Source organism: Chryseobacterium sp. SIMBA_038 (assembly GCF_046535115.1).
GTDB lineage: Bacteria > Bacteroidota > Bacteroidia > Flavobacteriales > Weeksellaceae > Chryseobacterium.
The window spans coordinates 173,015-230,685 of sequence record NZ_JAWRXH010000007.1; the positions used below are offsets into that span (position 1 = coordinate 173,015).

Annotated in this window: 44 protein-coding genes (2 of these 44 running past the window's edge); 16 read left to right on the forward strand and 28 right to left on the reverse strand. The window is 33.9% G+C overall.

All coding sequences use genetic code 11. The features are described 5' to 3' along the window. Positions 1 to 2,182: the 5' portion of a family 20 glycosylhydrolase gene (locus SB689_RS18355; protein ID WP_410693545.1), read on the reverse strand. 74 nt of this gene lie to the left of the window's left edge; only the first 2,182 of its 2,256 coding nucleotides appear in the window; its start codon is at positions 2,180 to 2,182; its stop codon lies beyond the left edge, outside the window. Between the two features lie 105 nt (positions 2,183 to 2,287). On the opposite strand from SB689_RS18355, the gene SB689_RS18360 reads away from it, so the two are divergent. Both SB689_RS18360 and SB689_RS18365 read left to right on the forward strand, forming a co-directional pair. Continuing rightward, entirely contained in the window at positions 2,288 to 3,100 is an 813-nt protein-coding gene (locus SB689_RS18360; RefSeq protein ID WP_410693546.1) for a DUF4197 domain-containing protein, read from the forward strand. Positions 3,101 to 3,471: 371 nt separating this feature from the next. Continuing rightward, positions 3,472 to 3,738 carry a hypothetical protein gene (locus SB689_RS18365; RefSeq protein ID WP_410693547.1) on the forward strand — a complete coding sequence of 89 codons (267 nt, stop codon included), beginning with the start codon at positions 3,472 to 3,474 and terminating at the stop codon, positions 3,736 to 3,738. Between the two features lie 65 nt (positions 3,739 to 3,803). On the opposite strand, the gene SB689_RS18370 is transcribed toward SB689_RS18365, so the two are convergent. Beyond that, the gene (locus SB689_RS18370) at positions 3,804 to 4,457 is read right to left on the reverse strand and encodes a CoA transferase subunit B (protein WP_410693548.1); all 654 of its coding nucleotides are present in this window, start codon (positions 4,455 to 4,457) and stop codon (positions 3,804 to 3,806) included. A 281-nt stretch (positions 4,458 to 4,738) separates the two neighbouring features. Here SB689_RS18370 and SB689_RS18375 point away from each other — a divergent pair, with 281 nt between their 5' ends. After that, on the forward strand, positions 4,739 to 6,547 hold the full coding sequence (locus SB689_RS18375) for an ABC transporter ATP-binding protein (protein WP_410693549.1): 1,809 nt from the start codon (positions 4,739 to 4,741) through the stop codon (positions 6,545 to 6,547). Between the two features lie 10 nt (positions 6,548 to 6,557). Then, on the forward strand, positions 6,558 to 7,238 hold the full coding sequence (locus SB689_RS18380; protein ID WP_410693550.1) for a DUF3575 domain-containing protein: 681 nt from the start codon (positions 6,558 to 6,560) through the stop codon (positions 7,236 to 7,238). A gap of 66 nt (positions 7,239 to 7,304) precedes the next feature. Here the strand turns inward: SB689_RS18380 and SB689_RS18385 are convergent, their stop codons facing one another. Next, positions 7,305 to 8,006, reverse strand: a complete 702-nt coding sequence (locus SB689_RS18385) for a CoA transferase subunit A (protein WP_410693551.1) — start codon at positions 8,004 to 8,006, stop codon at positions 7,305 to 7,307. A gap of 163 nt (positions 8,007 to 8,169) precedes the next feature. Here SB689_RS18385 and SB689_RS18390 point away from each other — a divergent pair, with 163 nt between their 5' ends. Together SB689_RS18390 and SB689_RS18395 are read left to right on the forward strand one after the other, a co-directional pair. Beyond that, positions 8,170 to 8,664, forward strand: a complete 495-nt coding sequence (locus tag SB689_RS18390) for a DoxX family protein (RefSeq protein ID WP_410693552.1) — start codon at positions 8,170 to 8,172, stop codon at positions 8,662 to 8,664. Positions 8,665 to 8,904: 240 nt separating this feature from the next. Then, positions 8,905 to 9,591 carry a DUF3667 domain-containing protein gene (locus SB689_RS18395; RefSeq protein WP_410693553.1) on the forward strand — a complete coding sequence of 229 codons (687 nt, stop codon included), beginning with the start codon at positions 8,905 to 8,907 and terminating at the stop codon, positions 9,589 to 9,591. Between the two features lie 111 nt (positions 9,592 to 9,702). Here the strand turns inward: SB689_RS18395 and SB689_RS18400 are convergent, their stop codons facing one another. Beyond that, on the reverse strand, positions 9,703 to 12,444 hold the full coding sequence (locus SB689_RS18400) for a fibronectin type III domain-containing protein (RefSeq protein ID WP_410693554.1): 2,742 nt from the start codon (positions 12,442 to 12,444) through the stop codon (positions 9,703 to 9,705). A gap of 282 nt (positions 12,445 to 12,726) precedes the next feature. On the opposite strand from SB689_RS18400, the gene rplS reads away from it, so the two are divergent. Then, positions 12,727 to 13,083 (forward strand): 50S ribosomal protein L19, encoded by a 357-nt coding sequence (gene rplS, locus SB689_RS18405; protein WP_047398112.1) that lies wholly within the window; start codon positions 12,727 to 12,729, stop codon positions 13,081 to 13,083. Between the two features lie 177 nt (positions 13,084 to 13,260). Here rplS and SB689_RS18410 read toward each other — a convergent pair whose 3' ends face one another. The 8 genes from SB689_RS18410 to SB689_RS18445 all read right to left on the reverse strand — a co-directional run bounded on the left by SB689_RS18410 (position 13,261) and on the right by SB689_RS18445 (position 29,036). Next, positions 13,261 to 14,256, reverse strand: a complete 996-nt coding sequence (locus SB689_RS18410; RefSeq protein ID WP_410693555.1) for an alpha/beta fold hydrolase — start codon at positions 14,254 to 14,256, stop codon at positions 13,261 to 13,263. Positions 14,257 to 14,340: 84 nt separating this feature from the next. Continuing rightward, the gene (locus SB689_RS18415) at positions 14,341 to 15,321 is read right to left on the reverse strand and encodes an EamA family transporter (RefSeq protein WP_410693556.1); all 981 of its coding nucleotides are present in this window, start codon (positions 15,319 to 15,321) and stop codon (positions 14,341 to 14,343) included. Positions 15,322 to 15,449: 128 nt separating this feature from the next. Beyond that, on the reverse strand, positions 15,450 to 18,098 hold the full coding sequence (locus SB689_RS18420) for a T9SS-dependent M36 family metallopeptidase (protein ID WP_410693557.1): 2,649 nt from the start codon (positions 18,096 to 18,098) through the stop codon (positions 15,450 to 15,452). 151 nt (positions 18,099 to 18,249) lie between these two features. After that, positions 18,250 to 20,859, reverse strand: coding sequence for a T9SS-dependent M36 family metallopeptidase (locus SB689_RS18425; protein ID WP_410693558.1), 2,610 nt, complete (start codon positions 20,857 to 20,859; stop codon positions 18,250 to 18,252). 188 nt (positions 20,860 to 21,047) lie between these two features. Next, positions 21,048 to 22,502, reverse strand: a complete 1,455-nt coding sequence (locus SB689_RS18430; RefSeq protein ID WP_410693559.1) for a T9SS type A sorting domain-containing protein — start codon at positions 22,500 to 22,502, stop codon at positions 21,048 to 21,050. 159 nt (positions 22,503 to 22,661) lie between these two features. Next, on the reverse strand, positions 22,662 to 24,464 hold the full coding sequence (gene rpsA / locus SB689_RS18435) for a 30S ribosomal protein S1 (RefSeq protein WP_410693560.1): 1,803 nt from the start codon (positions 24,462 to 24,464) through the stop codon (positions 22,662 to 22,664). A 159-nt stretch (positions 24,465 to 24,623) separates the two neighbouring features. Beyond that, on the reverse strand, positions 24,624 to 27,176 hold the full coding sequence (locus SB689_RS18440) for a DEAD/DEAH box helicase family protein (RefSeq protein ID WP_410693561.1): 2,553 nt from the start codon (positions 27,174 to 27,176) through the stop codon (positions 24,624 to 24,626). Between the two features lie 6 nt (positions 27,177 to 27,182). Then, a complete protein-coding gene (locus SB689_RS18445) occupies positions 27,183 to 29,036 on the reverse strand; it encodes a DNA methyltransferase (protein WP_410693562.1) in 1,854 nt (617 codons plus the stop codon). 131 nt (positions 29,037 to 29,167) lie between these two features. On the opposite strand from SB689_RS18445, the gene SB689_RS18450 reads away from it, so the two are divergent. Next, entirely contained in the window at positions 29,168 to 30,475 is a 1,308-nt protein-coding gene (locus SB689_RS18450) for a DEAD/DEAH box helicase (RefSeq protein ID WP_410693563.1), read from the forward strand. Positions 30,476 to 30,656: 181 nt separating this feature from the next. On the opposite strand, the gene SB689_RS18455 is transcribed toward SB689_RS18450, so the two are convergent. Then, complete coding sequence (locus SB689_RS18455; RefSeq protein WP_410693564.1) at positions 30,657 to 31,550, reverse strand: SMP-30/gluconolactonase/LRE family protein; 894 nt, start codon at positions 31,548 to 31,550, stop codon at positions 30,657 to 30,659. Between the two features lie 176 nt (positions 31,551 to 31,726). On the opposite strand from SB689_RS18455, the gene SB689_RS18460 reads away from it, so the two are divergent. The 3 genes from SB689_RS18460 (at position 31,727) to SB689_RS18470 (ending at position 34,239) form a co-directional block, all read left to right on the forward strand. After that, on the forward strand, positions 31,727 to 33,193 hold the full coding sequence (locus SB689_RS18460; RefSeq protein WP_410693565.1) for a PLP-dependent aminotransferase family protein: 1,467 nt from the start codon (positions 31,727 to 31,729) through the stop codon (positions 33,191 to 33,193). 154 nt (positions 33,194 to 33,347) lie between these two features. Next, a complete protein-coding gene (locus SB689_RS18465; protein WP_410693566.1) occupies positions 33,348 to 33,791 on the forward strand; it encodes a carboxymuconolactone decarboxylase family protein in 444 nt (147 codons plus the stop codon). 16 nt (positions 33,792 to 33,807) lie between these two features. Then, a complete protein-coding gene (locus SB689_RS18470) occupies positions 33,808 to 34,239 on the forward strand; it encodes a GNAT family N-acetyltransferase (RefSeq protein ID WP_410693567.1) in 432 nt (143 codons plus the stop codon). An 88-nt stretch (positions 34,240 to 34,327) separates the two neighbouring features. Here the strand turns inward: SB689_RS18470 and SB689_RS18475 are convergent, their stop codons facing one another. After that, entirely contained in the window at positions 34,328 to 34,963 is a 636-nt protein-coding gene (locus SB689_RS18475) for an FMN-dependent NADH-azoreductase (RefSeq protein ID WP_410693568.1), read from the reverse strand. A 260-nt stretch (positions 34,964 to 35,223) separates the two neighbouring features. Here SB689_RS18475 and ccoG point away from each other — a divergent pair, with 260 nt between their 5' ends. Then, the gene (gene ccoG, locus SB689_RS18480; protein ID WP_410693569.1) at positions 35,224 to 36,666 is read left to right on the forward strand and encodes a cytochrome c oxidase accessory protein CcoG; all 1,443 of its coding nucleotides are present in this window, start codon (positions 35,224 to 35,226) and stop codon (positions 36,664 to 36,666) included. Positions 36,667 to 36,801: 135 nt separating this feature from the next. Here the strand turns inward: ccoG and SB689_RS18485 are convergent, their stop codons facing one another. Then, a complete protein-coding gene (locus SB689_RS18485; RefSeq protein ID WP_410693570.1) occupies positions 36,802 to 37,683 on the reverse strand; it encodes an AraC family transcriptional regulator in 882 nt (293 codons plus the stop codon). A 151-nt stretch (positions 37,684 to 37,834) separates the two neighbouring features. Between SB689_RS18485 and SB689_RS18490 the strand changes: the two genes are divergently transcribed. Next, positions 37,835 to 38,176, forward strand: a complete 342-nt coding sequence (locus SB689_RS18490) for a MerR family transcriptional regulator (RefSeq protein ID WP_066750800.1) — start codon at positions 37,835 to 37,837, stop codon at positions 38,174 to 38,176. A 137-nt stretch (positions 38,177 to 38,313) separates the two neighbouring features. After that, positions 38,314 to 39,612 (forward strand): hypothetical protein, encoded by a 1,299-nt coding sequence (locus tag SB689_RS18495; protein WP_410693571.1) that lies wholly within the window; start codon positions 38,314 to 38,316, stop codon positions 39,610 to 39,612. Between the two features lie 142 nt (positions 39,613 to 39,754). Here the strand turns inward: SB689_RS18495 and rluF are convergent, their stop codons facing one another. The 5 genes from rluF to SB689_RS18520 form a co-directional block, all read right to left on the reverse strand. Then, entirely contained in the window at positions 39,755 to 40,480 is a 726-nt protein-coding gene (gene rluF / locus SB689_RS18500; RefSeq protein WP_410693572.1) for a 23S rRNA pseudouridine(2604) synthase RluF, read from the reverse strand. A 10-nt stretch (positions 40,481 to 40,490) separates the two neighbouring features. Continuing rightward, positions 40,491 to 41,189, reverse strand: coding sequence for a tRNA pseudouridine(55) synthase TruB (truB, locus tag SB689_RS18505; RefSeq protein WP_410693573.1), 699 nt, complete (start codon positions 41,187 to 41,189; stop codon positions 40,491 to 40,493). Positions 41,190 to 41,236: 47 nt separating this feature from the next. After that, positions 41,237 to 42,055, reverse strand: a complete 819-nt coding sequence (locus SB689_RS18510; RefSeq protein WP_410693574.1) for an undecaprenyl-diphosphate phosphatase — start codon at positions 42,053 to 42,055, stop codon at positions 41,237 to 41,239. 89 nt (positions 42,056 to 42,144) lie between these two features. Continuing rightward, the gene (locus SB689_RS18515; protein ID WP_410693575.1) at positions 42,145 to 42,441 is read right to left on the reverse strand and encodes a DUF3098 domain-containing protein; all 297 of its coding nucleotides are present in this window, start codon (positions 42,439 to 42,441) and stop codon (positions 42,145 to 42,147) included. A gap of 2 nt (positions 42,442 to 42,443) precedes the next feature. Continuing rightward, positions 42,444 to 43,343 (reverse strand): cell division protein FtsX, encoded by a 900-nt coding sequence (locus SB689_RS18520; RefSeq protein ID WP_410693576.1) that lies wholly within the window; start codon positions 43,341 to 43,343, stop codon positions 42,444 to 42,446. A 91-nt stretch (positions 43,344 to 43,434) separates the two neighbouring features. On the opposite strand from SB689_RS18520, the gene rsmA reads away from it, so the two are divergent. Beyond that, complete coding sequence (rsmA, locus tag SB689_RS18525) at positions 43,435 to 44,205, forward strand: 16S rRNA (adenine(1518)-N(6)/adenine(1519)-N(6))-dimethyltransferase RsmA (protein ID WP_410693577.1); 771 nt, start codon at positions 43,435 to 43,437, stop codon at positions 44,203 to 44,205. Between the two features lie 70 nt (positions 44,206 to 44,275). Here rsmA and SB689_RS18530 read toward each other — a convergent pair whose 3' ends face one another. The 8 genes from SB689_RS18530 to SB689_RS18565 all read right to left on the reverse strand — a co-directional run bounded on the left by SB689_RS18530 (position 44,276) and on the right by SB689_RS18565 (position 57,003). Then, entirely contained in the window at positions 44,276 to 46,627 is a 2,352-nt protein-coding gene (locus SB689_RS18530; RefSeq protein WP_410693578.1) for a choice-of-anchor L domain-containing protein, read from the reverse strand. A 124-nt stretch (positions 46,628 to 46,751) separates the two neighbouring features. Further along, positions 46,752 to 50,327, reverse strand: coding sequence for a choice-of-anchor L domain-containing protein (locus tag SB689_RS18535; RefSeq protein WP_410693579.1), 3,576 nt, complete (start codon positions 50,325 to 50,327; stop codon positions 46,752 to 46,754). A 156-nt stretch (positions 50,328 to 50,483) separates the two neighbouring features. Next, positions 50,484 to 52,865, reverse strand: coding sequence for a choice-of-anchor L domain-containing protein (locus SB689_RS18540; RefSeq protein WP_410693580.1), 2,382 nt, complete (start codon positions 52,863 to 52,865; stop codon positions 50,484 to 50,486). Positions 52,866 to 53,042: 177 nt separating this feature from the next. Next, positions 53,043 to 53,573, reverse strand: coding sequence for a DUF1003 domain-containing protein (locus SB689_RS18545; RefSeq protein ID WP_410693581.1), 531 nt, complete (start codon positions 53,571 to 53,573; stop codon positions 53,043 to 53,045). Between the two features lie 9 nt (positions 53,574 to 53,582). Next, positions 53,583 to 54,353: a TIGR02757 family protein gene (locus SB689_RS18550; RefSeq protein ID WP_410693598.1), complete on the reverse strand. Its 771-nt coding sequence runs from the start codon at positions 54,351 to 54,353 to the stop codon at positions 53,583 to 53,585. A 7-nt stretch (positions 54,354 to 54,360) separates the two neighbouring features. Further along, on the reverse strand, positions 54,361 to 55,275 hold the full coding sequence (locus SB689_RS18555) for a ribonuclease Z (protein WP_410693582.1): 915 nt from the start codon (positions 55,273 to 55,275) through the stop codon (positions 54,361 to 54,363). Between the two features lie 192 nt (positions 55,276 to 55,467). Next, positions 55,468 to 56,058, reverse strand: a complete 591-nt coding sequence (rdgB, locus tag SB689_RS18560; RefSeq protein WP_410693583.1) for an RdgB/HAM1 family non-canonical purine NTP pyrophosphatase — start codon at positions 56,056 to 56,058, stop codon at positions 55,468 to 55,470. A 114-nt stretch (positions 56,059 to 56,172) separates the two neighbouring features. Then, entirely contained in the window at positions 56,173 to 57,003 is an 831-nt protein-coding gene (locus SB689_RS18565) for a CPBP family intramembrane glutamic endopeptidase (protein WP_410693584.1), read from the reverse strand. A 159-nt stretch (positions 57,004 to 57,162) separates the two neighbouring features. Here SB689_RS18565 and SB689_RS18570 point away from each other — a divergent pair, with 159 nt between their 5' ends. Continuing rightward, positions 57,163 to 57,671, forward strand: the start of a protein-coding gene (locus SB689_RS18570; protein ID WP_410693585.1) for an MFS transporter. It continues 673 nt past the right edge of the window; the window shows 509 of its 1,182 coding nt (coding positions 1-509); the start codon lies at positions 57,163 to 57,165; the stop codon falls past the right edge of the window.

Consider the following 57,671-nt stretch of genomic DNA (forward strand, 5'->3'; position numbering starts at 1 on the left):
CTGCGTTTTCTATTTTAATTTTAATATATTTTGAGTTTTGATTTCCTACATTTAATTTAATCTTTCCTTTTGCATTTTGGATTTCATCTTTTCCGATTTCTTTAATCATTTTGAAATTTTTATTATCATCAGAAACAAAAATTTGTGCAGATTTTGCCATGTGAATCCAGCTTCCCTTATTTTCTAAGGTATTAAAATAGACTTCTGAAAATTGAGTTTTATTTCCTAAATCAATCGTTGCTACAACATCTTTTCCTTGGAAGCCTAGCCACGTTTTTCCTAACTGTCTTTGATTTCCAATAATTCCATCAATCAAAGTAAAGGCTCCACCAAAAGAATAATTTTCGCTTGGCTGTTGTTCTAACGTAATATTTTTCCCTGTAGTCTTTGAAGTTGTAAATTGTTGAGAAGAAATTGCACTTTTCAATTGTCCGTTTTCAAAATAAGCCGATTTAATGGTCATTGATTTTGAAACAGGAATCGGATTTTGATAGGTCTGAGAATTTGCAGTCGGATCTGTCCCATCTAAAGTATAGCCAATTCCGCTTGGATTTTGTGAGGTTGAAAGTTCATAAGAAACTCCATTATTATTCGGAACCACCTTTCCTGAAACGTTGTAAATGCTTTTTGCATAATTCACGTTCATTTTATCCAAAACTTTGAACTGTTTGATTACTCTTCCTTCAAATTCTTTATAATTTTTAGGATCTGACGTTCCCCAGCCAACTTCCGAAAGTGCCATCAATCTTGGGAAAATCATGTATTGAACCTGTTTAAAATCTTCAATATATTCTGTCCATAAATTGGCTTGAACGCCTAAAATATATTTTGCCTGTTCAGCATTCAATTCTGTAGGAATCGGGTTGTAAGAATAGACTTTATCTAATGGTGTAAATCCACCAAAAGCGTTTGGTTCAGACTGCGGATCACCCTGATAATGATCAAAATAACAAAAAGATCCGGGAGTCATTACTGCAAAATGTTTTGATTTTGCAGCTTCGATTCCACCGTTTACGCCTGTCCAGCTCATTACGGCTGCGTTTGGTGCTAACCCGCCTTCTAAAATTTCGTCCCAGCCAATAATTTTTCTGCCTTTTTTGTTGACATATTTTTCAATTCTGTGGATGAAATAACTTTGTAAACCGTGTTCATCCTTCAAATTATTTTTCTTGATTAATTCCTGACAATGAGCACATTCCTTCCATCTTGTTTTCGGGCATTCATCACCTCCGATGTGAATATATTGAGATGGAAAAAGCGCAATAACCTCATCTAAAACATTTTCTAAAAACTTGAACGTTTCATCTTTCGGACAAAAAACATCATCAAAAACTCCCCATTTTGTTGCGGCCTCGAAAGGCCCTTTTGTGCAAGCCAATTCAGGATATGCAGCCAATGCAGCTAATGCGTGACCAGGCATTTCAATTTCAGGAACTACTGTGATATGGCGATCCGTAGCATATTTTACCACATCTTTTATTTGATCTTGCGTATAAAAATAAGGCCCGTAAAGTTTTCCGTCAAAAGTATTATCAACGTAAGCTCCGATCATTGATTCTTTACGTTTTGAACCGATTTGCGTTAATTTCGGATATTTTTTAATTTCAATTCTCCAACCTTGATCGTCTGTTAAATGCCAATGAAATGTATTCAATTTATACATTGCCAGATAATCGATATACTGCTTTACCTCCTCAACCGTGAAGAAATGACGGCAAACATCCAAATGCATTCCGCGCCATGCAAATTTGGGCTGATCTTCAATTTTTAAGGCCGGAATTTGTTTATCCGTTTTATGATCTTCAAATAATTGAATTAATGTTTGAAGCGCTAAAAAATATCCCTGTTTTGTATAAGATTTAATTAAAATCTGTTTTGAATTGATTTCTAGTGAGTAAAACTCATCATTTTGTTGAGAATTAGTCGATTTTGGTAACTGAGAATATACCAAATGAGCCTCTGATTTCCCTGAATTCTGAAATTTCTGAGTTGAACCTTCCTTCTTTTTAAAGTATTCTGTTTCCTCTTTCGGTAAATCACTATTTAACATAATAATGTCAGGAATAGTAAAATTTCCCTCATTTATTTGAACTTTTTGAGGATATGGAATTAAATTCAGTTTTTTTTGAGAAAAAATTGTAGTTGAAACTAGTATAAAAAACACTAAAAAAGCTCGTATCATTGGATTTGATTAAGGTTTTAGCTAATATAATTATTTTCTGAAAACTTCAACAACCTTTTTAACTTATTAAAAAATAAATCATCTAATTTTGCAGAAAAATATACAATGAGAAAAACAATTTTATTAGCCGGCGTACTGCTATTTTCAGTTTCTGCACAGGCGCAAATTTTAGATATTATAAAATCTACAGTAAAAGATAAAACAGGTGTTGACCTTAATAATCCTGTAAAAACAAACACGTCAACCTCTACTACGACGACGACTCCTACAAAATCAACTTCTACATCTCCTATCAATTTAGGCAGCCTAACTTCTACTCAAATTTCATCGGGTTTAAAGGAAGCTTTAAATCTTGGGGTAACTGAAGGCGTGAAAAAATTAGCTGTAACAGACGGATTTTTTAAAAATGAAGCTGTAAAAATTTTAATGCCTGAAAAACTTAGAAAAATTGACACCACACTTCGCGCGATTGGTTTGGGAAGTTTAGCTGATCAAGGTGTGAAATTGTTGAATAGAGCTGCGGAAGATGCAGTGACAGAAGCTACACCGATTTTCGCCAATGCAATTACTTCGATGACGATTACAGATGCAAAAAATATTTTATTGGGATCTAATAATGCTGCAACGACTTATTTGCAGGGTAAAACTCAAAGTCAGTTGTTTACTGCATTTCAGCCGAAAGTGAAAGCTTCATTAGGAAAAGTGGGTGCTGATTCGGTTTGGAAAAGTATCATTACAAAATACAATACTTTCACCGGACAAGCTGTAACGACGGATATTAATGAATATGTTACCACAGAAACCATCAACGGAGTTTTTAAAATGGTAGCACAAAAAGAAAGCGGAATCAGAGATACTCCTGCCATGAGAACAACTTCTATTTTACAGAAGGTTTTTGGAGCGCAGGACGGTAAATAACCTCTTTCTCCACATTTAATAAAATCTTAGACATATTTAACTCTGCTCATATTGGCAGAGTTTTTTGTTTTTTGAAATTTTACGTCTTACAAAATAACTACAGGACGTAATTTCATTGTTATAAAATGAGTTCATTTAAAAGGTGTTTAACAAACTTTAACTTAAAAATAAATCACTTAATATTGAATACTTTTCAAATATTTATTGAAAATGATAAATTACTTTTATCATTTAGTGTTAAATTATTTATTTTTTATTGAATAAAAGACATTCTTATTTATAAGTTAACAAACAGTAAATCAATAAGAAAAACTGACAATTATATAACTCTTTTTTTAATTTATTTTTTATTTTTGCATAAACTAATTATTATGACATTCAGTGAAGCTGTAAGAAGTAAGAAAAAATTCATTACCAATTCTAGTAATTTTATGCAAACTATTTATCATTGTTTAATAATTCCTAGTATAGAAGAAGAGGCTACAAAATATATTACCGATTTTAAAAATTCACCATCATCATTTATAGATGAAAGCTGCAAACTTTACAGTTCGGATGCAGATTTTAAATTATGGGTAATTCCCATAAAAGATTTTAAGCATAGCCATGAAAAGGTAATGGTAAAAATATCAGAATAATTTATTTGTCTTAATTACAGTATATAGCTAAAAAAACCTTGTCAGTGACAAGGTTTTTGTTTTATTTAGAATTGCATTTCAGGAATTTCGCCTTCAATGATCAGATCTGCTTCTGTAGATTTTATAATGTGTTCTACTGAGATTCCCGGTGCTCTTTCCACCAATTTGAAACCTTCAGGAGTAACATCTAAAACTGCGAGTTCTGTTACTACCCTTTTCACACAATTAACTCCGGTTAAAGGAAGTGTACATTTTTTTAAGATTTTGCTTTCTCCGGCTTTGTTTACGTGCATCATCGCAACGATAATATTTTCTGCAGAAGCAACCAAATCCATCGCACCACCCATTCCTTTTACCATTTTTCCCGGGATTTTCCAGTTGGCGATGTCTCCGTTTTCTGAAACTTCCATTGCTCCAAGAATAGTAAGATCTACTTTCTGACCTCTGATCATCCCGAAACTGAACGCAGAGTCGAAGAATGAACCACCTTCTAAAATTGTGATAGTCTGTTTTCCAGCGTTGATGACATCCGCATCCTCTTCACCTTCAAAAGGGAAAGGTCCCATTCCCAGTACTCCATTTTCACTCTGGAATTCTACGGAAATACCGTCTGGAACGTAGTTCGCGACCAACGTTGGGATTCCTATTCCAAGGTTTACATAGTAACGGTCTTTGAGTTCTTTTGAAATTCTTTTAGCAATTTGTTCTTTTGTGAGCATATTAAAAACTTAGACTGCAATTTAAATATTTTCACTTGAATACAAAAGGGCTTTATTATTCAAAGTTATTATTCCCATCTGAATTAGGGATAAAATTTACTTTTTAAAAATATCTATAAGCAAAGCCTTCCGAGAATATCCTTGTCAAGGTTCAAAACCTTGACAAGGATATTTTTTAACACAAAGATTTCTTCAATGATGAAGAATGACAGATTAAGATAAAATTATTAACACCGTTAGTCAAAATAATATTGTTAATTTTGTGCAATTATTTATTAGAAATGAAAATACTTTTAAAATACCTTAAGCCTTACAAATGGTTGATTGCCTTTTCTTTATTTTTGGCCACCATTAATCAGGTTTTCTCTTTATTTGCACCGGCCATTACAGGTAATATCCTTGATAAACTGGTTACGCATCCTAACTTTTTTGATAAAGAAAAACTTCTACCCAGAAATATGGATCAATATTTATATGGAGAAGGAATTTATCATGGTGTGTTCTACTTTTTAACATTATTGATTGGAACAGCAATGGTCAGCCGAATTGCGAAAGCATTTCAGGATTATGCAGTAAGTGTGATTACTCAAAAGTTTGGTGCGAAAATCTTTACAGATGGTTTGAAACATTCAATGGCGTTGCCTTATCAGGAATTTGAAGATCAGAGAAGTGGTGAAACACTATCAATTTTAACGAAAGTAAGAGAAGATACTGTAAAATTTATCACGAGTTTTATTAATATTTTCTTCGGAATTTTGGTAAGTATTATTTTCGTTTCGGTATATGCAATTCGTTTGCACTGGTCGATTATGCCTGTTTATATTTGCGGAATTTTTCTGATTGCATTTATTACCAACTTATTAAGTAAAAGAATCAAAAGTATTCAGAAAAATATTGTTTCTGAAACTACAGCTTTAGCAGGAAGTACAACGGAAAGTTTAAGAAATATTGAGATTGTTAAAAGTTTAGGTTTAACCAATCAAGAAGTTATCCGTTTGAATAATAATACGTATAAAATTCTTGGGCTTGAACTTAGAAAGGTGAAAAGTATCCGTTCTTTAAGTTTTATTCAGGGAACGATGGTGAATTTTCTTCAACAGATGATTACCATGACTTTGTTATTATTAATTTTTAAAAACATTGTAACTCCCGGACAATACTTATCCCTAATGTTTTATGGATTCTTCATCTTTGGTCCGATGCAGGAAATAGGTAACATCATTATTTCTTATCGTGAGGCCGAAGCTTCTCTTTTTAATTTTGATAATTTAATGAAAAAAGAGGTGGAAGAAAAACCACTTCATCCAAAACAAATTGGCGCTATTGAAGAATTGGAATTTAAACATGTGTCTTTCAAGCATCAATCTGCTCAATATAAAGCCTTAAATAATATCTCCTTTGATGTTAAAAATGGAGAAACCATCGCTTTTGTCGGACCAAGCGGTTCAGGAAAAAGTACGTTGGTGAAATTGTTGGTTGGATTGTACAGACCTCAGGAAGGCAATATTTTTTACAATTCTATTAATGGAAAAGAGTTTGATTTTGATGAATTGAGAAATCAGATCGGTTTTGTAACCCAAGACACCCAGCTTTTTGCAGGAACCATCAAAGAAAATCTTCTTTTTGTAAATCCCAATGCTACAGAAGTTGACTTGGAAATTGCTTTACAAAAATCGAGCTGTACTGCATTACTGGAAAGAGCAGAAAAAGGCATCGAAACCGTTATTGGTGAAGGCGGACTGAAATTGAGCGGTGGTGAAAAACAAAGAATTGCCATCGCAAGAGCGCTTTTAAGAAAACCTCATTTATTGATTTTTGACGAAGCAACTTCTGCTTTGGATAGTATTACCGAAGAAGAAATTACCTCGACTATAAAGGATATTTCTAAAGAAAAAGAACAAATTACCGTTCTTATTGCGCACCGATTAAGTACGATTATGCATGCAGACCGAATTTATGTCCTTGAACGCGGACAAGTCATAGAAATGGGTTCTCATGATAATTTGATTGCTGAAAAGGGATTATATTATGCAATGTGGAGACAACAAATTGGGGAAAGAAAGATGATGCAAAACGTTGACTTAAAATAAACTAATTTTAATGAAAAAACTTTTAACCATTCTTGTTTTAACGTTTTCAATTTCGATTTTTGCCCAAGAATCAAAGGAAAATAATTGGATTTTGAAATTGAACGCAACGCAATTAGTTGATGTCGTTTCTTATCCCACTTTGCAAATTTCTGTTGAAAGAAAAATCAATCCGTACTTCAGTGTGAATGCGGAAGTTGGTTATCAATTATATGATTTTAGCAAACCAGATACAGTATTTTTAAAATCAAAAGGTTTTAAAGCCAGTCTTGAAGGTCGTGTGTATTTATTCAAAATGCTTCATTCGAGAATTGAATCTAAACGAAATGAATTTTATGTTGGATTGCAATTGTTTTATCGTGAAAACGAGAGCACAAATTCTTTAGATTATTCGCCAAAAGATGATGATACGAAGCAATATACAGATAATTTCGGGACAAAAAGGACAGCAAAAGGTTTCAATGTAACTTTTGGAAATCAAATTTCAGTATCGAAAAAAATCATCTTGGAACCATTTATTGGATTGGGAATGATGAATCGAAAAATAACAAACAGCGATATTGAATATAATGAGACAAAGGATACCAGAAATGGAACAGGACTAAAACCACTTTTCCAAAAATTAGATCTGGAAGAAAGTTCCGGAAATTTGTTTAATTTTTGTTTTGGGTTGAGGATTGGATATAAACTTTAAAATAAAAAATTACCCCGAAAAATTAAGTTTCGGGGTATTATTTTCTAAGAAAAGTAATGCAAAAGATTATTCTTTCGTTCTAACTGTTCTCTGTTCAATTCTTTTTTCAAATTTTTCTCCCTGGAAAATTCTTTGAATCATAATTCCCGGAATATGAACTTGATTAGGATCTAATTCTCCCGGTGCTACCAACTCTTCTACTTCAGCAATCGTAATTTTTGCTGCACCAGCCATCGGATGGTTAAAATTTCTTGCAGATCCTTTGAAAATAAGATTTCCTGCGTGATCGCCTTTCCAAGCTTTAACGATAGAAAAATCTGCTTCATAAGCATGTTCTAAAATATGAGGTTTCCCTTTAAAATCTTTTACTTCTTTACCCTCCGCCACTTCAGTTCCGAAACCTGCAGGCGTGTAAAAAGCAGGAATTCCAGCCTGAGCCGCTCTGCATTTTTCAGCAAGAGTTCCCTGTGGAGTCAATTCAACGTCTAATTCTCCTGAAAGCATCTGTCTTTCGAACTCTGCATTTTCTCCTACATAAGAAGAGATCATCTTCTTGATTTGTCTTTTATGAAGCAATAATCCCAATCCGAAATCATCAACACCTGCATTATTTGAAATACATGTTAAATCTTTCACATCGCTTTCTACCAAAGCATTAATTGAGTTTTCAGGAATTCCGCAAAGTCCAAAACCGCCCAACATTAAAGTCATTCCATCATTAATTCCTTCGATGGCTTCCTTTGCATTTTTTACTCTTTTATCTATCATGAAATATTAGATTTTTCTGTTGGTTAAATTTAATAATTTTTCTCATAACTACAGTATCAAGGAATTTATTTGAATTTTTATCTAACTTTTTATACATTTGGTAATCATACATTATGTTAAATCCCTCTACAACATAAAATTTTTAATTAATAATAAATACAAAATGGAAAAAGAAAATCTAGTTAAAGTTGGCGACGTATTTTATGTAATCTGCAGAATAAGCATTGGTTTATTCTTTTTTATTACTGGTTTCAATAAGTTATTTCATCCTGTTTTTCAAGGATATATGTTGAAAACTATTACAAGTCTGGGCTTTTCAAACCCTCAATTCATGGCTAATTTTGTCGCTTTTAATGAAATGTTCTGGGGATTATTATTGCTTTTAGGGTTGTTAACAAGATTAAGTTCATTTGCTTTAATTGTAGTAATGCTTGTTGCACTTTTTACGAAAGATATTCATTCTATTCCGACAGAATTAATTCCAATTGATCCTAAAGTTGGAAATCGTCCGATGGATGATTTTACATGGCTGACGTATTTCTTCTATCTTCCGCAGGTTTTATACATTATGATCTTAGGATTATTTTCATTATATGGCTATAAAGCTTTTGGAATTGACACATTTATTAAACGAAAAAAAGCTGATCCTTATAAATAATAGAAAAGCAGGAATTAATTTTCCTGCTTTTTTATGTTCTGTTTTAATCAATGCGTTTGATTGGATTTTATCCAATCCTTTATTAAATTGTCCCTTCGAGACTCTTCTTTTTAAATGAAATTTCCATTAATTACGAGTTTCTTTCATTTCAATTGGATAAATATCCTCTAAAACTACACTAAAGTGTAAAGCTTATTTAAAATCATTTATCGTTTTTTGCATTCAAAATTAAACCTAACTATGAGTGAAGAATTTTGTTCTAACTGCAAACAAACAGTAAAACCAAAAAGAATTGATGGTCATTATATCATTCATGAGATCGAGCATGTTTTACATTTTGAGAGAGGTATTTTATACACCATACGGGAATTATTGATAAGACCCGGAGAAAATATTAAAAATTTCATCACTGAAAACCGAAGCAGACTTGTAAAGCCTATCATATTTATTATTGTCACATCACTGATATACACGCTTATCAATCATTTTTTTCATATTGAACAAAGCTATATAAAAATTGATGGAGCAAAAGATACGAAGCTCAATGCGATTAATAATTGGGTTCAAAGTCATTATGGGTATTCCAATATTATAATGGGAGGATTTATTGCTTTTTGGTTAAAAATTTTTTTCAAAAAATATGATTATAATTTTTTTGAAATATTAATCCTGTTATGCTTTGTTCTTGGAATGGAAATGCTGATATTTTCTGTTTTTGCCATTTTTGAGGGATTAACAAAATATCATCTTATGCAGATTGCAACAGTGATCGTATTTGCTTATTTTTCTTGGGCAGTTGGACAATTTTTCGATAAAAACAGAGTAGCCAGCTATTTTAAAGCTTTCGCTTCCTATATATTGGGAATGCTGACATTTGGTATTTCGATAATGATTTTGGGGATTTTACTCAACATAATCGCAAAATAATAAACCTAATCAACACCATATATATAATGCCTATTTACTTTCATTTTTGTAGTAAATAGAAAAAGCGAGAAAATTATTTCTCGCTTTTGTTGTACTATTTGATTTAAAATTTTATTGAATAATCAATTTTAAAGTAAATAATTTTCTTGTGTGAACTTTCACAAAATATACTCCTTTTGGTAGGTTTTCATTTACTAAAGAGAATCTTTGATTATTGATGTTTTTAGATTCGTACAATAGATCTCCATTCGCAGAAAGTAATTCAATTTTATCAATCGGATAATCACTTTTTATGAATGTTGGCTGACCCGGTTTTGTAGGATTCGGATATAAAACTACATTTTTAGTTGTACTATTATGAACTTCATCCGTACCTAAAGTTGGCCCAGAAACCTGAAACTGCACTCTGTTTGAAACCTCCGTATAAGAATCATTGGTAAACATTACCATATAATAATTTCCTGGTGTAGCAGGAATTGCAGTTCCCTGAATTGTTTTTGTCCCCTGCGTAACTCCATCAAAATAAGTATAAGAAACAAAATTATCATCCGGAGTCTGAATATTTTGAGGATAAATTCCCAACCAGTCTTTGATAATTCCCGGAGAATCCGTCCAAGAAGCAGTGATGCTTTCCCCTAAAGTATAAACCGGTTTATTCGTCCAAAGTTCGGTAACAATGTCTCCCACTTTAAAGAAAACTTTCTCACCAATTGTTGTATATGCATCTTCAAGCAAATAGGTCGCGTAATAATATCCTTTCGGAAGCCCTGTAAAATTAAGCGCTCCTGAAGCTGTTGTTACATAATCCCATTTGATCGAAGTGTTTGTTCCGGGAGTTTGTCCCATTTTATAAATTCCGATCCAGTCTTTTACTAAATTTGGTCCGTTACTGAAATTAATTGTTACTGTTCCACCCACAGGATACGTATCTGCAGAAGCCTGTAATACAACTTTTGGTCCTACATAGAAATTTTTTCTTGGTGTAATTTCCGTGTACCCATTATTAGCGAAAAATCCAGCGTAATATTGACCTTTATTCGGTAAACCGTTCGTGAAAAGAGCTGTTCCGGCAGTTTGTCCGTTAGTATAAATAAAACCCTGAGACGTTACTCCCGCAGGACTCTGACCTTTTTTATAAATTCCAACCCAATCCTGCTGATTTCCGGGACCTCCCGTGTAAGTAGCCGTGATAGGTGAGTTTTGCGTGTATTCAGTTTTATCTAAAACAAATGTTGGATTCGAAACTACACTTCCTATAACTTCAAATTGTTTCACATCGCTCCAATCGCTCCATTCTAAGTTTCTGTCTCTGTAACGGGTTTTTACATAATAAGTTCCGTTTGAAATCGAATTGGTTACAATGGTAGCTTTGGTGATATCAACTCCGGCATTTAAGTTTTTAGTTTTATCAGGCGTTCCATTTCCATCTTTCCCGAACCAGTTTTCAAAATCTCTGTAGAATTCCTTTTCAATAACAGAAAAATCAGCTGCTTTACTTATTAAAAACTGAGTTGTATTTAATAATTCGTTGTTTGACGATGAAAAAGTACTTCCGTTTAATGTCAAAGGTAACGTTATCGGCGCTGAAAAAGTATTCGTAATTGATGGTTTCGCAGGTTTTGGCTGATTTTTATACCTGTGGAATGTGTCAATTAATTCATTATTCTTTTTATTGTAAACGCCACCGATTGAGTAACATTCAACATCAACTTTTCCGTTAGTAACATCAACTTCAACGATTTGATACGTCCAATCTGTCAATGTTTTCTGAACATCATCAAAATCCTGCTCAGTAGACATTCCCCAATATTGATCCCAAGCAACTCCACCAGAAATCAGCTGATAGTTCGGAGAATCTTTCAACTGTCCTCTGTGATATAAGTGGTGGTGCGCTCCAACATGCATCAAATATTTATTAGATGTTGTTAAAAGCGGAACGGCATTATTTCTAACCCAAGTCGAAATATCTCCCACATATTGCTCAGCCTGATAAGGTCTGTGACTTAATGAGATAATCCAATCTACTGTAGGGTCATTGTTTGCTTCATTTAAAATCTGTTGAAGCCAAGTTTGCTGAGCTGAACCTGTATGTTCTGAACTTAAACTGATAAATAAAACATTTCCAGCCTGTTGAGCATAATAATTCTCATTTCCTGAGCTGATGTTTTTATATTTAATTTCATCAATATAGAAATGAGCGTAATAAGAATTCATTCCCATTGTTCCGTAAGTTTCATGGTTTCCAACTGTAGTTTGGATCGGAAGATAAGGTGACAAATTAATATTCTTCTTAAAATGTACATTTTCGTAATGATCCAATGTTCCCACATCTACCTGATCTCCAACCATAAAAGTCAAAGCCACGTTATCCGAAGGATCTGAAGTTGGTCCAAATTTGTCTTTTAACTTTTTATAGGCATTTAAAGTTAAGGTATCATATCTAGGCTCAGCTTTGATCTGGTTGTCTCCCATAATTAGGAAACGGATTTTCCCATTCGCTGTTACAGGCTGTCCCGGCAAAGGCAGTGTTCTGAAATTATAAACCGCAGATTCACTTGTTCCTGTTTTTATTTTGTAATAATATTTGGTATTCGGCAATAAGTTGGTGATTTTCGCCGTGTGATAATAATAGTTGTTATTATATCCCGTGTCTGAAAAAATATTGGTAGTTCCAGTAACGGTAACATTCAAACTTGTAGGAGAATTTCCGTAAATAACGGTTGTTTCATTATTAGAAGAGGTCTTCCAATTAACGATCATAGAATTTGGTGTCGGGTTTTGTAAATAAGGATACAAAGCCTGCCCAAATGTCATCTGGACGACAAAAAAGAAAAAAAATAAGTAGTGTTTCATAATAAGTAGTGTATTGAGTTTTAAATTGTTTGTCAATGATTTGAGGAAAAAATTACTGCCATTTTTAGTTCGGGCAAAAGTAAAACTCCCATGTAAACTCAATCTGCCGTCTGCGTAAAGGATATGTTAATTTTTGGAGTCAAAAACTCTGAAAATATGTAGTTTAATAACAAAAAATTATTTGGCATATTCAAAAAGTATTTTGTACATTTGCAACCTGTTATTCAACCTCTGACGAAAAACGTGTAAGTTGCTTAGCCTTAACATTTTATTTTATTAAAAATGGATTTATTAAAGTACGTACAAGACAAGTACATTACAAAAAAAGAATTTCCTGAATTCAAAGCAGGTGATACAATCACTGTTTATTACGAAATTAAGGAAGGTCAAAAAACCAGAACTCAGTTCTTCAAAGGAACAGTTATTCAATTAAGAGGTACTGGTTCTACAAAAACTTTCACAATCAGAAAAATGTCTGGTGATGTAGGTGTAGAAAGAGTATTCCCTATCAACATGCCAGCTCTTCAAAAAATTGAACTTGACAGAAAAGGTAAAGTTAGAAGATCTAGAATCTATTACTTCAGAGATCTTAGAGGTAAGAAAGCTAGAATTAAAGATGCTTCTTACAAGAAGAAATAATTCAGACAACAATACATACAAAAAGAGACTGTTCATATTTGAGCAGTCTCTTTTTATTTTCGTCACTGCGAGGAGCGAAGCGACGAAGCAATCTGATAATTATGACAAAAGTTATGGAAACAAATAGATTATTCTCAATTTTGTAAACTTCCAACTTCCCTCTTCCAACTCCCTTCTTTACTTAATAAAATCATACAAAGCATTCCAGAATTTATCATACACTTCAATGTGCGGAAGATGACCTACATTTTCAATTTCGACTAATTTTGAGCCTGCAATTTTTTGTTGGGTTTTCTTTCCTAATTCCTGATACTGCCCCATTTTTGGCTGTAATTCTTTTGGAGCTCTATCCTTCCCGATTGCCGTTCTGTCTCTTGTTCCAATAATTAATAAAGTTGGAGTTTTAATATTTTTAAACTCATAACAAACCGGTTGATTGTAAATCATGTCTGAAGTTAAAGCAGCATCCCAAGCTACTTTTGGATAATCAGAATGCAATGTCCAACCTGCAATTAAATCAAGCCAAGGTTGATATTCTGCTTTCCATTTATTGTCGTAGTAAAATTTTAATTGATAATTTTTATACGTTTCTGCCGTATTTTTTAATTCTGACTGATATGCCTGATCTATCGTCTGGTAACCTGCAAAGGTTTTGTAATCTTCAAGCCCGATTGGGTTTTCAAGAATTAATTTTTGAACTTTTTCAGGATAAAGCAATGTAAATCTTGTGGCAACCATTCCACCCATTGAGTGACCTAGAACAATTGTTTTATCAATCTTCAATTCATCCAAAATAGCTTTTGTATTTTCCGCCAATTGAGAAAAAGAGAACTGATAACTTTGAGGTTTTGAAGACTTGCCAAATCCAATCTGATCAGGAATAATGACTCTAAACCCTTTATCTGCGAGATCTTTTGCCGTCTGTTTCCAATAAGCTCCATTGAAGTTTTTACCATGAAGAAGCATTATTGTTTTTCCATTTGGTGTTTTTGGCTTTACGTCCATGTAAGCCATTTTCAAATCGTTATTTTGAGATTTTAAATTAATGAAATGAACTTCATAAGGATATTGATAATTCGTAAGATCTGCATCCAATGGTTTTACCTGCGAAAAGAATAAAGTTGGCGCAATCGATAACATTATAACCGCAACAGCATTTTTAAAATATTTCATGAATTTTTATTTAAGTATAAAATTAAAAAAACCGCTTCAAAAGAAACGGTTTATACTTATTATTTTTAGTTTAATTAAGATTATTTATGATACTTCCACAACGACAAGTTCTTTTTTGGAAGGTAGATTCATTAAAACAATTGCGAAAAGAATTAATATAATTCCCATCCACTGAATCAATTCTACTTTTTCGCCCAACAGAACATAAGCCATTGTTACAGAAACCGGAAGTTCTAATGACGAAACAATACTTCCTAAGCCTAATCCTGCATTCGGAAAACCAATATTAAATAAAATAGGAGGAATAATTGTCCCAAACAGAGCCAGCGCAAAACCATACGTCCATAAAATAGAGTAATTAAAAGAATGGATATGCTCCGTATTTTCTGTAAAATTTAAATAAAATGATCTTAAACCATCAGAATACATCGGGCCAATCTGAGCAAAAAACAAAAATGCAAATATCACAATTGATCCTCCTGAAAGCATGACAATACTTTTTCTCAAAACCGGTAAATGGGTAGCTAAAGTATTGGATGTAAACATTGTTAGTGTATAAGATGCTGCAGCCAATAATCCCCAGAAGATTCCGTGCCAGTCTAGCTCGATATCCATATTGATAAGATTTGTCGCCAATACTGTTCCTAATAAAACAATAACAACAGATACTATTTTTCTGGCGTTCGGTAATTTTTTAGTTAAAAAACTTTCAACCACAACACTGAACCAAACGGACTGCATCAACAATACAATCGCAATAGAAACTGCGATATACTGAACTGCGATATAATAAAACAAACTTGTACAACCCAAGGAAGTACCAGCTAACATCAGCATTTTGATTTCCTTACCGCTTGGTGAAGATAATTTTTGCTTTGATGTTATTGTTTGAATAAAATTTAAAATTAACAAACCTACCAATCCCAACACGAACTGCGACGTTGTAACTTCTGAAGTCGTATATCCGTCATGATAAGCCATTTTAACAAATGTTGCCAACATACCATAAATACTGGCTCCGATCCCGACAAATAAAACTCCTTTTAGTATATTTTTCTTCTTCATAATTTTTTAAACAGCCGGCAAAGTTACGACATAATAATCAAATTTGTCGGAAGGTGATTAGTATCATAGATAAATAGAATCGCCGCAAGCTTTGCTTGCGGCGATTCGTAACATCACTATATTAAAAATTATTTTTTAACAATAACTTTAGAAGAAGCATTAAAGCCAAGACCTTTTACCTTTACCATGTATACTCCGTTTACCAATTTATCTGTAGAAATTGCCTTTTTAGCATCAGGAGAAATTTTATCTTCCGAGGAAACTAATTTTCCGGACATTTCGTAAATTTCAACACTTACTTTTCCAAGAGTATTGCTTGGGAAGTTGATGAAAAATTCATTTTTAGCAGGGTTTGGATAGATTGAAATTGTATTTTTAATATTTTTCACTTCATCTGTTGCTAATGTATTACAATCAGCTGGAATTGAAAAATCTTCTACCTGATCACTAATAGCTGCTGTTACAGCAGCTGTTGAAGAATTTGTAGGAGTTAAAGCTCCCGGTGAAGCGTTTACTCCTAAACCTCTTTTTGCAAAGGTTTTCCAGATCATGCATTTGTCTTCCCCTCCTGTAGCAGCCTGATCTGCAGCTATAATAGCATCTCTTCCTGCAATAAAAGAAGGATTACAACCTTGTAACTTCAATCCGTTAACAATCATTTGAAGTACTCTTGCGCTTCCACTATTTGGATTCGCCATTACATCTGAAGAATATCCATACTTTTCAACATATTTCCAGTGAAGATCCCAAAGCATTGTAGCCCAAATAAACCCGATAGAATGTGAATGAGGAACTGTTTCTCCAAATTGATTGACTGTGATAAGCCCATTAGTTCTTGTATATGTAAAATCATTTACGCTAAAATCCGGAGAATATTTTGCAGGACGTATACCTAAGCCAGTTGTAGGTTGACCTTGTGCATAGGTACCCATGCCTCTTGCAACAGAAGCATTATCTCCCGGTTGATTCGTTAACATTAATGCAAAAAAATCTGACCAACCCTCACCCATCTGCTCATTATCAACTGATGAATTTAAGCAAGAAAAACCGTTACCTGTTAGTCTAGTTGAAATTCCATGCCCGTATTCGTGAGTAATGATTCCATTATCAAAATCTCCATCAGGAATTACAGCAGTAGCCGGATCATTTTTTAAAGTAACAATCACCATTTCATTTGCGGAAAGTTTACCTTTAATATATTCTCCTTCGGAATTTGAAATTATCACAGACGGAATTGTAATTGTAGGATCAAATCCTGCCATTACTAAAGTTGGTGCTGACGTAGGTAAACTATATATTATTGCTGCTTTAGCTCCAGCATTCTGTGCATTTTTTACCTTAGCAGTAAAGTCACAGTTACCTCTTTCTATTAAACCGATCTTCCCGGTAAGAGATCCTGCCGGTAAAGCACTACATCCGTCTAATACCGAAGACAACTGTACATTACCGATAACTCCCATAGCAGTTAGAGCAGGCCCAAATTGAGCAATTCCAACATCCGGCTGACGTGTAATAGCTGAATTAGGAGCATTATAAAAAAAGAATCTATTCTTTGTTGACCATAAAAACATTTGCATAACAGGTTTGTTACCATCTGGCGGAGTTCCAAAATTTGCATTATTTGTTCCTTCACCATCTTGTGCCTCTGCTTTTACATAATCATTACCTACTCCACCATTTGTAAAATTATTGTTCTGAAAATTCCTTGCAGATTCTGTAAAACCGAACTTATAAAATACATCATGAATCTTATTATTCATATAAAATAAATTGGTAATAGCAGCACTTTGATTAGCCGCAGGTGTACCATTTGTACTATATGGGAAATTAAAATTTCTTGAAGCTCCGCCATCAGGAGAGAATCCGGGCTGATTGAGATTTGCAGTATCTTCATATGCATAAACATTATTTCCTCTGGTAATCGTGTAATGCGTTGTTCCGTCGTAATGCCATCCATCCGGAGAGGACGCTAAAACCCATGGATTAGATACGATTGATCTTGCCCCAAACGTTGGAGCTTCTATTGGCAGAGGAAATATATTATAAGAAGCATTGTCCGGAACTAAAAGTGAATTTGTCAGCTGAGATGTCTTTTCAGAAGCAACTGACACTGAATTATTACTATGTATATGAGGTTCTGAGACATCAGAAGAATAAGCATCAGGGTGGAAGTTACACGATAATGTTAAGTTATTTTTCTCTATAATTTTGCCATTATTTGCATCTACCAGAATATCCCAATAATTTGATGATTTGGGTTCTTTTAAAATAAATTCGTAAGCTAAACGTAAGTTGTTATTGACATCTTTAACATATACGAGTCTCTGTTTGGGTGCTTCTTGTGAGTTTGAAGTTTTATCTGAAAAATCCAGAATAGAAAGATTAGAAATATCTACATTACCCAGTGCACTTGCAATTTTTTGAAGAGCTACTGCTTTATTAATGCCAGCTGAATTTGAAATAGACTGATTGTAGTCCTTCACAAAATTATCGGTATAATAAATAACCTTTTTATTTTTAATAAGGGCAGAACCCATAGAATTATAAACAGGCAGCCCATTGTATGTTTGCTGAAACTTCACCACATCTCCATTTAATGATGTTGAAGGATCTACATTATCCACGATAAAATTTGTAAGATCTGATTTTTTATATTCTCTGATTTTATTTTGAGAAATATAATTTTTAATCAGCATCTCACTTTCCTGGGAAAATAAATTTAGACATGGGAAAACTGCAAATGCAGTAATCATAAGAGGTAGTTTTATCTTTTTCATATTTGCTTAATTATTACCACCAATTTACAATTCCAGTTCAATAAAAAGCAAAATACGACAAACATTAAACAAAAGAATCGCTTCATATGAAACGATTCTTTTATTATTATTTAAAAATTTTATTTATTTCTAAATATATAGTTTTTAACGATTATTTTTTAACGATAACTTTAGACGAAGCATCAAAACCAAGACCTTTTATCTTCACCATATACACTCCGTTTACTAAATTATCTGTAGAAATTGCTTTTTTAGCATCAGGAGAGATCTTATCTTCTGAAGAAACTAATTTTCCTGACATATCATAAATTTCAACGCTTACTTTACCGATCGTATTGCTTGGGAAATTAATGAAGAACTCATTTTTAGCAGGGTTTGGATAGATTGAAATCGTATTCTTAACTGCTTTCACTTCGTTCGTTGCCAATACGTTACATTCAGCAGGGACTGTAAGGTCTTGTACCTGATCGTTGATATTGGTTTTAGATCCCGCACTTGCATTTACTCCTAAGCCTCTTCTTGCAAAAACATTCCAGATCATACACTTGTCTGCACCTCCTGTTGTTGCTAATTCAGCAGCTAATATTGCATTTCTACCATCAATAAATGTTGGATTACAAGCCTGAAGTTTCAATGCATCAGTAACTAATTGTAGAACTCTTGAACTACCGTTAGTCGTGTTTGCAGTTACATCAGAAGAATAGCCGTATTTCTCAACATACTTCCAGTGTAGATCCCATAACATAGTTGCCCAAACAAAACCAATTGAGTGTACATCCGGAACGATAGCAGTTCCATTATTGTATTCCATTCCGTTTGTATCAGTATAAGTGAAATCATTGATAGCAAAATTAGGAGAATATTTCGCAGGTCTGATACCACCTCCGGTAATATCCTGTCCTTGTACGTAAGTACCCATTCCTCTTGCTACTGTCGCGTTATCGCCTGCTTTGTTTGTTAACATTAAAGCAAAGAAATCTGACCAGCCTTCACCCATTTGCTCTTTATCAGCAGCTGAGCTTAAACATCCATAACCTGAGCCTGTTAATCTGTTTGAAATTCCGTGTCCGTACTCGTGAGTAACAATGCCGTTATCAAAATCTCCATCAGGAGTTACACTTGTAGCAGGATCGTTTTTCAGTGTTACATTCACTACTCCTGAAGCCAATTGAGTTTTAATATATTCACCTTCTGCATTTGTAATTAATACTGAAGGGATAGTAACCGTAGCATCAACTCCGGACATATTTCCGATAGTAGAACCATTAGCTGTATTGTTATAAATAATAGCTGCCAATGCTCCGGCATCTTGTAAATTCTTTGTTTTAACAACAAAAGAACATGTTCCTCTTTCTACCAGGCCAATTTTCTCAACAAGTGAATTGGCAGGTAATGGCGTACATCCGTCCAGTACTGAAGATAATTGTACATTTCCTGTAACACCCGTAGCTGTTAAAGCTTGCCCAAATTGAGCTGTTCCAGTACCAGGTGTACGCGAAATTGCAGCACTAGGAGCATTATAAAAGAATAATCTGTTAACCGTAGACCACAAATACATTTGCATCTTTGGATTGTAGTAATCTGGTGGTGAGTTGAAATTAGCATTATTCAAACCTCCTCCATCTTGAGCTTCAGCAAAAACTCCATCGTCATCTAAACCTCCTTTTCCAAAGTTATTCCATTGGAAGTTTCTGGCAGATTCCGTAAACCCGAATGTATAAAATACATCGTGAATTCTATTATTTAAATAAAATAAATTGGTAATTGCCGCACTTTGATTAGCCGCAGCAGTTCCATTTATACTAAAAGGAAAGTTAAAATTTCTTGAAGTTCCTCCATCCGGAGAAAGTCCTACTGCATTTGTTCCAGCAGTATCTTCATATGCGTGTACATTATTCCCTCTCGTAATACTATAATGAGTTGTCCCATCAGAATGCCAACCCTCTGGTGAAGCTGCAAGTATCCAAGGATTTGTAATTGTAGATCTTGAACCAAATGTAGGCGACTCTATAGGTAATGGAAATACATTATATGAAGCATTATCGGGAGCGAAAAACATAAAATTCTGTTGCGCTTTATTTTCTGCGCCAATTAATTGATCTGAATTACCCGCAAAATGCTCATGAGAAAGATCAGAAGAGTAAGCATCATGTGTAAAATTACACGATAATGTTAAATTATTTTTTTCAATAATTTTACCATCATTTGCATCAACTAAGATATTCCAGTAGTTTGCAGATTTTGGTTCCTCTAAAATATATTCATAAGCTAAACGAAGATTTCCATTGCTATCGTTAGCATATACAAGTCTTTGTTTTGCTGTATTTTTAGCCTTCCCTGCTTTTTCGAAGAAACCAAGAATAGGAAAAGCAGAAACATCTGTATTTCCAAGCTCGTCAGCAATTTTTTGAAGAGCCGTACTTTTATTTATTATTGCATTACTTGGTGTAGATGCAGTATAATCTTTAACAAAATTATCTAAGTAATAAACAACTTTATTATCCTTAATAAGTACTGTTCCTACAGAACTATATACCGGTAATCCGTTATAAGTCTGTTGAAATTTTACAATATTCCCATTTAGAGACTTCGAATTATCAACATTATCAATAATGAAATTCGTAAGATCTGATTTTTTATAATCTCTAATTTTATTTTGAGAAATATAATCTTTAATCAACTTCTCGTTATCTTGTCCGAATAAAGTAGAAGGAAGTACTGCGAATGCAGCAAATAAAAGAGGTAGAGTTATCTTTTTCATATACACTAATAAAGGCGCTAATTTACAAATAATTAATAATCAGAAAATAAATTTTTTATATTTTTTACAAAATAATTATAAAATGATTAATTATTTTAAACCAAAACATCATTAACAACCTTTCAACAGCCTCATTGAACAAAAAAAGACCGCCAAAAGGCAGTCTTTTTTCAATTTATTAACTATAATTATTTTTTGATCAATTTTTCAGAATATGCTTCATTTTTATCTGAAGTTACTCTTACAATATAAATTCCCTGATTTTGAGAATGTATATCAACTTCAATTTCTTTTTGATCTTTAAATGATTTTTTGTAAACCGTATTTCCGCTAACATCTGTAACCATTAATGATCCTGCTGTAATATCTTTATCTAAAATTACCTTAAATGCACCATTTGTCGGGTTTGGAGTAAGCTTAAATCCTGCTTTTTTCTCAAGAGAAGACTGTGGAACCATTCTTAGAGGGCAATCGGTAGTAATATCTGTATCAAACCATGGATAATTATTCCAGCTATACGTTTCGTATACACTTCCATTATATGTATAAATCATCACTAACATAAATTTATAATTTGATATACCACCTGGAAGACTATTAAAATCAGAAAGCTGAAAGGTATAGTGAAACTGTGTTGCAGAGGTCCATGTCGGGGAAAAGTTCACTGGATAAGTTGCCCCTGTTACATTATCACTTAAAAATAATTTAAAAGTATTGAATACAGCACCAGCCGGTAGATTAATAGTACCATTAATAGTTTGTGCAATGGCTGGGCACATACCTGGCTCATATTCAAATTTAAAAGTTCCCCAGCCTGAAGAGTTACAGATATCGCTGGCAAGATTAGCCCAATAACCAGACTCATAACTATACAATCCAAATCCATTGGTTCTGTTATAATATAATCTTGGCAATATACCCGCATCAGGATCTGAAGGATAGTTTTCAATCAATCCTGAATATGCACCACCCTGGCTCGCAATAGCCGCAGCAGCTCGTTGCGCAGCCTGAGTTGCCGCATTGGAAACTGTAGTTAAATGCACAAATGCAAATTTTGCGTCTCTGTTTAATTTAAAATCTATGACATTTTTAAATGCATCATCAGTATTCAAAGTTGGATTAGCATAATTTACTAAATATGACCCGTTAATTATAGCTCCTGTATTTCTACTTGCATCAGTTAAAGTAATGATGTAAAGGGGAGATAAAGGATTAGTATTTCTTGTTAAGACTGTCTGTGGACTTATAATATTTGCATTGAAAGCACCATCCAGCGCGTTACCGACCAATCCCAATGCTTCATGAAAGTGATCTCCGTAATAAAGTCTTCTTGTGATATTCTGGGCTACAGAATGATCGCTGGTAAAATCATTTTCGATGTAAATTCTTGGAGCAAAACTCGTATTTGGAGCATTATATTTTCCGGCTCCGTAATGAACTACTGCAACTCTGTTTTTGGGATTACACGATAATAGCTGTTCAGCCAATTTGCTGGCTCCCAGTTTCATGTCAGTAAAAGTTTGATCATTAATGGAAAAACCGTTATCAAGCATAATAACGTAATCTCCACCCTCAGTCTGAGCACGTAGCGTTCCCACGGACATCATCAATGTAAGAAGGAATAATAAAAATGTTTTTTTCATAGTTAAAAGTTTGTTATTTAATTTTGTTTAAAAATAATAATTTTTTCTACATATAGTGAAATATTGTAAAAATAATTTATTATTAATGTAAAATTTCAAAATAACGAACAAAAAAAGCCACTCAAACGAGTGGCTTAATATTATAAAATGAATTAAGGATTATTTACCTTCTTCCATTTTTCTTTTCAATTCTGCTAATGCATCGATATCACCAAGAGTTGATCTTTCTTCGTTGTTTGAAGAAGACGATGTATTGTTAGATCTGTTGTTGTTAGAATTATCTCTTACATTTTTCTTCTCTTCGTCTCTGAAGATACCTGTGTGAGAAACTACTACTCTCTTGAATTCTTTGTTGAATTCAATTACTTTGAATTGAGCATCTTCACCTTTTTTGATTTTAGATCCATCTTCTTTCTCTAATAATCTTGAAGGACAGAATGCTTCAACCTCAGCATCTTCGAATTGTACAGAAGCTCCTTTATCGTGAACGTCTACCGCTTTACCAGCGTGGATAGTTCCCTCAGCATACTTCGTTTCGAATTTATCCCATGGGTTCTCAGTCAATTGCTTGTGACCTAGAGATAATCTTCTAGCTTGGATGTCTAGTTCAAGAACTACAACATCTAATTTATCACCAACTGCACAGAACTCAGACGGGTGCTTGATTTTCTTAGTCCAAGAAAGATCAGAGATGTAGATTAAACCGTCGATACCTTCTTCTAACTCAACGAATACTCCGAAGTTAGTGAAGTTTCTTACAGTTCCTACATGCTTAGATGCAACTGGGTACTTAGCTTCAATATTTTCCCATGGATCTTTAGATAATTGCTTGATACCAAGAGAGATTTTTCTGTCTTCTCTATCTAAAGTTAATACTTCAGCTTCAACTTCATCACCTACTTTCACGAAATCACCTGCAGATCTTAAGTGAGTAGACCAAGACATTTCAGAAACGTGGATTAATCCTTCTACACCTGGAGCAATTTCTACGAATGCACCATAGTCAGCAAGAACTACTACTTTTCCTTTTACTTTATCTCCAACTTTCATGTCAGCAGAAAGAGCATCCCAAGGATGAGCTTCTAATTGCTTCATACCTAATTGGATTCTTGTTTTCTCGTCATCAAAATCAAGGATAACAACTTTTACAGTCTGTCCGTCCTCAAGGATTTCAGATGGGTGGTTCACTCTAGACCAAGAAAGGTCTGTAATGTGGATCAATCCATCAACACCTCCTAAGTCAATGAATACACCGTAAGAAGTAATATTCTTAACAGTACCTTCAAGAACCTGACCTTTTTCAAGTTGAGCGATGATTTCTTTTTTCTGACCTTCGATATCTGCTTCGATCAATGCTTTGTGAGATACAACTACATTTTTGAACTCAGGGTTGATTTTCACAACTTTGAACTCCATAGTTTTACCTACGAACTGATCGTAATCTTTAATTGGCTTAACATCAATTTGAGAACCTGGTAAGAATGCTTCGATTCCGTGAACGTCAACGATCATACCTCCTTTAGTTCTAGACTTAACAAAACCGTTAACGATTTCTCCAGTTTCGTGAAGTTCGTTTACTCTATCCCAAGCTTTAAGCGTTCTAGCTTTTCTGTGAGATAACTGTAACTGTCCTGTTTTGTCTTCTCTTCTGTCTACCATTACTTCAACATCATCACCTACTTTTAGGCCTGGGTTGTAACGGAATTCGTTAAGAGAAATAACACCTTCTGATTTGAAGTCGATGTCAACGATAGCTTCTTTATCAGTTAATCTTACAACTTTACCAGTGATAACGTCGTTATCATTTAAACTGCTAAGAGATCCGTTGTAGATTTCCTCTAAATCGCTTTTTTCTTTTCTTGCGTCTGCATCAAGACCTGATTCGAAAGAATCCCAATCAAATTGTTCTGGTGCTACGTTTTGGTTTAAAATAACCTCTGCTGAATTTGTCTCTTTTGACATTTTCTAATAAAATTTGTATTCCTTCTTTTTTACCGGTTTGAATAAATGTGGATTTAAAAAATACGGAAGTAATTAATTTATAATAATTTACCTTTTCAAACCTTACCCACAAAAAGTGGTGCAAAGATACGGAATTTATTTTAACTAAATACAATAATTTTACTTTTCAAATGTACTTTCTAAAACCTTCCTAAACTCGTTTTCATTTCCATAATTATAAAAAGGAACTGCCGTAATTTTGTATGTATCTGTGTAAATTTTTATGGATTTTTTCTCATTTCCTATTACTTTCAAAAAATCTTCTTTCCACTTGTCATATCCTATTAAATGAGCTCCTTTAGGCTCTATAAAAACTTGAAAGGTTAGTTTTTCATTGGCACGCTCACTGCAGAAAAGTAAAAAGTCAGGTTCAAATGCACGGCCGTATTTATCAAAAATTTTAATTTCTCTTTCATTCCGAATGAGATGAATATTTTCAAACTTATGACTGAAACCTTCAAACCGTCTGGAAAACAGTTCTACAAATTTCTTCTCTTCCATTGTTCCGTAATTAGCATTATAAGCATACCAAGATCCATTTGAAACCAAATCTTCCTGTCCTTTTGCTCTTTCACTGTGCTTATTGACTCTGATTTCTTTATCCCTGAAAACCTCATGAATAGGCTGTGGATAATATCCCGAACCTTCATAATCTGTAGAATTATTTTTAATTTCAACTTCTATAGTTTGCAAAAGCCCGTTCAGTGCCTGAAGGTAATCAAAATGTGAAATTTCCTGAAGACGATTATAACTTCCTGTGAACGTGATTTCTAAATTCCCCAAATAGTTTTCATCTTCAATAAAATCTGAAAGTGATTTGATATTCGGAAAGTAACGCGAAAGATAATCGAAATAATAAAACGGATTCTGGCTCAATGCGCATTTGATAACGTGTTTTTGAATATTCACAAGCTTCACATCTTTAGATTTCATAACCTCATCAGAAGTGACAGGACTTTCTAATTCAAAAAACACATTAGAAACTCTTCCGCCGCCTGAAGAAAGCTGATGTCTGTAGTTGGTTTTCGTAACTCCCAAATCGACAAATGATTTTACTTTATCAAAGTTTTTGGGCAACTTTTTATTAGAAAAAACATAGCCTTTTTTATATAATTCAGAATCTTTAAATATGGGCTTTAATTTTAACTGTTTGGTTTCAAGATTAGCTTCATCTTCATAAATTCCGGTTTCTATCAATGCTTTTTTTAGCTCTGAAACATACCTGCTGTCTTCTTTCGTATGATAATACAATTCTTCCAGAATTTTGAGGTCATTTGAAATATCGTCATCATATTTTCGAACAAATTTATCTTCCCCTTCTTCCAATGCAAAAGGATAATATCTCGCTCCACGACCGATTAATTGCGCTTCTGAAAGTGTTGTTTTCCCTGGTTTCCCGTCTTTTCCGTCGCGGTCTTCGTATAATCTTACAATATCAAACAAATTAAGAACATCCCAGCCTTCATTCAGTTTTTGAACAGCAAATACAGCTCGAATCGGGTTATTTTCATCTTCCAGAGTATTAAGCAAAATCTGATTTTTCTCTGCCTCGGTATCATTATTTGCACTCAGGCAATTTTCTTCCCTGAAATTGGTTTGAATGCGTTTCGCCATCTCATTAAACGAAATATTTTTACCTTCAAAAAATTGAAAAGCCTTTTGAACAACAGAAACAGTAGACGTTTTTTTAATTCTTTCTACCATTATGTCCGAAAATTCTTCAATAAGTTTATGAAAATTCTCTTTATTTTGCTCCGATTCTTTGATGGTTTTCTTTGCTTTAAAAAGAATTACAGGTTTTAAATTAATATTGTTAATCGTTGCCAATTCCTGACGGTACAAATTAAGAATTAATGCCTGAATTACACGCTCTTTCTCATCGTACAAGGAACGGACAAGATTAATTTCTTTAGAAAATTTATCTGCCCGGAACTGCGAAAGATCATATTTATAAATGACTTTATCTTTATACTTATTGATAATTTCCAAGCTTTCATAATCAAGAGTTGCGGTAAATTCCAATAGAATATTATCAAAATTCTGATGAAGGATTTTCAGAACTGTTTCTTCCCAGCTTCCAAAAAGATTTCCGCTTTTTGTACCACCGCTCAAATGATGCGCTTCATCCGCAATCATTACTATTTTTTTATCTGTAAAATCTTCGTAAGTAACACTGTTTTCTTTGGTATTATTCAAATCAATATGCAACTGTTGGATAGTTGTAAATTTGATATTGATATTTTCATTATCAGCTTCATCAAAGTTATCAATCTGTTTCAGCAAAACTTCTTTTCCGTTGATGACAATTTTATTATTGAACAGATACTTAGACGTTTGCGGATTGAGAAAATTGTCTTTGGTTTTTTGGATGATATTATTGCTGTTCACAAAAAACAGAAAATTTCTGTATCCTTTCTCATATAAATGAAGCATCAAACCTGCCATTACCAAAGTTTTTCCGCTTCCTGTAGCCATATTGTACAGTAAATGAAGTGGTTTGTTAGGTTTTTCGTCAAAATTTTCCTGTTCTGTATATAAATATCGTTTGAAAGCCTCTTCCTGATAAGGACGAATGCCGAATTTTAAATTATCGATCATTCCGTTTGGCAATATAACCTGCGCTAAAGCCTTGCGTGCAAACGTATTGTTGAATATTTCGTGTAAAAATGCCATTTGCTACTATTTAATTTGATAAAAATCTTTTGTTATTTTCTTGTCTTCCTGTGTACACTCAAAGTTTTCGTCATTGAGTGAAGAAAGATTTACATACAACTGATTTTTGTTGAGCAGGTCAAAAAGATGTTGTTTTTGTTCTTTCAGACTTAATTTTTTAAAATCTTCGAGATGTTGTTCTTGTTTTTTAATATCAACATTGTAATTCAGGAAAGACTTGTTTTTCATTTCTTCCCAAATCGTTAGAAGATTTTCAGAGTTTTGAGCTTCTTCAATTTGCTCAATAAAGGTTTGATTGTATTTTTTGAGTTCGAGGTAAATGAAGGAACCGCCGCCTTGCCAGTTGATGGATTTGGAAATGCCGCCTTGCTCGCCATCGATCACTTTTTTTAAACGTTCAACAGCAAACTCTTCTATATAGTCCATTTGTTCAATACCTATATATTGACGGTTCATTTTATGTGCTACTGTTGCAGTTGTCCCGCTTCCTAAATGATAATCTAATATTATATCGTTTGTCGATGTTGTTAAATTTATTAATCTTTCTAGAAGACTTTCCGTTTTTTGACCTATTAAATTAAAATTTAAATCACTTGATCTATTTAAATTTCCTAAATCATTCCAAAAATTATCTATTTGCTTACCAATTTCTAATCTTTCTTTTAAATAATATTTTTCGCGGATTGTAACATCTGTAATATAAAGTCTATTATCATTTTCCAAATCTTTCAATTTGCTTTGTTTCATTCTCCAACCCTTTTTAGGACAAACCCATAATTTACCATTATTATCAATATAATCGTAAGTTGTTTGAGGACCAGGACCACCCGTTTTTTGTAGACTGACAGTTGTATATTTCCCTCTGCCATCATTATCGTCTTTCTTATATGAATCAATATCTTTGTGTGATAATTCAGAAGTTACATTATTTATATTATATAGATTTTTCTTAGAATATAAATGGATTATGTCTGTATTCCAAGGCAGATTTTTTGAAACGGTTTTCCCTGCATAGGTTCTATGCCAATAAATTGAATTTCTAAAATTTTCATTTCCAAAAACTTCGTCCATTAAGACTTTTAGATATCCTTGTTCATAATCATCACATTGAACAATCATAAAACCATCATCAGTTAACAAATGTTTAGCTATTTCTAGTCTATTCCTCATAAAAGTCAACCAAGTAGAATGATTAAAGCTGTCATTATATTTAAAACCATCGTTACCAGTATTATAAGGCGGATCAATATAAATCAGCTTCACTTTTCCTGCGAATTCTTTCTTTAGAGAATGTAATGCGAGAAGGTTATTTCCTTTAATAATCAGATTATCAGTAATAGTACCTTTTTCATTTCGATTAAATTGATCAAAATTCTTTTCCCCATCTTTATCAAACTTTTTAGCATTGGTAAGAACTTTTGGATCGAGTAATTCGGTAATTTCGTCCTGCGCTAAAGTTTCATTAAAGAAAATCTCTTCTCTTTTATCTTCTTCACGGCTTTGTCCGCCTTCCAAAATACAGTCTTTAAATGGCCAGACCAAAGCTACCTCGTTGCGTTGTTTCAGATATTTGTCATCAATAGACAAACCAACTTTATTCTTAAATTGAGTATAACTGTCATTGAGATAGTTTTTCTGTTCAAGAAATTGAATGAAAAGATTTTGTTTAAATACCAAAACATCTTTTACCTTGATGAAAAATTTTTCTTTCAAATCGGAATCATCTAATAATAATTCGATTAGTTCTTCATCAAGATTTTGTGCTTTGTTGAGTACTACCCATTTTTTCACTTCTCCATTATCGGAAACGTAATTAGGCTCTTTTTTAATTTGATTTTCAAGTGTTTGATATAATTTCATGGTATTAAAGTTTAATAAAATTTAATAGCCAAATTTATTCGCAAACTGAAGATTCTCATTACGGGAATCCATAATTCAAATAAATAGTAAATGGATTTTCCATAAAAAACAAAATGGTCTACCTTTGCAAAATGGAATTAGAATCAATATATCAAAAACTGCAGATTCAGGATATGAATCAGATGCAGAAATCTACATACAAGACCACTGAAAACAATACTGATGTTGTTTTGCTTTCCCCAACGGGTTCAGGAAAAACACTTGCCTTTTTATTTCCCGTTCTTCGAAATCTGAAAAAAGATGTTTCCGGAATTCAGGCTTTAATTTTGGTTCCGGCTAGAGAATTGGCGTTGCAAATTGAGCAGGTTTTCAAATCTATGGGAACGGATTTTAAAGTTTCTGTATGTTATGGAGGTCATGATAAAAAAATTGAGGTCAATAATTTAATTGAAGCTCCGGCTGTTTTGATCGGAACTCCGGGAAGAGTTACGTATCATTTAAGAAATAACAATTTTGATCCGAAAACGATTAAGACTTTAGTGTTGGATGAGTTTGATAAAGCGTTGGAATTAGGTTTTCATGAAGATATGGAATTCATTTCTAATTCTCTGAGAGGTCTTTCACAAAGAATTTTAACTTCTGCAACAGCGATGGATGAAATTCCGGAGTTTACAGGATTGAAGAATGAAAAACTCGTTGATTTCTTGAAATTAGGTGATGCAAAACCGGATATTCAGTTGCGAAAAGTAATGACTATTTCTGAGGAAAAATTAGATACTTTGTTTAATTTGATCTGTAAAATCGGGAATAAAAGAACCTTGATTTTCTGTAATCACCGTGAAGCTGTTGACCGTATTTCTGACCTTTTAGCTGATAAAGGAATCGACAGAGAAACCTTCCACGGCGGAATGGAACAGGACGAAAGAGAACGTGCTTTACTGAAATTCAGAAACGATTCTGCGAGGATTTTAATTACAACCGACTTGGCTTCGAGAGGTTTAGACGTTCCGGAAGTTGAATCGATTGTTCATTATCAATTGCCTTATAAAGAAGATGCTTTCATTCACAGAAACGGTCGTACCGCAAGAATGAATGCTAAAGGTTTTGCTTATTTGATCATGACTGCGGAAGAAAATTTTCCATTCATTAAAAATGATACGCCTAAAGAAAGTGTCGCAGGATTTAATACGTTTCCTGAAAAAACGCCTTTCCAAACGATTTACATAAGCGCCGGAAAAAAAGATAAAGTGAATAAAGTGGATATCGTTGGATACCTGATCAAAAAAGGACAACTTAGAAAAGAAGATATTGGCTTGATTGAAGTAAAAGATACGACTTCTTATGTTGCCGTTTCTAGAAATAAGGTTAAAACATTGTTGGATACATTGATTGCTGAAAAACTGAAAGGTAAGAAGGTGAAGATTGAGGTTGCTTATTAAACACGAATTACACAAATATTTTTTCACAAATAACACCATAATTATATCAATAGGAACGGGCTTTAGCCCGTTTTTTTATGAATGATATTCAAATCTGGCTTTAGCCAAAACTTAAATAATAATGTTTTGTGTTATTTGTGAAAAAATATTTGTGTAATTCGTGTTTCAATAAATTTTAAAATTATCTAACACCCTTCACCTTTGTCGGTAAAGTATACACCGATTTTGAAGCTGTGATGAATAAAATCTCGTTATTCTTTCCTCCGAAAGTAACGTTGGAAGTCCATTCTTCATCAATCGGGATTTGATAGATTTTTCTTCCGTCGCGATTGAAAATAGTTACTCCTTTACCTGTTAAATAAAGATTTCCGTGCTTGTCAAGCGTCATTCCGTCTGAACCCATTTCACAGAATAATCTTTTTTCAGATAATTTTCCTTCACCTAAAATGTCATAAACGTAAGTTTTTCCAGCGTCAATATCCGAAACGTAAAGTTTTTTATATTTCTCACTTCCTACAATTCCGTTGGGTTGTGTGAATGTTTCAAGTTTCGTTATTTTTCCATCTTTATTTCTGTAATACAAACTTTTATGTGGAATTTCCTGTTTGAAATTTACCCAATAATCTCTTTTATATAAAGGATCGGTGAAGTACATTCCGCCAAATTCGTCGTTCCACACATCGTTTGGTCCATTCAGTCTTTTTCCTTCAAAACCTTTTGATAAAATTTGTACTTTTTTATCTTTTGATATCTTCCAGATTTCACCGTTGTCATCCGAACAAGTGATCAAATTATCATCCTTATCGAAATGTGTTCCGTTGGCTCTCCCCGATTTATCTAAGAAAACAATTACCTGGTTGGTCTTCCAGTCCCAATAATAGATCTTATCATTGGGTTGGTCTGTAAAATATACATTCCCCTCTTTATCCGAAGATGGGCCTTCCGTAAAACTGAATTTATCGGAAACCCTTTCCGGCTTTACACCATCATAAAACATGTTACTATAATTTACTGATTTACAATTTACTAATGCGAAAACCAAACCAATCAAGCTGATTCTAAAGATATTTTTCATTCTCCATTTTTTAACGCTTACAATTTACGATATCAACGATTAGATTCAAAGTTTATTTTCTCATTTTGATAAATTAAAAATTCTGATATTTAAAATAAATCAGAACCAGATTTTTAACTTCAAATAGACCAGTTTATATTAATTTTGTGTTGATCCATTTAATTAAAAGATTAATTATGCTTCCATACAAAAATCTTATCATTATTGACAAAAACAGTGAAGTTCCGATTTACAAACAAATCTCACTACAGTTTATTGATTTGATTCAGGAAGGAAAATTATTGCCCGGAAGCAAACTTCCAAGTACACGTTCGCTCGCGCTAGACTTGCATCTTCACAGAAAAACAATTATGGCTGTTTATGAAACACTGGTTTCGGAAGATTGGATCGACAGCCAACCGCGCAAGGGATATATCGTCTCACCAAATTTACCCGTTGTAAGACCTAGATCATATCATAAAAAAATAAGTCCATTTTCCACAAAAGGGAAATTTGATTTTGACCGACGGGAAATTATTCACTTCACATTTAATACTGATTCTAAAAATAATATCATCATTGATGACGGTTTTCCTGACACTTCCCTACTGCCTTTCACTACAATCAATAAAGAATTCAGAAAGTCATTAGATAAGGTGATCACAAAAGATAATTCAAAATATGTTTTAGATTCTGCTGGTTTTAAAAATTCTCTACAAACTTTCCTGAATCAAACGCGTGGAATAGACTTTAGCTTTGAAAATCTTTTCATTACAAGAGGCGGTCAAATGGCCATTTATCTCGCAGCTTCACTTATCATAAAACCCGGAGATAAAGTTGTGGTAACGGACCCAAGTTATTTTATCGCCGATGCACTTTTTGAAAAACTAGGGGCAGATATTATTCGCGTTCCTGTCGATGATCAGGGAATGCGTACTGATATTTTGGAGGATATTCTAAAAAAACAGAATATAAAATTAATCTACGTAATTCCGCACCACCATCATCCAACTACGGTTACGATGAGTGTTGAAAGGAGAAATCATCTTTTGGAGCTTATCAATATTTACAATCCTGCGGTAATAGAAGATGATTACGATTATGATTTTCAATTTAAATATGATCCTTATCTACCTTTAGCCAGCGGAGATCACAACGGAAATATCATCTACATCGGTTCTCTTACAAAAGTTTTGGGAACTCCTTTTCGACTCGGCTATATGATCGCCACAGAAGAATTTTTAGCCGCCGTATCAAAATTGAGAATTCTGATCGATCTGAAAGGAGATTTAATCATCGAACAAACCGTTGCAGCGATGATCAATAGCGGAGATCTGGCCAGACACATCCAGAAAACCAACAAAATTTATTCTCAAAGATGCGATCTTTTATGCAACTTGTTAAATGAAGAGCTTAACGATTATATCAATTATTCTAAACCCTCGGGAGGCTTGGCTTTATGGCTTACTTTCAAACCTAAATATGAATTGTCAAAAATAATCAAGCATACACATGAAAACGGTTTAAGCGTTAAAAGTAATTTCTATTGTACCGGAAAAAATGCTCATTATAATTCTTTCCGTTTCGGGTTTGCTTCTATGGAGGAAAAGAAAATTAGGGATGCTGTTCATATCCTTAAAAATTCTGTGAAAAAGATGTATTAAATTTTTAATTTTTGTTTTAAAATCAAGCTTAAATCTGGACTATTTAAATAAAATCAACTGGTCCTCAGTTCAAGTTTTTGTGATATCTAATTTTGCACTGTTCTTAATGAAGAATGGAACAAAAAGATATTTTTTTAACAATAAAATTGAAAACATGAACAAAAGAATTAATCTCTTCCAAAATTTCGCAGAAAATTCTAAACTGATGATCGAGATGGATAAAAACATCCTAAAATCAGGAATTCCGCCTTTGTATATTGAATTAATAAAAATCCGTGCTTCGCAAATCAATGGTTGCGCCTACTGTATCGACAAACACATTGTAGATGCCCTGAAAATGGGTGAAGATCAGCGAAAAATCAATGTTTTGGGAGCTTGGCATGAGGCAAAAGACTGGTTCACCGAAGAGGAAACAATTGTCATCCGATTAACAGAAGAAGTTACACTGATCACTCAAAACGGAATAAGCAACGAGGTTTTCGAAAAAGGAGTAAAATTATTCGGAGAAGAAAAATTTTCTAATCTAATTATGGCTGCGATAAGCATTAATTCATGGAACAGAGTCGGTGTCGGTTTGCATTTACATCCAACAAAATAATTCAAAATCTATCACAATGGAAATAAGAACCATCACAACAGAAGCAGACATTATGATCTGTAAAGATATCATTCTGGCATTCAGAAATAATTTAAAAGAGGAAAATCTCATAGAAGAAGTTATTTATTTAATTAAAAATGAATCATTTAAGATAAAATACCTTTATGACGATAAAAACCATAAAGCAGCAGCTTTTATTGGTTATCGAAATATGCGTATGCTAAGAACAGGCCCAACCATCTACATTGATGATCTTTACACGGATCCCGATTACAGAAGCCAGGGATGTGGAGCAACATTGCTTGGTGAGGTAAAACAGGAAGCCATCGAAACGGGAATGAAATCCGTGCATTTAGACAGTGGTTTTGCACTCCATCCGGCTCATCGTTTGTACCTGAATAGTGGTTATGTATTGGCTTGCCATCATTTTGCGCAGTTGATTTCGTAAACTTTAAATATCATTCACTCATATATTGCAATGCCAATTTTCTTTGAGAGCTTTTGAAGAGGTTAAAAAGGAAAATTGGCTTTTTTTGTTACAATTTACTGATCGAATTCTTAATTTTTTCGGTCGCAGTCTGCAAAGCATTATTTAAAACCTCACTTCCATAAGAGGAACCATTCAAAACAAATTCTTCAACCTCGTCAATTCCCAAAATATTAAAAACAGTTTTAAGATATTCACTCTGAAAATTCATAAAAGCAAAATTTTCACCTTTTTCATATCCTTCATTTCCGCGTACCAATAATAGATATACTTTTTTTCCTTTCAACAGACCATTGTAAGGTTTTTCTGTATCTCCTTTATTCACCGTAACTGTTTCATTTACTCTCACAATCTGGTCAATATACGCTTTCAATGAGCTAGGAATAGACCAATTGTACATCGGAGTTCCCAACACAATAATATCCGACTGTTTCAGCTCATCAACTAACGCATCGCTGATCTTTAATTCCTGAATTTCTTCTTCAGAACGAAGATCTTTTGGTTTAAAAGCAGCCGAAATCCATGTTTCAGAGACATGTGGAATATTTCCCTGACCGATTTCCCGATGGCAGATCTCATCATCAATATTCTTCTCTTTCCAAAGGTCAACAAACAATCCTGTTAAATGACGGCTCAAAGATCTTTCTTTTCTTGAACTGGCATTAATCACCAATACTTTTTTCATAAATATATTATTTAAAATTTTCAGATACAAAATTATCCTTTGGAGAAATGATTATCATGAACCAGTTAATTTTATTTAAATAGCCCAGATCAAAATGTCCGAATAATCCTATTTTGTAAGTAGATGGTATTAGTTATTAATTGACTTTATTCAGAGCTTTGCAGTAATCTAATCAAAAGATTTTTTCAACATTATTTGATACATAAAATGAGAAAAAAATCAAGTTTGATATGACGTTTAAAATTAAAACAATCTAAGCGATGAGCATACAATCCGGCGATATTAAAACTTCAGATATTGAAAATGAAGCTTTTAGAAATTCGGTAGGCACGATGGATGAAACCGGAAGCCGAAAATGGGTTTTCCCAAGGAAACCAAAAGGAAAATACACCAATTATAGAAACTATGTGAGTTATTTCCTATTAGCTTTATTCTTTGGATTACCTTTTGTAAAGATCAATAACAATCCTTTTTTACTAATTAATGTTATCGACAGAAGATTTTTCATTTTTGGACAACCGTTTTATCTTCAGGATTTCTTTATTCTGGCATTAGGGGCGGTTACTTCCGTGATTTTCGTGATGCTTTTCACCGTAGTTTTCGGAAGAATATTTTGTGGCTGGCTTTGTCCGCAAACCATTTTTATGGAAAGTGTCTTCAGAAAAATTGATTATTGGATCGAGGGCGACAGAAATAAACAAATGAAACTCGACAGACAAGAATGGGACGCTGAAAAGATTAGAAAAAGAGTTACAAAATGGTCAATTTTCATTTTGATCTCAGTAATTATTTCACATTTCATGTTCATGTATATTGTGGGTTATGAAGAGGTATTTAAAATTATGACAGAAGGTCCAATTGATCATTCTTTGAATTTTATAGGAATGATAGGCTTTGCAATGACTTTTTATCTTGTTTTTGCTTGGCTTCGGGAACAGGTTTGCACTTTGGTTTGTCCGTACGGCAGGCTTCAGGGAGTGTTGATCGACAAACAAACCGTAAACGTTTATTACGATTTTAAAAGAGGAGAAAACCGCTCAAAATGGAGAAACGGAGAAGATCGAAAAGCTGAAGGCAAAGGAGACTGCATCGATTGCCAACAATGTGTAGTTGTCTGTCCAACAGGAATCGACATCAGAAACGGACAGCAATTAGAATGCATCAACTGTACAGCTTGTATCGATGCCTGCGATGAGGTTATGGAGAAAGTTGGACTTCCAAAAGGATTGGTGCGGTATGCAACCGAAGCTGAAATTGAAAATCAGGAGAAATTCAAATTCACATCAAGAATGAAAGTTACCACCTTATTTCTTGTTATATTAATCGGCTTCCTTGGATTTTTGATGTACGACCGAGGTTCTATGGAAGCTAAGTTCATTAAACCTGCAGGATCAACTTTTTTCATTAAAAACGGAAAAATAACGAATACTTTTATTTACACTCTACTCAACAAAACGAACGAGAAAAAGACTTTAACCATAAAAGTTATAAATCCTAAAAATGCTGAAATAACATTCTTTGGCAATGAAAAAATCATCTTAAAAGGTGATGAAATTTTAAAAGGAAACATCAACATCACTTTTCCTGAAGAAGATATTAAATTTTCAAAACAAAACATGACCATCGGTGTATTCGACGAGAGTGGAAAAATGTTGGATTCTTTTGATACTAATTTTGAAGGACCGTTTAAGTTGTTGTTATAAATAAGTTGGAGAGTTTTAGTGTTTGAGAGTTTTAGGGGGTTAAAACTTGGGATTTTTTTGGCTGAAGTAATCTTATAATTTATTTAAACTTTAAACCAAAAACAATCAACCTTCAACCAGAAACTAACAACCAACTTAAGCCTTATATTTCTTAATAAATTGCGTGGGAGTCATTCCGGAGCCTTTTCGGAAGACTCTCACAAAATAAGAATATTCTTCATAACCAAGACGAAAAGCTATTTCAACCAAGCTCTCATCAAGGTACATCAGCATTCTTTTTGCTTCTAGAATTACCCTTTCGGTGATGACTTCTGTTGCTGTTTTTTGAACCACGGTTTGCGTAATTCTGTTTAAATGTTTGGGTGAAATTTCCATTACAGATGCATAGTACGCGGTTGATTTTTGAGTCGTAAAATATTGTTCAACCAAATTCTCAAAATCCTGATAATGTTTAAAGTAAGAAACGCTTGTCAGCGAACTTATTTCATCAAAATTTTTAGAAAATTGCCTTGTAGTATGGATGTAAATCTGAGACATAAGAGAAAGAATCAAATCCTCTTTCATTATATTCTGAGCATAATATTCTTCTTCTATTTCTTTGAATAAATTAATTATTTTCAATAAATCTTTCGATTCAAACTGAAACTTTCTAGGAAAAGTTGATGAACTGAAAAAAGGAAAACTCCTTAATTTCCTGTTCACATAATGCATGTCATAATATTCCTGCGAGCAGAAGAAAATATAACCATCTGTATCCTCCGAAAGTTCCCAACTGTGAACCTGACCCGGTGACAAAAAGAAAATACTTCCCTCAGAAACTTCATACTTCTGGAAATCTATCTCGTGGATTCCTTTTCCTTTCGTAAAAAGTACGGTGACATAAAAATCGTGACGATGCGGTTTCTCAATATGTTTATGACTGGAAACCAAATGATCTTTCATTGTATTAAAATAAAAATCTGAAGCATTCTTCCCAGACTGAAAAAGATCGATATGTAAGACTGAGATAGAATTCATCTTAATTTTATTTGATATCAAAAATAAAGAAAAAATTCAAAGGTCTGGAATGACTTTATACATGATTTATACTATAAAAATGAACATTTTGTGTTACGTATTTGTAACAAGGTTTAAAAAATATTTATCTTTGAGTTTTAGGATTTGTAAAATGAAGATAAATTTATCAGATAAACTGTATTATTCTATAGGAGAAGTAGCGAAAGCTTTTGATGTAAACACTTCATTAATACGTTATTGGGAGCAGGAATTCCCTATCATTAAACCTAAAAAAAACAAAAAAGGAAACCGATATTTCACTCCTGAAGACATCAAAAATCTACAGATCATCTATCATTTGGTAAAAGAAAAAGGCTACACACTTGACGGAGCCCGAATTGCCTTAACAACCAACTCCAAAATCTCTGAAACAGTGACAATTATTGATCGATTAGAGTTTGTAAAAGCAGAATTATTGAAGCTGAAAGAATCTTTGGCAGATAATCCGGAATAGTTTTCTTTAAAATATTTACAAAAATTCTGTTTCAGATGTAAATTGACAATCTTACTCATCAAATTATATTACAAAAAATAGTATTTCTAATTTAGTCATTGCCTTGTACTTAAATTTCTTATTAAGTTTACAGCAGGATGAAAAAAAACTATTACCAAAGACTGGCATTCATGGGAATGCTGTTGATTATTCTGTTCACATTTCAAAAATATACAAGCAAGGAAAAAGAAGATTTTTCTGATGTAAAATTCATTTCTGAAAGTACAATTCCTTTAAGTTTATCTGAATTTGAACCAAATGAGCTTGACGAAAAACAATGGAAAAATCTAGGCTTTTCTGAAAAACAAATTGCAACAATTTTAAATTATAAAAAGATTGTTGGAGGAAGGTTTACGTCAAAAGAGCAGTTCAAAAAATGCTATGCTGTTTCGCCGGAAAAGTTTGCTGCGTTGGAAACCTATATTTTACTTCCTGAAACCAATAAGGAAGCTAAATCTTCTAAATTCAAGAGCTTTGAGAGGAAGAGTATCAGCATTTCTGGAAGATTTAATCCTGATCATTATTCTGCTAATGATTGGGTGAAAATGGGTTTCAGTGAAAGACAGGCGGAAGCTATTTTAAAGTATAAAAGTTATTTGGGAGGAAGTTTTGTCAGCAAAGAAAAGTTTAAAGAATGCTTTATCATTAATGATGAAAATTACGAAAAGCTTGAACGTTATTTGATACTTCCTGCAAAAACTCCTGAAAATTTCAAAAATTTTGCTAAAAATGTCTATACAGGAAAACCTAAAATTCAATATCGCTCTTTTGATCCTAATACTTTGAATATTGATGGTTGGAAAGCGTTTGGATTTTCTGAAAAACAAGCCAATACAATTGTCAATTATCGTGACCGAAACTTAAGAGGTAGTTTTAAAAGTTTAGAAGACATTCAAAAATGTTTTGTGATCTCAGCTGAAAAGTTTGAAGAATTAAGACCTTACATTAAGCTTAATCCCTCAAGTTTAGCAAAAGTGGATGAAAAGAAATTGGAGGTAAAACAAGAGAAAACAGATTTTTCAAAAACAGATCTGAATTCAATTACTTTTAAACAACTTTTAGAGTTTGGAATGGATGAAAGAGCCGCAGGTTCGATAATAGGATTTAGAAAAAAATTAGGAGGTTTTGTTAATAAAGATCAGATTCTGACTACTTATAATATTGATAAAGATTTAACTCAAAAACTGCTTGCCATTGCTCCGTTAAATACTTCAAATGTCCCGAAATACACTTTGGTAGATGCTCCCGAAGAATGGCTTAAAAATCATCCTTATTTTAAATATTCTGCGGATAAAATTATTTTCTACAGAATTAGCGAACATGATGAAAAGAAAATCTGGAAATTATTGAAAATAAAACCGGAATATGAGGCGAGAATGAAACTGTATTTGAAGTAGTAAATGCTTTATTCGTAAACGCTTCGACTTCGCTCAGCATGACATTTCTAATACTAACTGCATTATTTTAACAGTAAATTTTTAGTGATGTCATGCTGAGCGAAGTCGAAGCATCTTTAAGTTTATAAATTAAGACTTATAACTAATCAATTGTCTTGCTAGAATCTTCAAGCAAATCATTTAAAGTAGATAGTTCTATATCTGTTAAATCTCTCCATTTTCCAACAGGAAGATCCAATTTTATATTCATGATACGGATTCTTTTTAGCTTTTTCACTTCGTAGCCAAGATATTCGCACATTCTACGGATTTGTCTGTTTAAGCCTTGTGTAAGAACGATTCTGAAGGTCATATCATCTATTTTTTCAACTTCACATTTTTTTGTGACTGTATCCAAAATAGGAACTCCATTTCGCATTTTATCTAAGAATTTTGGATTCGTAGGCTTGTCTACTCGCACCAAATACTCTTTTTCGTGATTGTTTCTTGCTCTCAGAATTTTATTAACAATATCACCGTCGTTGGTTAAAAGAATCAACCCTTCACTTGGTTTATCTAATCTTCCGATCGGGAAAATCCTTTTCGGATGGTTGATATATTCTATAATATTATCTATTTCGCGCTTGGTATCTGTTGTACAAACGATGCCTACCGGTTTATTGAAAGCAATGTAAATAGGCTCATCCTCAGATTCACGTATTGGTTTGCCGTCAACTTCCACGACATCTTCATCAGAAACTTTAGTTCCCATTTCAGGAACCTTTCCGTTGATCGTAATTCTGCCTTCTTCCAAAAGCTTATCTGCAGCTCTTCTTGAGCAGTATCCGGCTTCCGATAAATATTTATTGATACGTGTTTTCTCCTGCATAGGTTAGTTTTTAATTATTATCAAATCTAAAATCATTATCTAAAAACTGAGTCGTTGCGTCTTCAATTTTATAGTCACCAATTTTTGTACGTCTTAATTGTGTTAAATAAGCACCAACACCCAATTCCTGCCCGATATCGTGAGCCAAACTTCGGATATAAGTTCCTTTTGAACAGCCTACTGTAAAGCTTACCAAAGGAAGATCTATTTTAATGTCTTCAATATAAAGAATTGTAGTTTTTCTGGATTTCATTTCTACTTCCTCTCCTGCTCTAGCCAAATCATACGCTCTTTTTCCATCAATTTTTATTGCTGAAAAAACAGGTGGCGTCTGATCTATTTCACCTAAAAATTTCATTACAGCTTCATTGATCTGCTCTTCTGAAATGTGCGAATAATCCTGTTCAAGGATCTCTGGTTTTTCGGTGTCGTAAGATTCTGTTTGTACTCCAATTTTAATTTCAGTCCAATATTCTTTGGGAGCATCCTGTATTTCAGGGATTTTCTTGGTGAATTTCCCGCAACAAACGATAAGCAATCCAGTTGCTCTTGGGTCTAATGTTCCGGCGTGACCAATTTTAAATTTCTTAGGAAGATTAAACTCTCTTTTGAGTTTATATTTCATTTTATTAACGGCCTGAAAAGAAGTCCAATCCAGAGGTTTGTCTAATAAAAATACGTGTCCTGATTGCAGTTCTTCAGCTGTCATGAATGATGAGTAATATATAATTGGTAATCAGTAATTTTTTAACCTGATTATTTAAAAAAGTAAAAATAAATCAATAAAGCCAATCCAACAAAAATACGGTACCATCCCCAAGGTTTGAAACCATATTTATTTAAAACTCCGATGAAAGCTTTAATAGCGATTAATGCGACAATAAATGCCACAACATTTCCAATCACGAAAATCATAATATGGTCGTTTGATGACATAATCATCTCATATCCTTTTTGAGGATTAGGTGTTTCTTTACCCCATGTTTTAACAAAAACAGAATAAACTGTAACCGCCAACATCGTAGGAACCGCCAAAAAGAATGAAAATTCTGCAGCAGCTTTTCTCGTTAACCCCTGAGTCATCCCTCCAATAATGGAAGCAGCACTTCTACTCGTTCCAGGCATCATCGCAAGACATTGCCAGAATCCAATTGTGATTGCTTTTTTTACGGTAATTCCCTTTTCATCATCGATGGTTGGATTTTTAAACCATTTATCTGCAAACAATAAAACAACTCCACCAAGTACTAAAACCGACGAAATTGCAATCTGATTTCCAAGAATGGCTTCAATTTTATCATCAAATAAATATCCTAAAGCCAACGCAGGAACAACTGCATAAGCCAACTTAAAATAAAACTTGATATTATTGAAATCAAAGAACTTTTTCCAATATGCCACTACAACAGACAAGATTGCCCCAAACTGAATGGAAACCTGAAACATTTTTAAAAATTCATCTTCCTGCATGCCCATTAAATTGGCTGCAAAACCCATGTGTGCGGTAGAAGAGATTGGCAAATATTCTGTCAGCCCTTCAATAATGGCAATAACGATTGCTTTGATTAAATCCATAGTTTATATAAAAATTTAAAGATTAAGAGATATTGAAATCTAGAATCTTCTAAATCTCGCAATTTCTTAATCTTTAAAATAAAAATTAATTATTTTCTTTTTAAAATCGCGTACACTTCAATGACGAAACCTATTACAATGAATAGAGGCGCAATTCTTATTCTTCGGATAGAAAAAATATCTTCATTCCAAGAATTAGGATCCAGCTTTCCGTCAATAGTATTGGCGTCTGGTCCCATCATTAATAAAAATCCGACAACGATAAATGCTAAACCAATAAGCATCCATTTAAAGTTTTGCTGTCCGAAATAGAACGTGTTTTCATTAGTAGTTTCAGTTTCTTTACCGAAATCTGCTGCAGAAAATTTATTTGTTTGTTTGCCCATTTTTAAGAATAATATAAATCGTCAACGTTAGATTTCAAGAATCTCCATGTTGCGATGATTGTACTTAGAACCGTAATTAAAACTCCAACTCCCAATACAAGCACGATCAGCCAAAAATACTGCTGATTATCCTGTACGAATGATGAACCGATCTGGCTCGTGAAATAATACCAGACACCACATAAAGCAGCAAGCCCGATAAAAGAACCGATAGCTCCTAAAACAACTGCTTCAATGATAAAAGGCTTTAAGATAAATCTTCTTTTTGCTCCTACCAACTGCATGGTTTTGATAATAAATCTTTTTGAAAATATCTTCAGACGGATAGAGTTATTAATTAAAACTACCGCTAGAATCAAAAATAAAAGAGAGAAACCAAAAATCCATTTTAAAATTCTACTCAGGTTGTTGTATACATCTACCATTAAGGTACTGTCGTTTTTCACGTCTACAATTCCTTGAACAGATTTGATGATTTTTATAGCTTCATCAATTTTTGCAGGGTCTACATATTCAGGTTTCAGAGCAATTTCTATTGAAGAAGGGAAAATATTCTCCTCGAAAAGCGCATCGCTATCGATTCCCATACTTTTTTTAGCTTCAATTGCAGCTGCAGCTCTTGAAATGTAGGTCGCCTTTTTTACAGGTGCCAAAGTCTGTACTTTCTTTAAAGTTTCTTCTTCAAATTTTGCAATTTTTACAGAGTCTTTCGCGTCATAGTTTTCATCAAAGTAGGCATTGACAACCAATTGTTCCTTGATATAGTCGGAATATTTCTGGGCATTGATCAAAATAAGTCCCATTAATCCTAACAAAAATAACACTAAGGCAATACTTATTACGACTGTAATATTGCTCGATCGAAGTCTCTTCTTATTAAATTCATCTACAGATTTAGCCATTAATATTAAAATTTTTGGCTAAATTAGAAAAAAACTTCCGAAATTTGGGACGAAATAGAGAAAATCATTGTTAATAAAATCATAAAAAAACTTGAGTGTAAAAGCAAAAAAACATCTTGGTCAACACTTTTTGACAGATGAAAATATCGCAAGAAAAATCGTAGAAGGTCTTAGTTTTGAGAACTATAAGAATATTATGGAAATAGGTCCGGGAACGGGAGTCCTTACCAAATACCTTCTCGAAAAAGAGCAAAACCTTTATCTTGCAGAAATAGATACCGAATCTATAGAGTACCTGAAAAACACCTATCCTAAGATTACAGAAGATATCTTTGTAGGAGATTTCCTGAAACAGGATTTCAATTTTATTAATAACGATCAAATTGCTATTATTGGAAACTTCCCTTATAATATTTCTTCACAGATCTTGTTCAAAATCATAGATCACTATGAATTGATTCCAGAAATGGTAGGAATGTTCCAAAAAGAAGTGGCAGAAAGAACGGCATCTGTCCCAAGAACGAAGGAGTACGGAATTCTATCTGTTTTGGTTCAGGCATACTATGATGTCACTTATCTGTTTACAGTGCATGAAAACGTCTTCAATCCACCTCCAAAGGTAAAGTCGGGAGTTATTAAATTAACCCGAAACCCAAAAGAAGGATTAGCAGGAAATGAAGTTCTTTTCAAGCAAATCGTAAAGGCTGGTTTTAATCAAAGGAGAAAAAAATTATCCAACTCTTTAAAAGTATTGGAAATTCCTGAAGAATTGAAAACGCATGAGTTTATGGATAAAAGAGCCGAAGAATTAAGCGTTAGTGACTTTATCAATTTCACTAAACTCTGGAAAGAAAACCGATAAAATCTTAAAAATAAAAAAGCCTTTCAAATTTAATTGAAAGGCTTTTTTTGATGTTTGCATTATCTATTTATTATTCTCTATTCTTTAGTAAGATCCAACCAGACCAGTTCATCTGAGCTTTTGATTTTGGATAATCAAAGTTGAACTTGTACCAATAAGTAGCTGTTGGCAATCTCTTACCTGCTACCGTACCGTTCCAGATAGGATTTTGTTTTGAGAATCTGAACATTTCAACTCCGTATCTGTCATAGATTGAACCTGTGAAGTTTTTGAACTCTCCAAGTGATGTAAGATCCAGCACATCGTTCACTCCATCTTGATTAGGTGTAATGATGTTTGAAATCTGCAATGTAAAGAACTCAAGCGCTCCCACACAATGCGTACCTACTACCCTCACCTGAATGTTGTATGTCGTATTACTCTGTAATCCTGAAAATACATTCGATTGCTGCCAATTAATACCTCCATCAATAGAATACTCTAAAACTCCCTGAATATTATTAATTGGTGGGTTTTCAGCAGTAATTGTCAGTGTTCCATTTCCATAATTGATATTAGAAACGAAAGGTGAAGCTGCTCCCATTACTTTCACAGGGAAGATTTTCTTACAAATTCCGTTATCAATTTCAACTGTGTAAATTCCCCACTCGTCTACTGAAATAGTCTGCGTTGTTGCTCCCGTACTCCATAAATACTTGTAATTAGGACCTGTTCCTGCATCTAAGATCACTCTGTCTCCAAGACACATTTCTACATCTTTCAATGGAGTTACGATCTCAGGAACGACTTCCACAGTTACGGTTGCCGGCTGTAGAGATTTACATCCTTTAACTCCGATAGCATATACTGTAAATGTTGTTGTATTAAATAAGGTAACAGTCTGAGTTGGTCCTGTACCTAAGAAATTATTCCATAAGTAAGTATTACCTCCTGTAGCTGTTAAATTCACTGATTCTCCAGGGCATATTTTAATTCTGGTAGATACCAAAGTTGCTTTTGGCGTAACTTCTTTTAATAATTTAAGTTCAATCATTTTACTACAGAATCCTCCGTTTGAAACAACTACATATAGAATCTGACCGTCAGTTCCATTATAATTTAATGGTGTTGTAATAAAGTTATTGTTTTGAGCAATTGCATCCGCCTGATTTTGATAAAAATGGAATATCGCACCCGGAGTTGTACTTATTGCCGGCATGATAGTCGACAAATCGAAAGTTGTAATATCCGGAGTGGTACACAGAAGTAAAGTTGCATTCTGAGCAGTCGGCGTCGTTCCTCCATGAATTTGAATTGATGCTTTCCCCGGACAAGGATTCCCCGGAACACTTACCTCAATTGTATAGGTTCCCGGCTGAATCGCTGTAATCGTGTTTGTTGTAGCACCATTAACAGCTACTCCGTTAAAGAACCACTGATATAATAAGTTAGGGTCACTCACAGAAGCTGTAATCACTTGCGGCACACCATCACAAACATTAATATCTGAGGGTAAAGTAGCTCCCGAAGGGTCTAATAAATCTACCCCAATTTTAAAAGATCCACCTTCCAAAAATACCGCTGAATCAAAAGCTGTATCTCCTGCATCAGCAATTACCATTTTAAAATGATATTGTTGTCCTGCAACTACAGTTGCTGTAGCAGTAAGAGGAACTGTTCTACCATTAAGATTCGTATCGCCAATTGGAGGGTTATATCCTGCAAAGTACTGTTCGTTTACTGCAGCACATCCGCCAAAACCTGTAATTAGTGGGTGAATATTTGTAATACTTACAGGCCCACCTGCGTTTGGCAGTACAGCCATGTTGGTGTAAGGTCCACCTGAAGATGGTCTGATCAATAAAGCAAATGAATCTGCATATCCACAAGGATAATCACCTGTATATTCCTCAGAAGCCATTATATAATTAAACTTAACCTGAGACGATGTAGGAACGAAATCAAATTCTAAGATTACTGCATCATTCAAAGGTTTACTTGGGTTGGTTGCTGCTACTAAGTCTGGATCACTACCTGTCCCCACAGGGTCACTAAGGCCTGCTTCAGGAGCATTTCCTGTACGATTAGCTTTTCCTGTCACCAATACAATTCCGTCTTTAAAAGGAAAAGTACTTGTTGCTTTATGGAAATACCCCCAAGCTCTATTTGCATTAGTGGCTGGTAAATTTGGAGTTACTACAACATTCGAAACGCTGGGCATAACACATGAATTGGTTCCTGATGATATCAATACATCCTTTACCAATTGCTCCATCGTAAAACTCGATTCATTATATCCAGGAGCATTTACATCAATAAGATCACCAGCTTTGGCTGTAGCCGAAAGCTTTTTTACTTGAGGTTTTCTAGGTGGTGCATTTTGCGAGAATAAAGATGTCGAACTGAATAAAAAAAAGAAAAAAAACGGTAGATATCTCTTCATAATACTTTTTGTTTCAACAAATTTAATTTTTTTTTAAATATATCGTATATATATTTAACTTTTTTATTATTAAAAATAAAAACCTCCAAAATAGGAGGTTTTCAAAATTATGGTGATTTAATTGTTAATTTCTATTTTTTAATAAGATCCAGCCTGTTCTTAATTCAAGCTTTTTACTTGCCGGATTATCCCACTGAACTCTATACCAGTAAGTAGCAGTTGGCACATTAAGATCCTTAATTGTTCCTCTCCAGATAGCATCAGATTTAGTAGCTTTAAATAATTCCTGACCGTATCTGTTGAAAACAGAAGCAGCAAAATTATTATACTGACTGATTCCTGAGAAGTCTATAACATCATTTTTACCATCAGAGTTTGGTGTAATTGCATTACTGATTAAGAATGTATAAAACTCTAATGTAGTACTACATTTCGCATCCTTCACCCTAACCATCAATTTATAATTGCTGTTATTTAAAACATTATAGAATATATTCGAATTCTGCCATGTTACTCCTCCATCAATAGAATATTCTAAAACTCCTCCTGTAGGATTAGTTGTTGTAAGCGTAAGAACATGATTTTCAAAAGTCACATTCGTAAACTGAGGCAATACTGGGTTTAATAATTGTGCTGTGAAAACTTTAGAACAAACTCCATTACTTATCGTAACTGAATACGTTCCCACTACATCTGTAGATATCGTTTGCGTAGTAGCACCATTACTCCATAAATAAGTATAGTTAGGACCCGATCCTGCATCTAAAATACCCTTATCTCCGACACAGACAAATACATCTTGCAATGTAGAAACAATCGCCGGAACAACCTCAATTTTAATTTTTGCAGGAAGTACTGAGCTACACCCATTTCCACCTAATGCATACACAGAATATTCTGTGGTAACTGTAGGAGAAACAACCTGAGTATTTCCGTTTCCTGTTAATCCAACCCAGTTATAAGTAATACCTCCTGTAGCAGTTAAAGTAACAGATTCTCCGGCACAAATTTTCGATTTATTCGCTGAAACCCCTGCTGTTGGAGGACCAACTATAATTGTAATCGTTGCAGGAGTTGCAGAGATACATCCGTTTGCTCCTATAGCAAAAACTGTATATACAGTCGTGTTCGTAGGCGAAACAACCTGAGTGTTTCCACTACCCGGAAGAGTTCCCCAATTATAAGTAGCCCCACCCGTAGCTGTTAAAGTAACCGATTCTCCAACACAAATCTGAGCAACTGATGAGGTTAAACCTGCTACTGGAATTGTTTTATCCTCAATAACTGTAACTGTTGCTGTGTAGGTACATGTTAAGTTTCCAGGTTGGTTTATATTTGAAACCGTTAAAGTATAAGTCCCTCCTGCATTTACAGCAGGTGTTAAAGTATTAGCTCCAGAAACAATATTTCCCCCTACGGTTGTCCATGCAATGGTAGAACCTGCAGGAATTACAGATGCCCCGGCATTTATTGTAACCTGATTTGTTGTACAGGTTATTGTTTGCGGAGTTGCTATTGTTAATGTTGTTTCTGCTGTTCTTACTAATTGCAATGTCACAACGTAGCTACAACCTCCATTTTTAACCAATACATAAATAGTCTGGTTTGCAGCACTTGGATATGCTGTAGGTGTAGGAATTGTATTTGCGTTTCCTGCATTAGCATCCGCTTGAAGTAAATAATAAGCAAAAGTTGCTGTACCGGCTGACGTTATTTGTGGTTGCGCTGATGTTAGATCATAAATGATATTTCCAGGCTGGTAACATTTTAATAATGATGCATTTTGTACAGTAATCGGTTGAGAAACCACAATCGTAATTGTCGCTGGATTTTGAGATACGCAACCATTAGCACCAACAGCAGTTACTGTATAGGTTGTTGTGGTAGCAGGCGTTACAACTTGTGTATTTCCGTTACCGGGTAAACCACCTTGCCAGTTGTATGTAGCCCCTCCTGTAGCTGTTAAAGTAACAGATTCTCCGGCACAGATCAAAACTTTAGTTGCAGTTAATCCCGTTGCAGGTGGCGCGCTGTCCCCTGTTACAGTTACTGTTGCTGTAGCTGTACAATCAAGATTTCCAGGCTGATAATTTTTTGTAATTGTTAAAGTATATGTCCCAGCATTGTTAACAACTGGTGTTAATGTATTTCCACCAGAAACAATGTTTCCGCCTACGGTTGTCCAGTTGAATGTAGAGCCTGTAGGATATACGGATGTAGAAGCGTTTAATGTGATTTGTGAATTTGTACAAGTTAAAACTGTTGGCGGAGCAATTGTTGCCGTCATTTGAGGCGCTTTTACCAACTGTAATTCAGCCACTTTTGCACAGAAACCTGTTTTTACCTGAACATATACCGTACCTCCCGCACTTGGATAAGCTGTGGGAGTAGGAATTGTGTTCGCATTTCCAGCATTAGCATCAGCCAACGTTGTATAATAAGCAAATGTGGCTCCCGGAGTTGTACTTATTGATGCTTGAGCTGAAGTTAAATTAAATGTTGCATTTCCTGGCGCGTAACATGCGGTTAAAGTAGCATTCTGTACTGTTGGAGATGTACCTCCGACAATCGTGACGCTGGCTGTTCCCGGACATGAATTTCCGGGTATAAAAACCTGAACGGTATATACTCCCGGCTGAGTTGCCGTATAACTTACAGATGTAGCTCCAGGAATAGGTGTAGTTCCTAATAACCATACATAAGTAGCTCCCGGAATATTTGCAGACGCTGTAAGAACTGTTGGTGTATTATCACAAACATTAATAGATCCAGGAAGTGCTACTCCGGCAGGATCTAAAATTTTAACTCCAATATCAAAAGATCCTGCTTCCAAGAAAACTCCTGAATCAAAATTTCTATCCTGATAATCCGCCAATACCATTTTAAAATGATACGTCTGTCCCGGAATTACCGTTGCAGTAGCAGTTAACGGAACTGTACGTCCATTAAAGTTAGTTTGTATCTGAGGATTATTTAAACCTCCAAAATACTGTTCATTCTTTGGTCCGCAAGGTAAGCTTGACGGAATAATATTAGTAACACTTACCGGAGTTCCGTTCGGAAGAAGTGCTAGGTTAGTATAAGTAGGATCGGTTGATTTTTTTAATAATAAAGCAAAACCATCCGAAATATTACATGTAAAATTGTCAAAATACTCTTTTGAAGCAAAGATGTATCTGAATTTAACTTCGGTAGAGGTCGGAACGAAATCAAATTCTATAAAAGTAGCATCATTTAATTGTCCATTTGGTACTCCTAATGCATTGGCAAGATCAACATCTCCTCCTGTCGTTAAATGATCACTTAATGTTCCCTGAAAATCGTTTCCGGCTCTTCTTGCATAACCTGTTGTAAGAACAATACCTTTTGCAAATGGAAAATTGGTCGTGCCTTTGTTGAAATATCCCCAACTTCTGTTTATATCACCAACTGATAAATTTGGAGAAACTACGACATTACTAACATTTGCTGTAGAACACGTGGATCCTCCTGCTATTAAAACATCTTTTACAAGCTGCTCAACACTAAAGTTTGTCTCAGGATATCCTGCAGCATTTATATCTATAAATGCTCCTGCCTTCATTGATACCGATGTAGGATTTTTCGCTTTTTCTATTCTTTTATTCTGAGAGAAAGCGGAATTACCAATAAGTATTAAAAGTAAAGCAAAAAATAAACTTCTTGTCCTCCAATTTAACATTTTATATTATTTTAAACAAAAATACTATTTTTTTTGATTGAAATTCAATTCTGAATAATTTACATTACTATGAATACAATTTTATTCATTATCAACTATAAATTTCACTTTAATAAAAAAGGCTAACGAATTGTTAGCCTTTTTATGTTTTATGTATTATTCAATATTTTTCAAGAGAATCCAGCCTGTTTTTACAGTTAGTTGCTTGCTTGCAGGATCTTCAAAAGTAACCTGATACCAATAAGATGCAGTTGGTAAACGCTTACCCTGGAAGTAACCGTCCCAATATGGTCTTATTTTTTCAGCTTTATAAACTTCACGTCCGTAACGATCGAATACACTTGCTTTGAAATCTTTATAACTGCTTACTCCACGGAAATCGATTTTATCATTCAGATTATCTCCATTTGGCGTAACAACGTTTTGCATTACAAATGTGAAATATTCCAAGAACGTCTCACAACTTGTTTTCTTCACTCTTACTCTGATAGAAATTACTGAGTTTTTAGGAACGTTCGTAAACATATTAGAATCCTGCCAAGTAATTCCGTTATCCACAGAATATTCCATCTGACCATTAGTCGCTGTTGCTGTAATGATCATTGTTCCGTTATCATTGTAGTTAACATTTTTGATTTCAGGAACTGTAGCCTGAATTACTTCTGCAGTAAATATTTTAGTACAAACACCATTTGTGATTGTCGCAGTATATATTCCTGGTGTACCTACCGTAATTGTCTGCGTTGTTGCAGCATTACTCCAAATATAACTGTAATTTGGACCTACTCCTGCGTCTAAAGTAATTTTATCACCTATACAGATAATTCCTCCTTTAAGACCGGATGTAATAGCTGGTACTACTTCCACTGTTATGGTAGCAGGCTGTAGAGATTTACATCCCTGTGCTCCTATTGCATATACTGTATATGTTGTAGTCTGGCTTGGACTCACTGTTTGTGTACCTGCTGTACCCGAAATAGTATTCCATTGATAAGTTACACCTCCTGAAGCCGTTAAAGTTACAGATTCTCCATTACAGATTTTAACTCTTGAAGCACCAAGTACAGCTATCGGAGTAGCTTCTTTTCTTAAAGTCAATGTAACCGTTTTACTACAAAATGCCCCATTGGAAACAACGACATATAAAACCTGTCCGTCTGTTCCGTTATAACTCGCCAAATTAGCAGTAGGAATATTAGTAGCGTCTTGAGCCTGCGCCCCAGCCTGAGTTGGGTAAAAACGGAATACAGCACCTTGAGTTGTACTTATTAACGTTTTAGCTGTATTTAAATCAAATGTACTGGTTGTAGGAGTCGTACAAAGTTTCAATGTAGCATTCTGTGCCACCGGAGTTGTACCTCCAACAATGGTTATCTTAGCTTCAGCCGGACATGTATTTCCCGGAACACTAACTTTAATGGTATAAATACCTGGTGCAGTTGCAACATAAGTTGAAGTTGTTGCTCCCGGTATTGCTACTGTTGTTGTACCATTATTGAAATACCACTGATAAGTAGCTCCCGTAATACCTGAAACCTGAGCCACTAAAGTCTGAGGAGCATTATCACATACATTTAGAGATGCAGGTAACACAGCTCCGGTATTATCAACAAGTTTAATACCTATATCAAAAGATCCACCTTCAATAAATACAGCAGAATCGTAACTAGAATCTCTATAATCTGACAAGACCATTTTAAAATGGTAAGCAACCCCTGGAGTAACAGTTGCTACTGCCGTCAAAGGAACTGTTCTACCATTATAATTAGTTACCACTTTAGGTGACGAGTTATAACCCGCAAAATACATTTCATTAATAGCAGGACAGCCAAAAGGAGGTGTTCCAGGTATTAAAGGATGTATATTGGTCATACTTACAGGACCAGCTGTTCCCGGCAAAACAGCTACATTTACATAAGGACCACCTGAAACAGGTTTGATCAATAAAGCAAATGCATCTGAATATTGGCATGGAAAAGTACCTGTATATTCTTCAGAAGCAAAAAGATAGTTAAACTTTACCTGATTAGAGTTGGGTACAAAATCAAACTCCAGCATGACATTATCATTATAATTATCACTAGGGTTGGTAATAGGAACTGCCGCTACCAAATCAGGATCGTTCATTCCTGCGCCGGTTACAGACGTACTAGGAGTTTGCGCTGTATTTCCTGCCTCTCTGGCACGGCCTGTAGTTAAGACAATTCCATCTTTAAAAGGGAAATTTGTAGTTCCTCTGTGGAAATATCCCCAAAACCTATCATTATTAGTTACTGGATGGTTAGGAGCTACCGTTACATTTGATACGTTTGGTACTGAACAGGTTGATCCGCCATTAATAAGAATATCCTTCACAAGTTGCTCTGCACTATACGTAGAAGGTGCATAACCCGTTGCGTTTACATCTATAAAAACTCCGGCTTTTTTATTAACCGATGTTATTACAGGTTTAGGTGCTTTCCTCTGAGAAAATACAGAAGTGGAAACTAATAACAATACCAATAAGAAAAAGTAGTTTTTCAGTCTATAATTTAACATTTTGTTGTTGTTTGTTCAAAAATACTATTTTTTTTGATTAAATCCCCATCTAGGTTGAATTATTAACAATAATAATTAAATTAATGTTAAATATTAATTCTGATTTAAATTCTATTACAAACAACGAAAAATGACTAATAAATTATTAGTCATTTTTTATAATTATGTTGAAAAAAATTAATCTTTTTTAAGCTGATCAATCATATTTTGAAGCTCTGCAATTTGGTCTTTTAATGCTTTTATTTCGTTTTTATTAGAATTTACGTGGCTTTTAAGCATAACATTCTTAGCGCGTTCGTTGTGGTCTTCATCTTCTTCATCTTCATTAATCTCCTCGATATCTTCTTGGATATCCTCAATATCTTCGTTGATCTCTTCAATGTCTTCACTAATTTCTTCGATATCTTCACTAATTTCCTCAATATCTTCCTGAATATCTTCAATATCTTCCTGGATATCTTCAATTTTTTCATGACTCTTATTCACCGACATTTGGATAAAAATAGCCAGATAAATTGCTTCAAGAGAAACTACCGTTGTAAGAATCAAAAGCATTTTATCAAATTCTACAATCTTTAATAATGGCAGTAAAAAAGAAGTGATAAAAAATATCGTATGTGCAATAAGTGACGGTATCGAGCCGATCCACCAGGTAATTCCATTGGCAATTTTTTCTAATACATCTATTTTTTCTTCGTCTTTTTTCATCGTGTTTATTTAAATTAATTCTTTCGTTACGCCTAATCCAAACAATGCAAAATCATATTTTGCAGGATCTTTTTCATCAAACTTTCTGATTATCAGATCAAGCTCTTCTACTGTTTTCCAATCGTTCTGAGTTCTTGAAATCAATCCTAATTTTCTGGAAATATTTCCGGTATGAACATCCAAAGGAATCGACAGATATTTTTGATCAATATTCTCCCAAATACCAAAATCTACGCCACGTTTATCCTCACGAACCATCCAGCGCAAAAACATAATGATTCTTTTGGTGGATGAGTTTTTATAGGGTGAACTTACATGTTTGTGCGTTCTGTGCTTTTCAATTCCAAGAAATTTTGTTCTGAATCTTTCGATGGAATGAGAAAAATTCGTTTCGGAATCTTTAATTAAAAATAAATCCTCCAAACTATTATTTTCAGTATAAATCCTATTAAATTGTTTAATAAAATAAGTAAAATCCTGACCATTAAAAGTTCTGTGAATACTTTTATCCTGAATTGATTCCAAATCCTTTTCAGAATAATTCATCACAAAATCATAAGGAGAATTTCCCATGATATCCAACATTTTTTCCGCTGATTTAATGATCGCTTTTCTGTTTCCCCAGGAAATTGTAGCCGCTAGAAAACCTGCAATTTCAATATCCTGCTTCAAAGAAAAACGATGCGGAATCTGTATCGGATCATTTTCAATAAAGTCCGGAGTATTGTATTGATCAGCTTTTTCGTCTAAAAAGCTTTTTAGCTCTTCAAAATTCAACATCTTCATTTTAAATTTTTACACTTTCCAAAGCTTTTGGTAAAAATGAATTGGTAAAAATAGTTCTCGCTTCATCTGTGAAAACCGTTAAATCTCCATATCTGTTAGAAAAATGTCCTAAAATAAGCTTTCCAACTTCAGCTTTCTGGGCAATTGTCGCTGCTTCCAAAGCCGTGGAATGTCCTGTATAATCGGCCATTTCTTTTAAATCATGTAAAAATGTAGATTCATGATATAGAACCGTCACATTTTTAATAATAGGAATTACACTTTCAAGATATCTCGTATCACTGCAGAATGCATAAGAAACACATGGATCGGGATCAACTGTCAGGACTTCATTTTTAAGAACATAACCGTCGCTCAAAACAAAGTCTTTTCCTGCTTTTATGTTATGGTAATCACATGTTTCTATTTCGTCATATTTTGCAATTTCCTTCATATTCAAATGCCTGTCTTTTGGTTTTTCTTTAAAAAGATAACCATTACAGTAAATTCTGTGATCTAAAGGAATGGTATAAACCTCTACCCTAGCGTCTTCGTAGATTTTTTCCGAATAATTTTTATCTAATTCATGATAAACAACCTCAAATCCGCGATGCGTTTCCGTAATAGTGAAGATTGTATCAAGCATTTTTTTAATCCCTTTCGGACCATAAACATGCAAAGGAGTATCTCGTCCCAATAATCTGAAAGACGCAATCAACCCTGGAAGACCGAAACAATGATCCCCGTGAAGATGCGAAATAAAAATATGATTGATCTTTGAAAATTTCGCTTTTGCTTTTCTCAGCTGTACCTGTGTACCCTCGCCACAATCTATCAAAAAACATCTTTCTTCCATTTCTAAAAGCTGAGATGTCGGTGAAGTATTCACTGTGGGAATCGCTGAATTAAAGCCTAATATCGTTAAATAAGTACTCAAAACAATAGTTTATTATGCTGACAAATGTACAACAGAAAATCTAAACATGAATTTTAAATTTAAGATTGATTTTAAACACAAATCACGCAAATATTTTACACAAATTACACAAAGAATGACAAATCAATAGGAACGGGCTTTAGCCCGTTTACAATATCGTAAAATATCCATTGGCTTTAGCCAAAATTTATCTTATTTATCCGCCACTTTCAAAAAATCCAAGAATAAATCCAATGCCTGTTTACGGTGGCTAATCTTATTTTTATCTTCAGGATTCATCTCTGCGAAAGTGTAGTCATAACCTTCAGGAACGAAGATTGGGTCATATCCAAAACCTTTGAAACCTTTATTTTCTGTCAATAAATTTCCGTGCACTCGGCCATCGAAATATTGTGCACCATTTTCATCGTAATAACATAGAACTGTGATGAAATAGGCTTTTCTGTTTTCAACGCCTTCCATTTCACTTAGAACTTTTGAAATGTTTTTAGCAAAATCGTGATCTCCTGCATAGCGCGCTGAGAAAATTCCAGGTCTCCCGTCCAAAGATTCTACAACCAAGCCACTATCGTCTCCCAAACTTGGAATTCCCGTTTTTTCAAAGCAGTATTTAGCTTTAATTAAAGCGTTGGCGTTGAAAGAATCTCCATCTTCTACAATTTCTTCGTGAATATTATAATCAGTCAGACTTTTTACGACAAATTCGCTTCCTAAAATCTGCTGAATTTCTTCTTTTTTATGTTCGTTGTGGGTGGCTACCAATAATTCCATATTCAATTTCATTTTTTAAATTCTATTTTTTTGTTTAAACACAAAAGGCACTAATTTTTAAGCACTAATTTCACAAATGAGTATAGTGTTATTCGTGAAAAATATTTGTGTGATTCGTGTTTAAAACTAAATTTCAGAGTAATGCACTTTATATTTCTTCATAAATAAATAGTAAAACAAAGAAAAAAGTACAATTCCGATGGCTAATATGATCCATTCAGAAACTTTAAAAGCCTCTGCAAAACTTTCGTTTTTAGTATAAGTTATTAATAATGATGAGCATAAATTATTAAAACCATGCAACAACATCGGTAACAATAAAGATTTGGTTTTGTAATACACTAAACCAAGAACACATCCCAATAAAACAGCGCCTACAAACTGCCACGGATTCGCATGAACCACTCCAAAAATAATGGAAGAAAACAAAATAGCTTTCCAAGGCTCTACTCCTTTATTCATCAATCCTTTTTGAATAATTCCACGGAAAATAATTTCCTCGAAAATCGGAGCCATAATAACGGCTGTGATAATCATGACAACAGGATCATCCGTTAATTGATTCATTAAATCAGAGAAAAATTCATAATATTTTCCAAAGAAAGGTCCCGTTGTTGGAATTTGTGCTGCGATAAATTCTGCAATAAACATCATCCCAATCATTAATGGAAAAATCAATAAATAGGTATAAAAATTAGTGGGCGAAAAATTGAAATTAAGTTTCTTTTTCGTTGTGGGTCTTACAATAAAAAAATCAAAAAAAGCAATCGCCGTCAAGAATCCAATCGCATTGGAAGCCATAAAAAACCAATCTTTGTATTGCAGGTTTTCTTTAAAAGTGAACATCCAGAAAACATTGAAAAAGGAAATCAACATTGTTCCGACGAACAATCCGCCCAATAAAACAACTCCTCCGAACCATGTGAACGTAAACTTTGGATATTTGCTGTTTTCCATGTTTTTTATCTAAAAATTTTGTAAAAACAAAGATAACTGATTTTATGGAATGGTAAATGTTTATTGAGATTTTGAATGATAAATATTACCTTTTTAGTAGTCTTATTATTCTGTTAAGCTATTTTTATGAAGTAACTTTGCACCTTAATTTTTTTCAACATGGATAGTTTAGTAAATCGGTCAGAGAATGTTAATTTATCCTTGATTAGTTATGTATCTTTTACTTTCGTAGGATATTTTATCATAGGATTATCTCTGTCTGTTCTTCCAATTTTTATTAGTAAAAGTTTAGGTTTTAGTCTGGTTGTTGCCGGATTGGTCATCAGTTTACAATATGTTTCTACATTTTTTCTGAGGGCATATTCCGGGAAGATTATTGATGGAAAAGGTCCAAAACCCGCTGTATTATTCAGTATGTTGAGTTTTTCATTGACGGGGATATTTTTAATTATCGCCTATTATTTCAAAGTTTCACCATTTATCAGTCTTACATTTTTAATCATTACCCGTTTGCTTACGGGCTGTGCAGAAGGAATGATTGGAGCAAGTCCTATTAACTGGGCAATTATGGCTCTTGGTGAAAAACATACCGCAAAAATCATTTCGTACAATGGCGTTGCCTGTTATGGAGCCTTAGCAATCGGAGCTTCTTTGGGAATTATCATTGA

Excerpts from the sequence above, each read along its gene's own strand:
- SB689_RS18360 (WP_410693546.1), top strand. The coding sequence starts at position 2,288 with ATGAGAAAAACAATTTTATTAGCCGGCGTACTGCTATTTTCAGTTTCT.
- SB689_RS18365 (WP_410693547.1), top strand. The coding sequence starts at position 3,472 with ATGACATTCAGTGAAGCTGTAAGAAGTAAGAAAAAATTCATTACCAAT.
- SB689_RS18370 (WP_410693548.1), bottom strand. The coding sequence starts at position 4,457 with ATGCTCACAAAAGAACAAATTGCTAAAAGAATTTCAAAAGAACTCAAA.
- SB689_RS18375 (WP_410693549.1), top strand. The coding sequence starts at position 4,739 with ATGAAAATACTTTTAAAATACCTTAAGCCTTACAAATGGTTGATTGCC.
- SB689_RS18380 (WP_410693550.1), top strand. The coding sequence starts at position 6,558 with ATGAAAAAACTTTTAACCATTCTTGTTTTAACGTTTTCAATTTCGATT.
- SB689_RS18385 (WP_410693551.1), bottom strand. The coding sequence starts at position 8,006 with ATGATAGATAAAAGAGTAAAAAATGCAAAGGAAGCCATCGAAGGAATT.
- SB689_RS18390 (WP_410693552.1), top strand. The coding sequence starts at position 8,170 with ATGGAAAAAGAAAATCTAGTTAAAGTTGGCGACGTATTTTATGTAATC.
- SB689_RS18395 (WP_410693553.1), top strand. The coding sequence starts at position 8,905 with ATGAGTGAAGAATTTTGTTCTAACTGCAAACAAACAGTAAAACCAAAA.
- SB689_RS18400 (WP_410693554.1), bottom strand. The coding sequence starts at position 12,444 with ATGAAACACTACTTATTTTTTTTCTTTTTTGTCGTCCAGATGACATTT.
- rplS (WP_047398112.1), top strand. The coding sequence starts at position 12,727 with ATGGATTTATTAAAGTACGTACAAGACAAGTACATTACAAAAAAAGAA.
- SB689_RS18410 (WP_410693555.1), bottom strand. The coding sequence starts at position 14,256 with ATGAAATATTTTAAAAATGCTGTTGCGGTTATAATGTTATCGATTGCG.
- SB689_RS18415 (WP_410693556.1), bottom strand. The coding sequence starts at position 15,321 with ATGAAGAAGAAAAATATACTAAAAGGAGTTTTATTTGTCGGGATCGGA.
- SB689_RS18420 (WP_410693557.1), bottom strand. The coding sequence starts at position 18,098 with ATGAAAAAGATAAAACTACCTCTTATGATTACTGCATTTGCAGTTTTC.
- SB689_RS18425 (WP_410693558.1), bottom strand. The coding sequence starts at position 20,859 with ATGAAAAAGATAACTCTACCTCTTTTATTTGCTGCATTCGCAGTACTT.
- SB689_RS18430 (WP_410693559.1), bottom strand. The coding sequence starts at position 22,502 with ATGAAAAAAACATTTTTATTATTCCTTCTTACATTGATGATGTCCGTG.
- rpsA (WP_410693560.1), bottom strand. The coding sequence starts at position 24,464 with ATGTCAAAAGAGACAAATTCAGCAGAGGTTATTTTAAACCAAAACGTA.
- SB689_RS18440 (WP_410693561.1), bottom strand. The coding sequence starts at position 27,176 with ATGGCATTTTTACACGAAATATTCAACAATACGTTTGCACGCAAGGCT.
- SB689_RS18445 (WP_410693562.1), bottom strand. The coding sequence starts at position 29,036 with ATGAAATTATATCAAACACTTGAAAATCAAATTAAAAAAGAGCCTAAT.
- SB689_RS18450 (WP_410693563.1), top strand. The coding sequence starts at position 29,168 with ATGGAATTAGAATCAATATATCAAAAACTGCAGATTCAGGATATGAAT.
- SB689_RS18455 (WP_410693564.1), bottom strand. The coding sequence starts at position 31,550 with ATGAAAAATATCTTTAGAATCAGCTTGATTGGTTTGGTTTTCGCATTA.
- SB689_RS18460 (WP_410693565.1), top strand. The coding sequence starts at position 31,727 with ATGCTTCCATACAAAAATCTTATCATTATTGACAAAAACAGTGAAGTT.
- SB689_RS18465 (WP_410693566.1), top strand. The coding sequence starts at position 33,348 with ATGAACAAAAGAATTAATCTCTTCCAAAATTTCGCAGAAAATTCTAAA.
- SB689_RS18470 (WP_410693567.1), top strand. The coding sequence starts at position 33,808 with ATGGAAATAAGAACCATCACAACAGAAGCAGACATTATGATCTGTAAA.
- SB689_RS18475 (WP_410693568.1), bottom strand. The coding sequence starts at position 34,963 with ATGAAAAAAGTATTGGTGATTAATGCCAGTTCAAGAAAAGAAAGATCT.
- ccoG (WP_410693569.1), top strand. The coding sequence starts at position 35,224 with ATGAGCATACAATCCGGCGATATTAAAACTTCAGATATTGAAAATGAA.
- SB689_RS18485 (WP_410693570.1), bottom strand. The coding sequence starts at position 37,683 with ATGAATTCTATCTCAGTCTTACATATCGATCTTTTTCAGTCTGGGAAG.
- SB689_RS18490 (WP_066750800.1), top strand. The coding sequence starts at position 37,835 with ATGAAGATAAATTTATCAGATAAACTGTATTATTCTATAGGAGAAGTA.
- SB689_RS18495 (WP_410693571.1), top strand. The coding sequence starts at position 38,314 with ATGAAAAAAAACTATTACCAAAGACTGGCATTCATGGGAATGCTGTTG.
- rluF (WP_410693572.1), bottom strand. The coding sequence starts at position 40,480 with ATGCAGGAGAAAACACGTATCAATAAATATTTATCGGAAGCCGGATAC.
- truB (WP_410693573.1), bottom strand. The coding sequence starts at position 41,189 with ATGACAGCTGAAGAACTGCAATCAGGACACGTATTTTTATTAGACAAA.
- SB689_RS18510 (WP_410693574.1), bottom strand. The coding sequence starts at position 42,055 with ATGGATTTAATCAAAGCAATCGTTATTGCCATTATTGAAGGGCTGACA.
- SB689_RS18515 (WP_410693575.1), bottom strand. The coding sequence starts at position 42,441 with ATGGGCAAACAAACAAATAAATTTTCTGCAGCAGATTTCGGTAAAGAA.
- SB689_RS18520 (WP_410693576.1), bottom strand. The coding sequence starts at position 43,343 with ATGGCTAAATCTGTAGATGAATTTAATAAGAAGAGACTTCGATCGAGC.
- SB689_RS18530 (WP_410693578.1), bottom strand. The coding sequence starts at position 46,627 with ATGAAGAGATATCTACCGTTTTTTTTCTTTTTTTTATTCAGTTCGACA.
- SB689_RS18535 (WP_410693579.1), bottom strand. The coding sequence starts at position 50,327 with ATGTTAAATTGGAGGACAAGAAGTTTATTTTTTGCTTTACTTTTAATA.
- SB689_RS18540 (WP_410693580.1), bottom strand. The coding sequence starts at position 52,865 with ATGTTAAATTATAGACTGAAAAACTACTTTTTCTTATTGGTATTGTTA.
- SB689_RS18545 (WP_410693581.1), bottom strand. The coding sequence starts at position 53,573 with ATGAAAAAAGACGAAGAAAAAATAGATGTATTAGAAAAAATTGCCAAT.
- SB689_RS18550 (WP_410693598.1), bottom strand. The coding sequence starts at position 54,353 with ATGTTGAATTTTGAAGAGCTAAAAAGCTTTTTAGACGAAAAAGCTGAT.
- rdgB (WP_410693583.1), bottom strand. The coding sequence starts at position 56,058 with ATGAAATTGAATATGGAATTATTGGTAGCCACCCACAACGAACATAAA.
- SB689_RS18565 (WP_410693584.1), bottom strand. The coding sequence starts at position 57,003 with ATGGAAAACAGCAAATATCCAAAGTTTACGTTCACATGGTTCGGAGGA.